The organism is Pseudomonas nabeulensis (assembly GCF_004682045.1).
GTDB classification, from domain to species: Bacteria; Pseudomonadota; Gammaproteobacteria; order Pseudomonadales; family Pseudomonadaceae; genus Aquipseudomonas; species Aquipseudomonas nabeulensis.
Map to the genome: position 1 here is coordinate 1 of NZ_QUZT01000024.1, position 57,671 is coordinate 57,671.

The 57,671-nt window shown below is 60.2% G+C and carries 51 protein-coding genes (1 of these 51 running past the window's edge); 22 read left to right on the forward strand and 29 right to left on the reverse strand.

Annotation, left to right across the window (positions count from 1 at the left end; translation table 11 throughout):
* The coding region (locus DYL61_RS14330) for an RHS repeat-associated core domain-containing protein (protein ID WP_193559441.1) at positions 1-707 on the forward strand (707 nt) is incomplete at its 5' end.
* A gap of 22 nt (positions 708-729) precedes the next feature.
* Entirely contained in the window at positions 730-1,176 is a 447-nt protein-coding gene (locus tag DYL61_RS14335) for a hypothetical protein (RefSeq protein WP_135308853.1), read from the forward strand.
* A gap of 93 nt (positions 1,177-1,269) precedes the next feature.
* Here DYL61_RS14335 and DYL61_RS31595 read toward each other — a convergent pair whose 3' ends face one another.
* From DYL61_RS31595 to DYL61_RS14355, 4 genes are all read right to left on the reverse strand, one after another.
* Positions 1,270-2,244, reverse strand: coding sequence for a hypothetical protein (locus DYL61_RS31595; protein ID WP_238704562.1), 975 nt, complete (start codon positions 2,242-2,244; stop codon positions 1,270-1,272).
* A 263-nt stretch (positions 2,245-2,507) separates the two neighbouring features.
* Complete coding sequence (locus tag DYL61_RS14345; RefSeq protein WP_003176958.1) at positions 2,508-2,783, reverse strand: HU family DNA-binding protein; 276 nt, start codon at positions 2,781-2,783, stop codon at positions 2,508-2,510.
* 191 nt (positions 2,784-2,974) lie between these two features.
* A complete protein-coding gene (locus tag DYL61_RS14350) occupies positions 2,975-4,123 on the reverse strand; it encodes an NAD(P)/FAD-dependent oxidoreductase (protein WP_135308854.1) in 1,149 nt (382 codons plus the stop codon).
* A 37-nt stretch (positions 4,124-4,160) separates the two neighbouring features.
* Complete coding sequence (locus tag DYL61_RS14355) at positions 4,161-4,328, reverse strand: rubredoxin (RefSeq protein WP_003213373.1); 168 nt, start codon at positions 4,326-4,328, stop codon at positions 4,161-4,163.
* Between the two features lie 198 nt (positions 4,329-4,526).
* Here DYL61_RS14355 and DYL61_RS14360 point away from each other — a divergent pair, with 198 nt between their 5' ends.
* Complete coding sequence (locus DYL61_RS14360; RefSeq protein WP_135308855.1) at positions 4,527-5,090, forward strand: chorismate--pyruvate lyase family protein; 564 nt, start codon at positions 4,527-4,529, stop codon at positions 5,088-5,090.
* Positions 5,090-5,980 carry a 4-hydroxybenzoate octaprenyltransferase gene (ubiA, locus tag DYL61_RS14365; RefSeq protein ID WP_135308856.1) on the forward strand — a complete coding sequence of 297 codons (891 nt, stop codon included), beginning with the start codon at positions 5,090-5,092 and terminating at the stop codon, positions 5,978-5,980. The genes DYL61_RS14360 and ubiA overlap by 1 nt, the downstream gene beginning before the upstream one ends.
* 133 nt (positions 5,981-6,113) lie before the next feature.
* On the opposite strand, the gene DYL61_RS14370 is transcribed toward ubiA, so the two are convergent.
* Positions 6,114-6,491 carry a COG4315 family predicted lipoprotein gene (locus DYL61_RS14370; RefSeq protein WP_135308857.1) on the reverse strand — a complete coding sequence of 126 codons (378 nt, stop codon included), beginning with the start codon at positions 6,489-6,491 and terminating at the stop codon, positions 6,114-6,116.
* A 153-nt stretch (positions 6,492-6,644) separates the two neighbouring features.
* Between DYL61_RS14370 and phoB the strand changes: the two genes are divergently transcribed.
* The 3 genes from phoB to DYL61_RS14385 all read left to right on the forward strand — a co-directional run bounded on the left by phoB (position 6,645) and on the right by DYL61_RS14385 (position 10,311).
* Positions 6,645-7,334: a phosphate regulon transcriptional regulator PhoB gene (gene phoB, locus DYL61_RS14375; RefSeq protein WP_003176964.1), complete on the forward strand. Its 690-nt coding sequence runs from the start codon at positions 6,645-6,647 to the stop codon at positions 7,332-7,334.
* An 80-nt stretch (positions 7,335-7,414) separates the two neighbouring features.
* Positions 7,415-8,701 carry a phosphate regulon sensor histidine kinase PhoR gene (gene phoR, locus DYL61_RS14380; RefSeq protein WP_238704563.1) on the forward strand — a complete coding sequence of 429 codons (1,287 nt, stop codon included), beginning with the start codon at positions 7,415-7,417 and terminating at the stop codon, positions 8,699-8,701.
* Positions 8,702-8,970: 269 nt separating this feature from the next.
* Entirely contained in the window at positions 8,971-10,311 is a 1,341-nt protein-coding gene (locus DYL61_RS14385) for a hemolysin family protein (protein WP_105695929.1), read from the forward strand.
* 3 nt (positions 10,312-10,314) lie between these two features.
* On the opposite strand, the gene DYL61_RS14390 is transcribed toward DYL61_RS14385, so the two are convergent.
* From DYL61_RS14390 to DYL61_RS14425, 8 genes are all read right to left on the reverse strand, one after another.
* Positions 10,315-10,965 (reverse strand): M23 family metallopeptidase, encoded by a 651-nt coding sequence (locus tag DYL61_RS14390; RefSeq protein WP_135308859.1) that lies wholly within the window; start codon positions 10,963-10,965, stop codon positions 10,315-10,317.
* Positions 10,966-11,154: 189 nt separating this feature from the next.
* On the reverse strand, positions 11,155-12,054 hold the full coding sequence (locus tag DYL61_RS14395) for a response regulator (RefSeq protein WP_135308860.1): 900 nt from the start codon (positions 12,052-12,054) through the stop codon (positions 11,155-11,157).
* A gap of 168 nt (positions 12,055-12,222) precedes the next feature.
* The gene (phoU, locus tag DYL61_RS14400) at positions 12,223-12,984 is read right to left on the reverse strand and encodes a phosphate signaling complex protein PhoU (protein WP_105696013.1); all 762 of its coding nucleotides are present in this window, start codon (positions 12,982-12,984) and stop codon (positions 12,223-12,225) included.
* Positions 12,985-13,054: 70 nt separating this feature from the next.
* Entirely contained in the window at positions 13,055-13,888 is an 834-nt protein-coding gene (gene pstB / locus DYL61_RS14405) for a phosphate ABC transporter ATP-binding protein PstB (protein WP_025856391.1), read from the reverse strand.
* 133 nt (positions 13,889-14,021) lie between these two features.
* Complete coding sequence (gene pstA / locus DYL61_RS14410; RefSeq protein ID WP_135308861.1) at positions 14,022-15,692, reverse strand: phosphate ABC transporter permease PstA; 1,671 nt, start codon at positions 15,690-15,692, stop codon at positions 14,022-14,024.
* A 16-nt stretch (positions 15,693-15,708) separates the two neighbouring features.
* The gene (locus DYL61_RS14415) at positions 15,709-17,742 is read right to left on the reverse strand and encodes an ABC transporter permease subunit (protein ID WP_193559442.1); all 2,034 of its coding nucleotides are present in this window, start codon (positions 17,740-17,742) and stop codon (positions 15,709-15,711) included.
* Positions 17,743-18,228: 486 nt separating this feature from the next.
* Positions 18,229-19,215 carry a phosphate ABC transporter substrate-binding protein PstS gene (locus DYL61_RS14420; RefSeq protein WP_016978637.1) on the reverse strand — a complete coding sequence of 329 codons (987 nt, stop codon included), beginning with the start codon at positions 19,213-19,215 and terminating at the stop codon, positions 18,229-18,231.
* A 178-nt stretch (positions 19,216-19,393) separates the two neighbouring features.
* A complete protein-coding gene (locus tag DYL61_RS14425; protein WP_135308863.1) occupies positions 19,394-20,683 on the reverse strand; it encodes an MFS transporter in 1,290 nt (429 codons plus the stop codon).
* Between the two features lie 239 nt (positions 20,684-20,922).
* Between DYL61_RS14425 and DYL61_RS14430 the strand changes: the two genes are divergently transcribed.
* Together DYL61_RS14430 and DYL61_RS14435 are read left to right on the forward strand one after the other, a co-directional pair.
* Positions 20,923-21,327, forward strand: a complete 405-nt coding sequence (locus tag DYL61_RS14430; protein ID WP_003176975.1) for an acyl-CoA thioesterase — start codon at positions 20,923-20,925, stop codon at positions 21,325-21,327.
* 58 nt (positions 21,328-21,385) lie between these two features.
* Positions 21,386-22,285, forward strand: coding sequence for a D-hexose-6-phosphate mutarotase (locus tag DYL61_RS14435; protein WP_135308864.1), 900 nt, complete (start codon positions 21,386-21,388; stop codon positions 22,283-22,285).
* A gap of 119 nt (positions 22,286-22,404) precedes the next feature.
* Here the strand turns inward: DYL61_RS14435 and DYL61_RS14440 are convergent, their stop codons facing one another.
* The 4 genes from DYL61_RS14440 to purE all read right to left on the reverse strand — a co-directional run bounded on the left by DYL61_RS14440 (position 22,405) and on the right by purE (position 24,958).
* The gene (locus DYL61_RS14440; RefSeq protein ID WP_135308865.1) at positions 22,405-22,941 is read right to left on the reverse strand and encodes a DUF3299 domain-containing protein; all 537 of its coding nucleotides are present in this window, start codon (positions 22,939-22,941) and stop codon (positions 22,405-22,407) included.
* A 78-nt stretch (positions 22,942-23,019) separates the two neighbouring features.
* Positions 23,020-23,265, reverse strand: a complete 246-nt coding sequence (locus DYL61_RS14445; RefSeq protein WP_135308866.1) for a GlsB/YeaQ/YmgE family stress response membrane protein — start codon at positions 23,263-23,265, stop codon at positions 23,020-23,022.
* 104 nt (positions 23,266-23,369) lie between these two features.
* Positions 23,370-24,455 (reverse strand): 5-(carboxyamino)imidazole ribonucleotide synthase, encoded by a 1,086-nt coding sequence (locus DYL61_RS14450; protein WP_088422012.1) that lies wholly within the window; start codon positions 24,453-24,455, stop codon positions 23,370-23,372.
* 11 nt (positions 24,456-24,466) lie between these two features.
* Entirely contained in the window at positions 24,467-24,958 is a 492-nt protein-coding gene (gene purE, locus DYL61_RS14455; protein ID WP_003176980.1) for a 5-(carboxyamino)imidazole ribonucleotide mutase, read from the reverse strand.
* Between the two features lie 390 nt (positions 24,959-25,348).
* On the opposite strand from purE, the gene DYL61_RS14460 reads away from it, so the two are divergent.
* Positions 25,349-27,121 carry a zinc metalloprotease gene (locus DYL61_RS14460; RefSeq protein ID WP_135308867.1) on the forward strand — a complete coding sequence of 591 codons (1,773 nt, stop codon included), beginning with the start codon at positions 25,349-25,351 and terminating at the stop codon, positions 27,119-27,121.
* Between the two features lie 54 nt (positions 27,122-27,175).
* On the opposite strand, the gene DYL61_RS14465 is transcribed toward DYL61_RS14460, so the two are convergent.
* A complete protein-coding gene (locus DYL61_RS14465; protein ID WP_135308868.1) occupies positions 27,176-28,087 on the reverse strand; it encodes a LysR substrate-binding domain-containing protein in 912 nt (303 codons plus the stop codon).
* A gap of 182 nt (positions 28,088-28,269) precedes the next feature.
* Between DYL61_RS14465 and aspA the strand changes: the two genes are divergently transcribed.
* From aspA to DYL61_RS14480, 3 genes are all read left to right on the forward strand, one after another.
* Positions 28,270-29,694 (forward strand): aspartate ammonia-lyase, encoded by a 1,425-nt coding sequence (gene aspA, locus DYL61_RS14470; RefSeq protein WP_135308869.1) that lies wholly within the window; start codon positions 28,270-28,272, stop codon positions 29,692-29,694.
* Positions 29,695-30,073: 379 nt separating this feature from the next.
* A complete protein-coding gene (locus DYL61_RS14475) occupies positions 30,074-31,519 on the forward strand; it encodes an alanine/glycine:cation symporter family protein (RefSeq protein WP_135308870.1) in 1,446 nt (481 codons plus the stop codon).
* A gap of 113 nt (positions 31,520-31,632) precedes the next feature.
* On the forward strand, positions 31,633-32,589 hold the full coding sequence (locus DYL61_RS14480; protein WP_135308902.1) for an asparaginase: 957 nt from the start codon (positions 31,633-31,635) through the stop codon (positions 32,587-32,589).
* A gap of 158 nt (positions 32,590-32,747) precedes the next feature.
* Here DYL61_RS14480 and DYL61_RS14485 read toward each other — a convergent pair whose 3' ends face one another.
* Positions 32,748-34,943, reverse strand: coding sequence for a hypothetical protein (locus tag DYL61_RS14485; RefSeq protein ID WP_135308871.1), 2,196 nt, complete (start codon positions 34,941-34,943; stop codon positions 32,748-32,750).
* Positions 34,944-35,020: 77 nt separating this feature from the next.
* Positions 35,021-36,559: a MocR-like pyridoxine biosynthesis transcription factor PdxR gene (pdxR, locus tag DYL61_RS14490; RefSeq protein WP_135308872.1), complete on the reverse strand. Its 1,539-nt coding sequence runs from the start codon at positions 36,557-36,559 to the stop codon at positions 35,021-35,023.
* Positions 36,560-36,646: 87 nt separating this feature from the next.
* On the opposite strand from pdxR, the gene DYL61_RS14495 reads away from it, so the two are divergent.
* Genes DYL61_RS14495 through DYL61_RS14505 form a run of 3 tightly spaced genes read left to right on the forward strand, consistent with a single transcriptional unit; the run spans position 36,647 to position 38,422 of the window.
* Complete coding sequence (locus tag DYL61_RS14495; protein ID WP_135308873.1) at positions 36,647-37,285, forward strand: FMN-binding negative transcriptional regulator; 639 nt, start codon at positions 36,647-36,649, stop codon at positions 37,283-37,285.
* On the forward strand, positions 37,282-37,728 hold the full coding sequence (locus DYL61_RS14500; RefSeq protein ID WP_135308874.1) for a GNAT family N-acetyltransferase: 447 nt from the start codon (positions 37,282-37,284) through the stop codon (positions 37,726-37,728). Before DYL61_RS14495 ends, DYL61_RS14500 begins: the two co-directional genes overlap by 4 nt.
* A 10-nt stretch (positions 37,729-37,738) precedes the next feature.
* On the forward strand, positions 37,739-38,422 hold the full coding sequence (locus DYL61_RS14505) for a GNAT family N-acetyltransferase (RefSeq protein WP_135308875.1): 684 nt from the start codon (positions 37,739-37,741) through the stop codon (positions 38,420-38,422).
* A 744-nt stretch (positions 38,423-39,166) separates the two neighbouring features.
* Here the strand turns inward: DYL61_RS14505 and DYL61_RS14510 are convergent.
* Positions 39,167-39,445: a helix-turn-helix domain-containing protein gene (locus tag DYL61_RS14510; RefSeq protein WP_135308876.1), complete on the reverse strand. Its 279-nt coding sequence runs from the start codon at positions 39,443-39,445 to the stop codon at positions 39,167-39,169.
* Positions 39,446-39,484: 39 nt separating this feature from the next.
* The gene (locus DYL61_RS14515; protein ID WP_135308877.1) at positions 39,485-39,691 is read right to left on the reverse strand and encodes a hypothetical protein; all 207 of its coding nucleotides are present in this window, start codon (positions 39,689-39,691) and stop codon (positions 39,485-39,487) included.
* 229 nt (positions 39,692-39,920) lie between these two features.
* Between DYL61_RS14515 and DYL61_RS14520 the strand changes: the two genes are divergently transcribed.
* Complete coding sequence (locus DYL61_RS14520) at positions 39,921-41,201, forward strand: autotransporter outer membrane beta-barrel domain-containing protein (protein ID WP_135308878.1); 1,281 nt, start codon at positions 39,921-39,923, stop codon at positions 41,199-41,201.
* 99 nt (positions 41,202-41,300) lie between these two features.
* Here DYL61_RS14520 and oadA read toward each other — a convergent pair whose 3' ends face one another.
* Positions 41,301-43,109: a sodium-extruding oxaloacetate decarboxylase subunit alpha gene (gene oadA / locus DYL61_RS14525; RefSeq protein ID WP_105695908.1), complete on the reverse strand. Its 1,809-nt coding sequence runs from the start codon at positions 43,107-43,109 to the stop codon at positions 41,301-41,303.
* 11 nt (positions 43,110-43,120) lie between these two features.
* Positions 43,121-44,536, reverse strand: coding sequence for an acetyl-CoA carboxylase biotin carboxylase subunit (locus DYL61_RS14530; protein ID WP_105695907.1), 1,416 nt, complete (start codon positions 44,534-44,536; stop codon positions 43,121-43,123).
* A gap of 196 nt (positions 44,537-44,732) precedes the next feature.
* On the opposite strand from DYL61_RS14530, the gene DYL61_RS14535 reads away from it, so the two are divergent.
* Complete coding sequence (locus DYL61_RS14535) at positions 44,733-45,707, forward strand: LysR family transcriptional regulator (RefSeq protein WP_135308879.1); 975 nt, start codon at positions 44,733-44,735, stop codon at positions 45,705-45,707.
* On the opposite strand, the gene DYL61_RS14540 is transcribed toward DYL61_RS14535, so the two are convergent.
* The 3 genes from DYL61_RS14540 to DYL61_RS14550 form a co-directional block, all read right to left on the reverse strand.
* The gene (locus DYL61_RS14540; RefSeq protein ID WP_081609292.1) at positions 45,637-45,834 is read right to left on the reverse strand and encodes a PA3496 family putative envelope integrity protein; all 198 of its coding nucleotides are present in this window, start codon (positions 45,832-45,834) and stop codon (positions 45,637-45,639) included. The two genes, DYL61_RS14535 and DYL61_RS14540, sit on opposite strands and share 71 nt — an antisense overlap.
* A 228-nt stretch (positions 45,835-46,062) precedes the next feature.
* The gene (hexR, locus tag DYL61_RS14545; protein ID WP_017739023.1) at positions 46,063-46,929 is read right to left on the reverse strand and encodes a transcriptional regulator HexR; all 867 of its coding nucleotides are present in this window, start codon (positions 46,927-46,929) and stop codon (positions 46,063-46,065) included.
* Between the two features lie 161 nt (positions 46,930-47,090).
* Positions 47,091-49,964: an EAL domain-containing protein gene (locus DYL61_RS14550; protein ID WP_135308880.1), complete on the reverse strand. Its 2,874-nt coding sequence runs from the start codon at positions 49,962-49,964 to the stop codon at positions 47,091-47,093.
* Positions 49,965-50,211: 247 nt separating this feature from the next.
* Between DYL61_RS14550 and uvrD the strand changes: the two genes are divergently transcribed.
* The 3 genes from uvrD (at position 50,212) to DYL61_RS14565 (ending at position 54,082) form a co-directional block, all read left to right on the forward strand.
* The gene (uvrD, locus tag DYL61_RS14555) at positions 50,212-52,395 is read left to right on the forward strand and encodes a DNA helicase II (RefSeq protein ID WP_105695904.1); all 2,184 of its coding nucleotides are present in this window, start codon (positions 50,212-50,214) and stop codon (positions 52,393-52,395) included.
* A 270-nt stretch (positions 52,396-52,665) separates the two neighbouring features.
* On the forward strand, positions 52,666-53,538 hold the full coding sequence (locus DYL61_RS14560) for a Tim44 domain-containing protein (protein ID WP_105695903.1): 873 nt from the start codon (positions 52,666-52,668) through the stop codon (positions 53,536-53,538).
* Between the two features lie 136 nt (positions 53,539-53,674).
* On the forward strand, positions 53,675-54,082 hold the full coding sequence (locus tag DYL61_RS14565) for an SMI1/KNR4 family protein (protein ID WP_010207624.1): 408 nt from the start codon (positions 53,675-53,677) through the stop codon (positions 54,080-54,082).
* Positions 54,083-54,164: 82 nt separating this feature from the next.
* Here the strand turns inward: DYL61_RS14565 and DYL61_RS14570 are convergent, their stop codons facing one another.
* Positions 54,165-55,928, reverse strand: a complete 1,764-nt coding sequence (locus tag DYL61_RS14570; protein WP_105695901.1) for a cation:proton antiporter — start codon at positions 55,926-55,928, stop codon at positions 54,165-54,167.
* Between the two features lie 291 nt (positions 55,929-56,219).
* On the opposite strand from DYL61_RS14570, the gene DYL61_RS14575 reads away from it, so the two are divergent.
* Positions 56,220-56,696 (forward strand): acyl-CoA thioesterase, encoded by a 477-nt coding sequence (locus tag DYL61_RS14575; protein ID WP_105695900.1) that lies wholly within the window; start codon positions 56,220-56,222, stop codon positions 56,694-56,696.
* Between the two features lie 125 nt (positions 56,697-56,821).
* Here the strand turns inward: DYL61_RS14575 and pdxY are convergent, their stop codons facing one another.
* A protein-coding gene (gene pdxY, locus DYL61_RS14580) for a pyridoxal kinase PdxY (protein ID WP_135308881.1) crosses the window boundary here: on the reverse strand, positions 56,822-57,671 show its 3' portion. 23 nt of this gene lie beyond the right edge of the window; 850 of the gene's 873 nt are visible here — the last part of the coding sequence; the start codon falls outside the window, past its right edge; it ends in the stop codon at positions 56,822-56,824.

Genomic DNA, 57,671 nt, shown 5'->3' on the forward strand with positions numbered 1-57,671 from the left:
GGGGTGCAGCGGTTTTTCTACGATGCGGAAACTACCATGACGACCTCAACGGCCTGCCGGAGCAACTCACTGAGTCTGATGGCCATGCCCTTTGGCGGGCGACTTTCCGAGTGTGGGGTAACTCGCAAGAAGAGGTTCGAGAAACGTCCTACATCGAAGAGCAGAATTTAAGATTCCAAGGGCAGTATCTAGATCGGGAAACAGGGCTGCATTTCAATACATTCAGGTTTTATGACCCGGATGTGGGGCGGTTTACGACACCAGATCCCATTGGATTGGTGGGCGGGTTCAACCTATATCAATATGGGCCTAACCCAGTTGCCTGGGCCGACCCATGGGGATGGCAATGCTGGAGTACCGCAAGGAAGGGCATCTGGAAAAATGCTGCGGCGAAGCCTCCACCAGGCAAATATTCACCAAGAAACCTAGCACGGATGGCGGAAGGGAAAGCCCCTAGAATGAGAGTCGAGGTTCGTTACCGAGACAGCGCCAGAAACCGGAGACTGGGACGCGTTGGTAAAACCAAACAGATAGATGTCTCGATGGAGTTGAACCATCAGCACATTCCTCAGCGGGCCGGGTCAAAGGTCGCTCATGAAGATTGGAACCTGACCAAATCTACGCCCTGGGGACACGAGTCGATGGATAAGTACCGTCATACTGGCTGGGACTTAGTGAAGGTTATAAAAACTACCGGGCAATGGTAATGCACACTTCGAAGGAACAAACATGAGTGAACTGACTGACTTTCACGTTTTCTGGGGCGCCGCGATGACGATTGCTGAAAAGCAATCGGCCTCAATGGATGCTGATGGTGCGGAAGATTTTGCCAAGTCACTTTACGACGAATATGTAGAGCAAGGCTCCCCGAAGAATAAGAAGAAATGGCTGACAGAGCGCTTGAAAGATGAATTTCTCTGCTTGCAAGGAAAGCCTATATGGGTAGGAGAACCCTCTTGGTTCTTTCATCAGGGAAAACCCATGGTTTTCTTGCATCAGGTTTTAGTTTCACCTTCAGCGCAGCATATAAAAGAACGAATTTCTCTTGGCGACACCGTATACGTGTTTGGCTCGAAGCACCTGCTCAAGCGGCCAACAGGAGACATCTGGACTGATATTTACCGAACGATCGTTCAAACTTATGAAGGGGAAACGGCTGTAGAAATCCTGGAATAGCCTGATATGGGGAAGTAATCCAAACGGAAATGGGCACCCAACCCCGTCGGCGTGCCCATTTTTTCATCTGTTTATCGTGCCTGGACTGACGATTTATTCATCGCCTTCCGCGTCTGCCTCCGCGTTCCGGATCAGACGCTTCACCATTTTGTTCATGTGCGCATAGCGTTGCTCAACGACCTCCATGCGTGACGTTTCAGTCGGCGTTTGGGATGACTCCGGCGCTGCATACGGCTCGTAGATAAGCCCGTATCGTTTCGCGATTTCTTTCATCTGGTCCTCTGTCCCACTCATCCTGCTTTCAAGCGCCTTCAAGCGTGAGTCGGCATCAGTTGCCGCGTTGGGATCTTTACCCACCGCTTGGGCGTCAGGTCCCTCATTAAGGGAGAGTATGGTGTTAACCATTAACTCTGTTTTTATTTCAGCGTTCTCAAGACGCGCTTCTAACTTTTGCTGTTCCGTCGCGGCAGGGTCTCTGGTACTCGTCGTACCGTCTACGTTCTTCTTTTCTGCGCCCGGCATTTCAGAGTGCGCTTCAATTCTGTCTATTATGGCTTTAGAAGCCATATGGCTCCCTACGCTAAATGGCAAATTAATCAGCGAGCTTGCACCCGAATTTATAAGTGAACTACGAGCACTGGCTGCCAGTTGGCTGGAAATGGGTGGAAACACATTACTCTGATGCAACTGGGTAATTGTTTTCCCGCTGTTGACGGCGTCGCGCGTTCCATGTGACCCACCCGCTGGCTTTGGGGTCGGCTTGACCGGTGATTTGACCGGTGATTTGACTGCAGGCTTGACCGGTGATTTGACCGGTGACTTAACTGCCGCCTTGGCCGGCAGTTTGATCTTGAAGCTCGCGCGCTTAACTCTGGTTTGCATCTCCTGTTCGGTCGCCATCGGATACTGAGACGATCGTCCGCCCTTACTATTCAACTCGCGTTCAACTTCCGAACCGCCCGAAGCATCCTGCGGTTTTCCTGAAGTCATCGGGGTGTTGACGTTCTGAATATTGGGTTGAGCAGATGGAATGTGTGACGGAATATATGGCTGACTCGACAACTTCATGACTACACCTCTTAAGTTTAATTTAGAGAGTGCTCCCTGCGGCCTCAACACTTAAGTGACACGTCGTACAAACCAGTTCCAACACTTCAACAAAACCTCACCGGGACCCATACAAGTTATTACAACCGCCATCTGCACAAGCCGTTAAAAACCCATAAACATTAATGACCGTTTTATCGTTCCCCAACAAAAAATGGGCACCCGACCCAGTCGGCGTGCCCATTTTTCCTAACACTTCGCCTCTTTCGAGACGGCAATGCGTATTACGCGTTAACGGTGTCCTTCAGCGATTTACCCGGCTTGAATGCAACGGTGTTGCTTGCCTTGATTTTCACCGGCTCGCCGGTTTGTGGGTTTTTGCCGGTGCGGGCGCCGCGGTGGCGTTGCAGGAAGGTGCCGAAGCCAACCAGGGTGACGCTGTCCTTGCGGTGCAGGGCGCCGGTGATTTCTTCGAGAACGGCGTTGAGGACGCGGTTGGCCTGTTCTTTGGTGAGATCCGCTTTTTCAGCGATGGCGGCTGCGAGTTCTGGTTTACGCATATGTGAAGCCTCTTTGACGGTTTTTTGTTGTTATGTCCGTGCTGCTCTCTTCTGGAGCAACGCCCAAAGCGCCGCAGGCTCTACTCTGCGGCAGACGGGAGTGAGGATGGCATGCCCTCAGGCGCCGCGCCAGTCTCGCGGCGACCTTTCTAGGGTGAAAAACAGGGTTATTCCGACAGAACGACCGGTATTCACGCCAGCAACGGCGGAAGTTCTTTGTTGAGGGCCAGTTTTTCCATCACGGCGCTGCCGGTCAGGGCGTAGCCCAGCAAGCGGCCGCTGGCATCGCGGCACAGGGCCTTGATGTCGGCGCCTTGGCCTTCGACGTTCCATACGCCTTCGGTGCCCCGTGGCGGTGGCGACACCACCAGTGGGCACACCGGGGTTTTCACGGTGACGGGCATCGGGCCGTAGCTGACGGCGGTGGCGTTGCCGGCCAGGGTCTGGGCCAGGGCGCGGGCGCAGCTCATCAGTGGCATCACGTACAGCAGGTTCAGGCCGTCGACCTCGGCGCAGTCGCCCAGGGCGTAGATGTTGGCGTGGGAGGTCTTGAGGTGGCGGTCCACCATGATGCCACGGTTGGTTTGCAGGCCTGCGGCGGCGGCCAGGTCGACACGCGGGCGCAGGCCGATGGCCGAGACCACCAGGTCACACGGGATCACTTCACCGTCCGACAGGTGCGCTTCCAGGCCGTCAGCGGTGCGCTGCAGGCGGTTGAGCACCGGACCGAGGTGGAAACGGGCACCGAGGCCTTCCAGGCCAGCCTGGACCGCAGCGGCCGCCGCCGGGTGCAGCAGGGTCGGCATGACTTGCTCGCACGGGGCGACCAGGTCGATTTCATAGCCGCCAAGGATCAGGTCGTTGGCGAACTCACAGCCGATCAGGCCCGCACCGAGCAGCAACACACGGCGCTTGCCGGCGGCGGCTGCGCGAAAGCGTGCGTAGTCTTCTAGGTCATTGATCGGGAAAATCAGCTCAGCCGCATCGCCTTCTACCGGCACGCGCACGGTCTCGGCGCCCCAGGCCAGGATCAGGTCGCGGTAGGCCACCGCTTCCTCGCCGATCCACAGGCGCTTGTGGCCGGGGTCGATGCCGCTGACGCGGGTGTGGGTGCGCACTTCGGCCTTGAGTTGCTCGGCCATGGCGCCGGGTTCAGCCATGCTCAGGCCATCGGCTTCCTTGTTCTTGCCAAAACCGGTGGAGAGCATGGGCTTGGAGTAGGAGCGCCCGTCATCTGCGGTGATCAGCAGCAAGGGGGTCTCGCTGTCGAGCTTGCGAAACTCCCGGGCTACGTTGTAACCGGCCAGTCCTGTGCCGATGATCACGACAGGTGCGTTCATTCCTTTCTCCTTGTAGTACGGTTCTTAAAAATTCAGATCAGCCGATTTCGATCATTTCGAAATCCATCTTGCCCACGCCGCAGTCCGGGCACAGCCAGTCTTCCGGGACGTCTTGCCACAGGGTGCCTGGCGCGATTCCGTCATCCGGCCAGCCGTCTTTTTCGTCATAGATCAGGCCACAGACGACACATTGCCACTTCTTCATTACTTGCTTCCTCAGGGAGTCCAGGCATCTTGGCCGACGGTCGATGGATCCAGCGTTGCCGTACGGCTCAGGGCGTTTTGTACTGATCGAAGCCGGCAGATGCAAGCATGATCGGCGCAAACGGCCGGTTCGGCCCGGCAAAAGTTCAGGGTGCCATGGTAAGCTCGCCGCCTCTTTTACTGCCAATACTGACTCACCGTGCCGCACTCAATCGCCCTTCCCGATGCTTGCCAATGGCTGACCCAGAGCCTTCTGACCCCTGCGCCCGCGCCGTTGACCCTGAACTGGCTGTTCAACGAGGACTCGCTCACGCGGCGCCTGACGCGGCTGTCCAACGACGGTTTCAGCGTGACGCCGCTGTTCGAAGGCTGGCAGCCGCTGCGGGATGACGAATGCGCCGCCCTGAACCTGGCGCCAGCCACTGTCGGCTGGGTACGCGAGGTGTATTTGCGCGGGCATGGCCAGCCGTGGGTGTTCGCCCGCAGCGTGGCGGCGCGCAGTGCGTTGCAGGGTGATGGCTTGCATATGGACGAACTGGGCAGCCGCTCCCTGGGGGAATTGCTGTTCTGCGACCAGGCGTTCACCCGCCAGGCCATTGAGGTGTGCCATTACCCACGGCAGTGGCTGCCCACGGCGGATCAGGCCGACGGCCTATGGGGCCGCCGCTCGCGCTTTGATCGCGGGGCGCTGAGCGTGCTGGTAGCGGAAATCTTCCTGCCGAGCTTCTGGCACGCGCTGCACGACCACCCGGAGAACTGCTGATGTATCAACGTCTGCTCAAATCCTTGAACCGCCTGAACCCCAGGGCCTGGGACTTCATTCAGCTGACCCGCATGGACAAACCCATCGGCATCTACCTGCTGCTGTGGCCGACGCTGTGGGCGCTGTGGATTGCAGGCAAGGGCTCGCCGTCCCTTCTCAATATCGTGATTTTCGTGCTGGGCGTGGTGCTGACTCGTGCAGGCGGCTGCGTGATCAATGACTGGGCCGATCGCAAGGTGGACGGCCATGTGAAGCGCACCGAGCAACGCCCGCTGGTGAGCGGCAAGATCAGTTCAAAAGAGGCGCTGGTGTTCTTTGCGGTGTTGATGGGCATCAGCTTCCTGCTGGTGCTGCTGACCAACGCGACCACTATCCTGCTGTCTCTCGGCGGCCTGGCGCTGGCGGCGAGTTACCCGTTCATGAAGCGCTACACCTATTACCCGCAGGTGGTGCTGGGCGCGGCGTTTTCGTGGGGCATGCCGATGGCGTTTACCGCCGAGACCGGTAGCCTGCCCGCTGCTGCGTGGCTGTTATACATCGCCAACCTGTTGTGGACGGTGGGCTACGACACCTATTACGCGATGACCGACCGTGACGACGATTTGAAGATCGGTGTGAAGTCCACGGCCATTCTGTTTGGCGATGCGGATCGCGTGATTATCCTGACCCTGCAGGGCCTGGCGTTGGTGTGCCTGTTGCTGGCGGGCTCGCGGTTTGAGCTGGGTGGCTGGTTCCACCTGGGGCTGTTGGCGGCGGCAGGGTGCTTTGCCTGGGAGTTCTGGTATACGCGGGACAAGGACCGGATGAAGTGCTTCAAGGCGTTCCTGCATAACCATTGGGCGGGGTTGGCGATATTTGTGGGGATTGTGTTGGATTACGGGTTGCGGTGATTTCTGCGGTGACTACTCGGACGCCATCGGGGGCAAGCCCCCTCCCACACTTGGGTGTATTCACAAATCCAAATGTGGGAGGGGCGGTGCGACGATTCGACTTGCCCCCGATGCTTTTAGCGGCGCCGCAGGCTCAAGGCTTGATGACGTGCCAAGCCCCACCCTTGCCATCCCCGGTCTTGTCACCCGCTTTCTTGTCATCCTTGTAGGTGTAAACCGGCTTGCCTTTGTAGGCCCATTGGCTGGTCTGGTCGTCGCGGGTGATCACGGTCCAGTCGCCCATGGATTTGTCGGTGGACTCCGCCTTCAACGGCGGCCAGTTGGTCGCGCACTGGTCCTTGCACACCGATTTGCCGTCAGCGTCTTTGTCGAAGGTGTAGAGGGTCAGGCCTTTGTGATCCACCAAGATCCCGTCCTGGGTCATGGCAGGCTCCGCCGCGAGTGCCAGTGTCGGCAGCGTCAACGCCGCCGTGACCAGCAGGGCTTTCCAGGAAAAAGTACTTTGAGTCATCGGAACCTTCCTTTTTTGGTTGTCAGGATTCGGACCCAAAGCGTAGTCCAGAGAGGCGCGAATTGCCCGAGCGGCTAAATTACTGTCACACGACTGCAATAATTCCGTTATCTAATGCGGCGCAAGACAGTTAAATGACAAGAGGATTTAGGCATGGTTGGCAGGAGCATTCTGATCGTCGACGACGAAGCGCCCATCCGCGAGATGATCGCCGTTGCGTTGGAAATGGCCGGCTATGACTGCCTGGAGGCGGAGAACTCCCAGCAGGCCCATGCCATTATCGTCGACCGCAAGCCGGACCTGATCCTGCTGGACTGGATGCTGCCCGGCACCTCCGGCATCGAGCTGGCCCGTCGCCTCAAGCGTGATGAACTGACCGGGGATATCCCGATCATCATGCTGACCGCCAAGGGCGAAGAGGACAACAAGATCCAGGGCCTGGAAGTCGGCGCCGATGACTACATCACCAAGCCGTTTTCCCCACGGGAACTGGTCGCACGCCTGAAGGCCGTGCTGCGGCGTGCCGGCCCGACCGACGGCGAAGCGCCGATTGAAGTCGGCGGCCTGCTGCTGGACCCCATCAGCCACCGTGTGACCATCGACGGCAAGCCCGCCGAGATGGGCCCGACCGAATACCGCCTGCTGCAATTTTTCATGACTCACCAGGAACGCGCCTATACCCGTGGCCAGTTGCTGGACCAGGTGTGGGGCGGCAACGTGTACGTGGAAGAACGCACCGTGGACGTCCATATCCGTCGCCTGCGCAAAGCCTTGGGCGATGCCTACGAGAATCTGGTACAAACCGTGCGCGGCACCGGCTACAGGTTCTCCACCAAAGGCTGAGCCAGCCCCTCCTTCCTTAACAGCTGACAAGGACGCGTGTTTAAGTGAACCAAAACTGGCATGGCACCCTGATCCGCCACATGCTTTTGCTGATCACCGGCTGCCTGCTGGTCGGCCTGATCAGCGGCTATTACGGCTGGAGCCTGGCCATCGGCATCGGCCTGTACCTGGGCTGGACCCTCAAGCAACTGCTGCGCCTGCATGAATGGCTGCGCCAGCACAAACCCGATGAAGCACCACCCGACGGCTACGGCCTGTGGGGCGAGGTGTTCGACAGCATCTACCACCTGCAACGCCGCGACCAACGGGTACGCGGGCGCCTGCAAGCGGTGATCGACCGGGTGCAGGAGTCCACGGCCGCGTTGAAAGACGCAGTGATCATGCTCGACAGCGACGGCAACCTGGAATGGTGGAACCGCGCCGCCGAAACCCTGCTGGGTCTCAAGACGCCCCAGGACAGTGGCCAGCCGGTGACCAACCTGGTGCGCCATCCGCGCTTCAAGGAATACTTCGAGCAGGACAACTACGAAGAAGCCCTTGAGATCCCCTCGCCCACCAATGACCGCGTGCGCATCCAGCTGTACCTGACGCGCTACGGCAACAACGAACACCTGATGCTGGTGCGCGATGTCACCCGCATCCATCAACTCGAACAGATGCGCAAAGACTTCGTCGCCAACGTCTCCCATGAACTGCGCACGCCATTGACGGTGATCTGCGGCTACCTGGAAACGCTGCTGGACAACGTCGACGAGATCAACCCGCGCTGGAGCCGTGCGCTGCAACAGATGCAGCAACAGGGTTCACGCATGCAGACCTTGCTCAACGACCTGCTGTTGCTGGCCAAGCTGGAAGCCACGGACTACCCGTCGGACAACCATCCGGTGACCGTGCAAAGCCTGTTGCAGACCATCAAGAACGACGCCCAGGCCCTCTCCGGCCAACGCGGCCAGCAAATTACCCTGGAAGCCGACCCGTCAGTGCTGCTCAAAGGCAGCGAGGGCGAGTTGCGCAGCGCGTTTTCCAACCTGGTGTTCAATGCGGTGAAGTACACCCAGGACAAAGGTACTATCCGCATCCGCTGGTGGGCCGATGCGCAGGGCGCGCACCTGAGCGTGCAGGACTCGGGCATCGGCATCGACGCCAAACACCTGCCGCGCCTGACCGAGCGTTTCTACCGCGTCGATTCCAGCCGCAATTCCAACACGGGCGGCACCGGGCTGGGACTGGCGATCGTCAAGCATGTGCTGTTGCGCCACCGTGCACGGTTGGAAATCAGCAGTGTGCTGGGGCATGGCAGTACGTTTACCTGCCATTTTCCGCCGGTGCAGGTGACGCATGCGCAGGCGCTGAGCACCGACGAATAACCCGGATAGGACACTGGACTAAATGTGGGAGGGGGCTTGCCCCCGATTGCGGTGGGTCAGGTATGAATGTGTCGGCTGACACCCTGCTATCGGGGGCAAGCCCCCTCCCACAGGGGATTTGTGTGGTTCCGAAGTATGCGCACCAGGCCCCACCCGGCAGCACACACTAGGCAAGCGCCCCGCCAGCCGCTACATTGGCCGACTTGCGCCGTTCTTTGCGGCCTGCCTGTCACCCCTTATTGAACACACGGAACCTGCAAAACCCCATCATGGACCCTTCCCCTGGTATCACCCTCGCGTCACTCTTCGCCGATTTCGGCATGATTCTTTTTGCACTGATCCTGGTACTGCTCAACGGTTTCTTCGTTGCGGCGGAATTTGCCATGGTCAAACTGCGCTCCACCCGGGTCGAGGCCATCGCCGACACCAACGGCTGGCGCGGGCAGATCCTGCGTACCGTACACAGCCAGCTCGACGCCTACCTGTCGGCCTGCCAGCTGGGCATCACCCTCGCCTCCCTGGGCCTGGGCTGGGTCGGTGAGCCGGCCTTTGCGCATATCCTCGAGCCGTTGCTGAGCGCCGTGGGCGTCGAGTCGCCCGAGGTGATCAAGGGCGTGTCGTTCTTCGCCGCATTCTTCGTGATTTCCTACCTGCACATCGTGGTCGGCGAGCTGGCGCCCAAGTCCTGGGCCATCCGCAAGCCCGAGTTGCTGTCGCTGTGGACCGCTGTGCCGCTGTACCTGTTCTACTGGGCCATGTACCCGGCGATCTACCTGCTCAATGCCAGCGCCAACGCCATCCTGCGTATCGCCGGCCAAGGCGAGCCGGGCCCGCACCATGAGCACCATTACAGCCGCGAAGAACTCAAGCTGATCCTGCACTCCAGCCGTGGCCAGGACCCGAGCGACCAAGGCATGCGCGTATTGGCTTCGGCCGTGGAAATGGGCGAGCTGGAAGTAGTGGACTGGGCCAACTCCCGGGAAGACCTGGTAACCCTGGACTTCAACGCCCCGCTCAAGGAAATCCTCGCGCTGTTCCGCCGCCACAAATTCAGCCGCTACCCGGTGTATGACGCGGTGCGCAATGAGTTCGTGGGCCTGCTGCACATCAAGGATCTGCTGTTGGAATTGGCGGCCCTGGACCACATCCCAGAGTCGTTCAACCTGGCTGAACTGACCCGTCCGCTGGAGCGTGTGTCGCGGCATATGCCGTTGTCGCAGCTGCTGGAGCAGTTCCGCAAAGGCGGCGCGCACTTCGCGTTGGTGGAAGAAGCCGATGGCAAGATCATCGGCTACCTGACCATGGAAGATGTGCTGGAAGTGCTGGTGGGCGATATCCAGGACGAACACCGCAAGGCCGAGCGCGGCATCCTGGCCTATCAGCCGGGCAAGTTGCTGGTACGTGGCGACACGCCGCTGTTCAAGGTGGAACGCCTGCTGGGCATCGACCTGGACCATGTCGAAGCCGAAACCCTGGCCGGCCTGATCTACGAAACCCTCAAACGGGTGCCCGAAGAGGAAGAAGTGCTGGAAGTCGAAGGCCTGCGCATCATCATCAAGAAGATGAAAGGGCCGAAGATCGTGTTGGCCAAGGTGCTGATGCTGGACTGACCTTCAATTGCCCAACGCAAAGTTGGGCAATGCGCCCATCGGCTGGTTGAACTCATACGGGATCGACACCAGCCCCGCCTCGGTGGCGCGCTGCACCACAAAATGCAAGTGAGGCCCGCTGCTGTTGCCGGTATTGCCCGACAGCGCCAGCGGGCTGCCCACCGCCACGCGCTGCCCCACTTGGACGCTGACCGAACCTTGCTTGAGGTGCAGGTACACGCCCTCGGTGCCGTCATCGTGCCGCACCCGCACAAAATTCCCCGACGCATCACTGCCCCGTCCAACCTGGTCGTTTGCGGTTTTCACCACCATGCCGCTGCGCGCCGCGATGATCGGCGTACCTTCGGGCATGGCGATGTCCATGGCGAAGCGGCTCTTGGCGTCGGTGTGGCTGAAGCTGCCGTTGGGGCCTTGGGACAGGCGGAACGGGCCGCCGCGCCAGGGAAAGGGGTAGCGGTAGGCTTGCGGCACGTAAGTCGGTCTGGGTCTGTCGAGAATCGGGCGCTGCTGGATCACGAACGCTTGCGCCCCCGGTGTTTGCCGGTCGCTGTAGAACACATTGCCGTCGGCATCAACGGATTTGTAGACGGTCATGGCCAGGGCCGAAGAGGCGACCGTGACCAATGCGCAGCACAGCAATAGACGCGTGAGCATGGCGTGAACCTGCCGGGATGACTGAACGGCAGATTAGCGAGGGATCATGACAACTGTGTATGCACCAATGAGGTTCAACTGTGGGAGGGGGCTTGCCCCCGATGACGGAGTGTCAGTTGATACATCTGTAACCGACCTACCGCAATCGGGGGCAAGCCCCCTCCCACATGGGTCTGTGGTGACCCGAGTTTATGCACCCGGCACAAAATGCTTCTGCGCGGTACCGCGGGCGATCAGGCGGGAGATGTAATCGAGCTTCTGCGCGTCCTGGTCGATAAACCGGAAGGTCAGTTGCAGCCAGTCGCTGTCGGGCTTGGGCTCGTAGGCGACAACGGCGTGCAGGTAGCCGTTGAGGCGGGCCACTTCGGCGTTGTCGCCTTGCTCCAGATCGAGCACGGCGCTTTCCAGTACCTGGGGCAGCACGTCACTGCGACGTACCACCAGCAACGCTTCCTTGATGCTCAGCGCCTTGATCACGCATTGCTGGTTGCCGCTGGACAGGCGCAGTTGGCCTTGGCCGCGACCGCCCGCCGGCGCGGCGGCAGGTGCTGGCACGGGTGGGCTGTTGAGCAGGCCTTTGTTCGGCGCGGAGGCCACTGGGGCTGCGCGCACGGCTTCGGGTTTGCCGCCGGTCAGGGCGCTCAGGGAGTCGTTGCCGAAGGCCGAGTTCATCTTGGTCGGTGCACTGGCGACCAAAGCGTCGAGGCGACCGATCTTGTGCAAGGCCTGCTTGACCTTGTTCAGTAACTGTTCGTTGGTGAACGGCTTGCTGACGTAGCCCGACACGCCGGCCTGGATCGCCTGCACCACGTTTTCCTTGTCGCCACGGCTGGTCACCATCACGAACGGCATCGTCTTGAGGTGAGGTTGCTCGCGGCACCAGGTCAGCAGCTCAAGGCCGGACATTTCTGGCATTTCCCAGTCACACAGCACCAGGTCGTAGGTCTCGCGCATCAGGATGGCCTGGGCCTTTTTGCCGTTCACCGCGTCTTCCAGCTTGATCCCCGGGAAGTAGTTGCGCAGGCACTTCTTCACCAGATCGCGGATAAACGAGGCGTCATCCACCACCAATACACTGACTTTACTCATCGACCCTTCATCCTATAAAAACCTCGGCACGCAACACGCCTGACTGATGGCATTTTGCCAAAACTCGGCAGTCACAGCGGGACTTTATTGCGCCCACTGTGCAAAAAACTCGGTCGCCGCAAACAAAAACGCCCGACCAAAGGCCGGGCGTTATTTTCTCGGGCAATCTTACTTATCGTCAGATTCGCCCGGAACATTAGGGATGAGATCGGCCGAGCCTTCAACTTCGGCCTTCATGCGCTTGAGGCCCATGTGCCGCACGTCGGTGCCGCGCACCAGATAGATCACCAGTTCCGAGATATTGCGCGCGTGGTCGCCGATCCGCTCCAGGGAGCGCAGCACCCAGATAATGCTCAAAACCCGCGAGATAGAGCGCGGGTCTTCCATCATGTAGGTGGCCAGTTCACGCAGGGCGGTCTTGTATTCGCGGTCGATGATCTTGTCGTACTGCGCCACCGACAACGCCAGTTCGGCGTCGAAGCGGGCAAAGGCGTCGAGGGCATCGCGCACCATGTTGCGCACCTGGTCGCCGATGTGGCGCACTTCCACGTAGCCGCGCGGCGCTTCGCCTTCTTCGCACAGTTGGATGGCGCGGCGGGCGATCTTGGTGGCTTCGTCGCCGATGCGCTCCAGGTCGATCACCGACTTGGAGATGCTGATGATCAACCGCAGGTCGGACGCCGCGGGCTGGCGACGAGCGAGAATGCGCAGGCATTCTTCGTCGATGTTGCGTTCCATCTGGTTGATCTGTTCATCGATCTCGCGCACCTGCTGGGCCAGGCCCGAGTCAGCCTCGATCAGCGCAGTAACGGCGTCGTTGACTTGCTTCTCCACCAGGCCGCCCATCGCCAGGAGGTGGCTGCGCACTTCCTCAAGCTCGGCGTTGAACTGTGCGGAGATGTGATGGGTAAGGCCTTCTTTGCTAATCATGTTGGCGTCCTTGGAGCGTCCGGTAAGGTGCGCAGAGCGCAGCATTCAGTGCAATCAGAACCACTGCGTACTAGCCGTAGCGACCGGTGATGTAGTCTTCGGTCTGCTTCTTCGCCGGATTGGTGAACAGGGTATCGGTGTCGCCGAATTCCACCAGCTTGCCCATGTACATAAACGCGGTGTAGTCGGACACCCGCGCCGCTTGTTGCATGTTGTGGGTCACGATGACGATGGTGAACTTGGATTTCAACTCGTAGATCAGCTCTTCGACTTTCAGTGTGGAGATCGGGTCGAGTGCCGAGCACGGCTCATCGAGCAGCAGCACTTCCGGCTCCACGGCGATTGTCCGTGCGATCACCAGACGCTGTTGCTGGCCGCCGGACAGGCCAAGCGCCGAGTCGTGCAGACGGTCTTTGACTTCGTCCCACAGCGCCGCGCCTTTCAACGCCCACTCCACCGCTTCGTCGAGGATGCGCTTCTTGTTGATGCCCTGGATGCGCAGGCCGTAGACCACGTTTTCGTAGATGGTCTTGGGAAACGGGTTGGGCTTCTGGAACACCATGCCCACGCGACGACGCAGCTCGGCCACGTCTTCGCCCTTGCGATAGATGTTGGTGCCATAGAGGTTGATGGCGCCGTCTACGCGGCAGCCGTCCACCAGGTCGTTCATGCGATTGAACGTACGCAGCAACGTGGACTTGCCGCAGCCCGACGGGCCGATGAAGGCGGTCACGCGTTGCTTCGGGATGTTCATGCTGACGTCGAACAGCGCTTGTTTTTCACCGTAGTACAGGCTCAGGCCGGGCACTTCGATGGCCACGGTTTCCTGGGCCAGGCTCAGGCTCTGCTTGTCGCGACCCAGGGCCGACATGTTGATGCCGTGGGTGTGGGTGTCTTGTTGCATGGGAGGCTCCCTGTGCTGTTGTGTGGGAGGGGGCTTGCCCCCGATGGCAGTGTGTCAGTCAGCACATCTGTTTCTGATCCGCCGCTATCGGGGGCAAGCCCCCTCTCACATTTATTCTGCGTTCACTTATAAATCAGCTGTCCAGCGCTTTGTATTTTTCGCGCAGGTGGTTACGAATCCATACTGCCGACAAGTTCAGTGTGGCGATCACCACCACCAACAGCAGCGCCGTGGCGTACACCAGTGGCCGTGCCGCTTCGACGTTGGGGCTCTGGAAGCCGACGTCATAAATATGGAAGCCCAGGTGCATGATCTTCTGGTCCAGGTGCAGGTACGGGTAGTTACCGTCCAGTGGCAGCGACGGCGCCAGTTTCACCACACCCACCAGCATCAGCGGCGCCACTTCACCGGCGGCGCGTGCCACGGCGAGGATCATGCCGGTCATCATTGCCGGGCTGGCCATCGGCAGCACGATCTTCCACAGCGTTTCGGCCTTGGTCGCACCCAGTGCCAGCGAGCCTTCACGCACGGTGCGCGGGATCCGCGCCAGGCCTTCTTCGGTGGCCACGATCACCACCGGCACCGCCAGCAGCGCCAGGGTCAGCGAGGCCCACAACAGGCCCGGCGTACCGAAGGTCGGCGCCGGCAGGGCTTCGGCGAAGAACAGGCGGTCAACCGAGCCACCCAATACATACACGAAGAAGCCCAGGCCGAACACGCCGTAGACGATGGCCGGTACACCGGCCAGGTTATTCACGGCGATACGAATAACGCGGGTCAGGGCATTTTGCTTGGCGTATTCACGCAGGTACACCGCCGCCAGCACGCCGAACGGGGTCACGATCATTGCCATGATCAGGGTCATCATCACGGTGCCGAAGATGGCCGGGAAAATCCCGCCTTCGGTGTTGGCTTCCCGTGGATCGTCGCTGAGGAATTCCCAGACCTTGCTGAAATAGAAACCGATCTTGGTGAAGGTGCCCATGGCATTCGGCTGGTAGGCGTGCACCACTTTGCCGATGCCGATTTCCACTTCCTTGCCGTTGCCGTCGCGGGCGGTGAGCGCGTCGCGGTTGAACTGGGTGTGCAGGTCGGTCAGGCGTGCTTCGATATCCTGGTAGCGGGCGTTCAGCTCGGCGCGATCAGCGTCCATGTCGGCTTGGGCGGCAGCGTCGAGCTTGCCGTCCAACTCCAACTTGCGACCGTGCAGGCGGATGCGTTCGAGGCCGGCGTTGATCGCGCCAATATCGGATTTTTCCAGGGTCTTGAGCTGGGCAGCCAGCTTGTTGACGCGTTCGACACGGGCTTGCAGCTCCGGCCAGGCCGCCGCACCTTCGGCGACGATCTTGCCGTCCTGCTTGACGTTGACCAGGGTGCCGTAGAAGTTGCCCCACTCACGCCGCTCGATGGCCATCAGGTCGGCAGGCTTGGTCTGGTCCTTCAGCCACTCGCCGACGATCCAGGTGAAGTCGTTGCCGTTCAGGTCGCGGTTGCCGACCCTGATCAGCTCACGGGTCATAAATTCCGGGCCTTGGTCCGGAACTGGCAGGCCCGCGCTTTTCAGGCGCTCACGCGGCACTTCTTCCTTCTGCACCACTTCGCCGATGACGACATGGTTTTCCTGGCCCGGCACGTTGTAATTGGCCTGGATCAGATCGGCCGGCCAGAAATGGCCCAGGCCACGCACGGCAATCACCGCCAGCAGGCCAATGGTCATGATGACCGCGATGGACACCGCGCCGCCGCTGATCCAGACACCCGGGGCGCCGCTCTTGAACCATCCATTCAGGGAGTTCTGTTTCACAGACTTCTACCTTTGCTTAAAGCGACGAGTATTTCTTGCGCAGACGCTGACGAATCAGCTCGGCGAGGGTGTTCATGATGAACGTGAACAGCAGCAGTACCAGCGCCGAGAGGAACAGCACGCGGTAGTGACTGCCGCCCACTTCCGACTCGGGCATCTCTACCGCGACGTTGGCCGCGAGGGTGCGCAGGCCTTCGAACAAGTTCATCTCCATCACCGGCGTGTTGCCGGTGGCCATCAGCACGATCATGGTCTCGCCCACGGCGCGGCCCATGCCGATCATCAGCGCCGAGAAGATCCCCGGGCTGGCGGTGAGCAGCACGACGCGCGTCATGGTCTGCCACGGCGTGGCGCCCAGGGCCAGGGAGCCCAGGGTCAGGCCGCGTGGCACGCTGAACACGGCGTCTTCGGCGATGGAGTAGATGTTCGGGATCACCGCAAAGCCCATGGCCAGGCCAACCACCAGGGCGTTGCGCTGGTCGTAGGTGATGCCCAGGTCGTGGGAGATCCACATGCGCATGTCGCCACCGAAGAACCAGGTTTCCAGGTACGGGCTCATGTACAGCGAGAGCCAGCCCACAAACAGGATCACCGGGATCAGGATCGCGCTTTCCCAGCCATCGGGAATGCGCAGGCGGATGGGCTCAGGCAGGCGGCTAAAGATAAAACCGGCCACCAGGATGCCAATCGGCAGCAGCATCAGCAGGCTGAAAATGCCCGGCAGGTGCCCCTCGACATACGGCGCCAGAAACAAACCGGCAAAGAAGCCGAGGATCACCGTCGGCATGGCTTCCATCAGCTCGATCACCGGCTTGACCTTGCGGCGCAGGCTCGGGGCCATGAAGTAGGCCGTGTAGATCGCAGCGGCAATCGCCAGCGGCGCGGCCAGCAGCATGGCGTAGAACGCGGCCTTCAAGGTGCCGAAGGTCAGCGGGGCCAGGCTCATCTTGGGTTCGAAATCGGTGTTGGCGGCGGTGGATTGCCAGACGTATTTCGGCTCGTCGTAGTTCTCGTACCAGACCTTGCTCCACAACGCGCTCCACGAAACTTCCGGGTGCGGGTTGTCCAGCAACAGCGGTTGCAGCTTGCCGCCGGCTTCCACGATCACATGGTTGGCCCGTGGCGACAGGCCGAACACGCCCTGACCGTCGACGACCGGGTCTACCAGCAAAGTACGGTGGGCGGTGCTGTGGAATACGCCAAACTGGCCGGAAGCGTCGAGGGCGGTAAAGCCTTTGCGGCGCTGTTCGGCGGTGATTTCAACGATGGGCGCGTTGCCCATCTGAAAGGTGCGGATCTGCTTGAAGCGCTGTTCGCCATCCGGGTCACGGGCCATGAACCACTGGGCCAGGCCACCCTTGGAGTTACCGACGATCAGCGAAATACCGCCCACCAGTTGGGTGCTGGCGGTGATTTCAGCGGTGCCGTCTTCCAGCAGTTTGTAGCGACCGTTAAGGCTCTTGTCGCGCAGGCTGAATACATCGGCGAGTGCGCGACCGTTGATGACGTACAGCCATTGCTGACGCGGGTCGACGAAGATCGCCTTCACCGGTTCAGTCATTTGCGGGAGGTCGATGCGCTGCTGCTCGCTGGTGACTTCGCCGGTCATCATGTTTTCTTCGCGGGTCAGCGACAGCACGTTCAAGTGCGATCCAGCCGAACCTGCGACGATCAGCGAAGAATCCGTGGCGTTGAGCGCGACGTGCTCCAACCGGCGGCCAGCGTCATCCAGCACGATGGGCGTTTCACCGTAGGGGTATTCGATGGCAGGGGTAATGGTTTTCTTGCCGTCCGGGTAGGACACCTTATAGGTGTGGCGGAATACCAGGGACTGGCCATTGGACAAGCCGAGGATCACCAACGGGCTGCCGGGCTGGTCGACACCAATGGAAACAACACTTGCACCGGCCGGCAGCGGCAGGTCGACACGCTTGAGTTCGGCGCCGGTATCGACGGCAAAGAACAGCGCCTGGCCTTTATCGGAAACCCGCATGGCAACCTGGTTCTGTTCTTCCATGGAGATCATCAACGGCTTGCCGGCGTCCTGCATCCAGGCTGGCGTCAGGGCGTCTTCCTTGGTCAAGGAAGCGCCATGGAACAGCGGTGCGACGACATAGGCCAGGAAGAAGAAGATCAGGGTAATGGCGCCGAGGACGGCGAGGCCACCAACCAGCACGTACCAACGGGTTAGGCGATCCTTGAGCGCACGAATGCGGCGCTTGCGTTGCAGTTCAGGCGTATTGAAGTCAATGCGCTTGGGGGGAGAACTCGTCGTCATGGTGGAATTGGCCAGATCATTCATGCGCACACCCTAGCGATCCTGTATGACAGAAAGATGACAAAGCAGTGACGCAGCAAAGCCGCCGCTCAGCAGGCTGGCAGCGGACAAAAAATTTAGCGGTGCCACCGGTCAAAATGTGGGAGGGGGCTTGCTCCCGATAGCGGGCTTCCAATCACTGGTGTATTGGCTGATACACCGCTATCGGGAGCAAGCCCCCTCCCACAGGACCCCGGCGTTACACCAGGTACCGCAGGCTTAGTTACCTTCTTTCAGACCCAGGTCAGCCAGGGCCTTGGCGGCCACTTTGGCTGGCAGTGGGATGTAGCCGTCTTTCACAACCACTTCCTGGCCCTGTTTGGACAGAACCAGTTTCACGAACTCGGCTTCCAGCGGGGCCAGAGGCTTGTTCGGGGCTTTGTTGACGTAAACGTAGAGGAAACGCGACAGCGGGTATTTGCCGTTCAGGGCGTTTTCTTCGCTGTCTTCGATGAAGTCAGTGCTGCCTTTCTTGGCCAGGGCCACGGTCTTCACGCTGGCGGTCTTGTAGCCGATACCCGAGTAACCGATGCCGTTCAGCGAAGAGCTGATGGACTGCACGACCGAAGCCGAGCCTGGTTGTTCGTTCACGTTAGGCTTGTAGTCGCCTTTGCACAGGGCTTCTTCCTTGAAGTAGCCGTAGGTGCCGGATACCGAGTTACGACCGAACAGTTGCACTGGCTTGTTGGCCAGGTCGCCGGTCACACCCAGGTCGCCCCAGGTTTTCACGTCGGCTTTGCCACCGCACAGGCGAGTCGAAGAGAAGATCGCGTCGACTTGTTCCATGGTCAGATGCTGGATCGGGTTGTCTTTGTGGACGAACACAGCCAGGGCGTCCACGGCAACCGGGATAGCGGTTGGCTTGTAGCCGTACTTCTGCTCGAAGGCCGCCAGTTCGGTGTCCTTCATCTTGCGGCTCATCGGGCCCAGGTTGGAGGTGCCTTCAGTCAGCGCAGGTGGCGCAGTGGCGGAGCCGGCGGCCTGAATCTGGATGTTGACGTTCGGGTATTCCTTTTTGTAACCCTCGGCCCACAGGGTCATCAGGTTAGCCAGGGTATCGGAACCGACGCTGGACAGGTTGCCCGACACACCAGTGGTCTTCACGTAAGCCGGGATTGCCGGATCAACACCAGCGGCCACCGCGTTGGCGGTCGCAACGCCAGCAGCGACAAACGTCATTGCCGCCATCAAACGTTTCAGTTTCATGCCTTGCTCCTAGCAGATAGGGATAGTTGGATCGGGGCCAAGTATCGGGAGGCCGTGTGAACACTCTATGTCTGCAATGTGACAGTTAGATGAAAGGCCACTATCAGCAGGAGGAGGGACAAAGCGGGGGATTACCATCGCTCCCACGCAGGGCGCGGGAGCGATCATCATCAAAAACCTAGCGTGCGCGCTTCCACAGGTAGCCGCCGACGACCATCCCCATCAGGCACAGCGCCGCCACATAATAAGCAGGCCCCATCGGGCTTTCCTTCATCAGTAGCGACACTGCCAGCGGCGTCAGGCCACCGAAGATGGCGTAGGCGACGTTGTAGGAAAACGACAAGCCGCTGAAACGCACCACCGGCGGGAAGGCCTTCACCATGACATACGGCACGACACCGATAGTGCCTACAAACAGACCGGTCAGTGCGTACAGCGGGAACAGCCAGTCCGGGTGGTCGATCAGGCTGTGGTAGAGCGTCCAGGACGTCGCCAGCAACAGCGCGCAGCCGATAACCAGTACGCGACCTGCGCCAAAGCGGTCAGCCAGGGCACCGGAAGCAATGCACCCCAGGCTCAGTGTAACGATGGCCAGGCTGTTGGCCTGCAGGGCGATGGTCGGCGTGAAGTGGTAGACGGTTTGCAGCACGGTCGGGGTCATCAGGATGACCACCACGATGCCGGCCGACAGCAGCCAGGTCAGCAGCATCGACAGCACGATGGCGCCACGGTGGTCGCGCAATACCGCACGCAGCGGCAATTCGGCGGCCAGGGTCTTGCGTTGCTGCATCTCGGCGAAGATCGGCGTTTCATGCAACCAGCGGCGCAGGTACACCGACAACAGGCCGAACACGCCGCCCAGCAGGAACGGGATGCGCCAGGCGTAATCCGAGACTTCCACCGGGGTGTACAGGGTGTTGATGGCCGTGGCCACCAGCGAGCCCAGCAGGATGCCGGCGGTAAGGCCGCTGGTCAGGGTGCCACAGGCGTAGCCGACATGGCGCGGGGGCACGTGCTCGGAGACGAACACCCAGGCGCCCGGCACTTCGCCGCCAATCGCCGCACCCTGGATGACGCGCATCAGCAGCAACAGGATCGGCGCCCACAGGCCAATCTGCGCGTAGGTCGGCAGCAGGCCCATGATCAGGGTCGGCACGGCCATCATGAAGATGCTCAGGGTGAACATCTTCTTGCGGCCCAGCAGGTCACCGAAGTGCGCCATGATGATGCCGCCCAATGGGCGCGCCAGGTAACCGGCGGCAAAGATGCCGAAGGTCTGCATCATGCGCAGCCATTCGGGCATGTCGACGGGGAAGAAGAGTTTTCCGACCACGGTGGCGAAAAACACGAAGATGATGAAATCATAAAATTCCAGCGCCCCGCCCAAGGCAGACAGCGACAGGGTTTTGTAGTCGTTGCGGGTCAGCGGGCGCGACGGTTGCGCACTGCTTGCGGGCACGGAGGACATGGCAAGGCTTCTCTTATTAGTCAGAACGGCAGATCAAGGTGCTGTTGCGCCAGGACGGGTTGGGCAAGATAGCAAATCGCCCGCAAAAGCACACCAGAAGCACAGTTGCCGGAAAAAGCCGCGATACAGCGGCTAATTACCGACCAAATCCGCCACAGACGGTCGTCGTGGCGCGAGGGTGTCGATATACTCGGCCCACGCACGCGCCAGAACCCGCAGTCTTGAGAGGCATCCCCGGCATGATCGAACTCGAACAAGAAGACCCTATCCCGCAAGGCGACCTCGCCCTGCAGATCACCGCACTCCCCCGTGAAACCAACGGCTTCGGCGATATCTTCGGCGGCTGGCTGGTGGCGCAGATGGACTTGGCCGGCACGGCGATGGCCAGCAAGGTCGCCGGTGGACGAGTCGCCACCGTGGCCATTGATCGCATGGCGTTCCTGGTGCCGGTAGCGGTGGGCGCGCAGCTTTCCTTTTATACCCAGGCCCTGGAAATCGGCCGCAGCTCGATCCAGATGATGGTCGAAGTGTGGAGCGACGACCCGCTGTCCAGCGAATGGCGCAAGGTCACCGAGGCGGTATTTGTATTCGTCGCCATCGACGGCAGTGGCCGTACACGTTCGGTCCCGTCGCGCGCACGTTAAACCTCGCCGGGTTTTGACGGTCAATTGCCCCATTGCCTGCCATTGAGAGTGCTTTGTTATGCCGACGCCCCAGGTTGAAACCGTGAAAATCGACGAGCTGGATTGCTGGCGCATCCGCCACAACGGCGCCGAACTGAAGGTGGCCCAACAGGGCGCGCATATTTTCAGCTACCAGCGCGATGGCGAGCAGCCGCTGATCTGGCCGAACCCTCAAGCGGTGTTCAAGCAAGGCAAAGGCATTCGCACCGGTGTCCCAGTGTGCTGGCCGTGGTTTGGTGTGTTTGATCGCAACCCACAGAGCGTGAAGGCGATGCGCCAGAGTGAGCAACCCGCCGGGGCTCATGGTTTTGCGCGCACGGCGCTGTGGGAGTTGGCAGGGACCGAACTTGAAGGCGATGCGTTGCGTATCGACTTGGTATTGCCGGTGCCTGCGGGTGGTTTTCCGGGCTGGCCCCATCAAGTCGACCTGAAACTGAGTCTGCTGCTGGATGATCAGCTGCATATCCGCCTGACCAGCCACAACCGTGGCACCGACACCGTGACCCTCAGCCAGGCGCTGCATACGTACTTTGCGGTGAGCGATGTGCGTAACGTGCAGGTCGAGGGGCTGGACGGTGGAGCGTATATCGACACCGCCGATGGCTGGACCGAAAAAAAGCAATCCGGCCTGCTGCACTTCATCGCCGAGACCGACCGCATCTATCTCGATACGCCGGCGCAGTTGAGTATTGTCGATAAAGATTGGCAGCGCCGCATCCAGCTCACCAGCCAGGGCTCAAAGTCGACGGTGATCTGGAACCCGTGGACCGAACGCGCCAAGGCTTTTGATGATATGGCTGATGAGGGTTGGACGGGGATGTTGTGCATCGAGACGGCGAATGTGTTGGCTGATGTCGTTGAGCTGGCACCCGGCCAAAGCCACACCTTGGGCGTGAGCATCGCCAATATCGCCCTGTAAACAGGGTCAAAATGTGGGAGGGGGCTTGCCCCCGATGGCGGTGTATCAGTCACAGATGTATTGGCTGACCCACTGCTATCGGGGGCAAGCCCCCTCCCACATTAGGTCTTCGCTAGGCTTTAGAGATCCGACTCCTGCACCACCCTCACCTTCCCAGCATCCAGTGCATAAGCGGCGTCGGCCAAGTCGTTATTGACCTTTTCGACCTTGAGCGTCCCCGTTACCCAAAGCGGCGTATAGATATCATCCAACTTCAACCCCTTGGGATACCGCACCAGCACCAACTGGTTAGGCGGCGGTGGCGGTACGTGGATGCAGGCGCCGGGGTACGGCACCAGGAAGAACAGCGTACTGCGGCCCTTGGCATCGGTTTCCAACGGCACCGGGTAGCCGCCGATACGGATGTTCTTGCCGTTCATGGCAGCGACCGTCTTGGTGGAATACATCACCGCCGGCAAACCCTTGCTCTGCTTCAGGCCACCTTTGTCGGTGAACGTGCCCTGGGCTTCGGGTGAGTTGTGGTCGATCTCGGGCATGGCTTCGAGGGCTTTCTGGTCGGAAAGCGGCATCAGGTCGAGCCAGTCGGTTTCCGGCAGTTCGCCGGCGTGGGCCAGGCCGGAGCCCAACAGAAGGAGAGTCAGCAGAAGACGGCGCATGGAGAGGCTCGACAAATACAGGTAGCGCGCATTCTAGCCCCCTGCACCTGCGCAGCGCAGAGGGCTTTGTCGCTTAGATCATTTCTTTTTGACCAGGCCGTAGATCACCAGTAGCACGATGGCGCCGATCAGTGCACCGATAAAGCCTGCGCCTTGACCCGCCTGGTAGATACCCAGTGCCTGGCCACCGTAGGTCGCAACCAGAGAACCGGCAATACCCAGCAGGATGGTCATGATCCAGCCCATGCTGTCGTCGCCGGGCTTGAGGAAACGCGCCAGCAGGCCGACGATCAGGCCGATAAAGATGGTTCCGATGATACCCATGGCATTTCCCTCTGAATGAAGTGGATACAGCAAAGCCTAGTCAGACTTTGCTGTCCTGCAATCAGAGAGGCGGCGGCAACCAATGGTTCCCGCCGCCGCCCGGCTTATTGCTCGGCGATCAGCGCTTCGACCTTGAGGATCTGCGCTTCGAGGGTTGCGCGGTCCTTGCAGCGCAGGTTGGCGTGGCCGACCTTGCGCCCGGCCTTGAAGGCCTTGCCGTAGTGATGCAGGTGGCAGTCGTCGATGGCGATGACTTTCTCCACCGGCGGCACAACACCGATGAAGTTGAGCATGGCGCTCTCGCCCACCTTGGCCGTGGAACCCAATGGCAAGCCCGCCACCGCCCGCAGGTGGTTTTCGAACTGGCTGCACTCGGCACCTTCGGTGGTCCAGTGCCCGGAGTTGTGCACGCGCGGGGCGATTTCGTTGGCCTTGAGGCCACCGTCGACTTCAAAGAACTCGAACGCCATCACCCCTACATAGTCCAGCTGCTTGAGCACGCGGCTGGAATAGTCTTCCGCCAGGGCCTGCAACGGGTGGTCGGTGCTGGCGACGGACAGCTTGAGGATGCCGCTGTCGTGGGTGTTGTGCACCAATGGGTAGAAGCGGGTTTCGCCATCGCGGGCGCGTACGGCGATCAGCGAGACTTCGCCGGTGAACGGCACGAAGCCTTCCAGCAGGCAGGCAACGCTACCCAATTCGGCAAAAGTGCCAACCACATCGGCAGCGGTACGCAGGACTTTCTGGCCCTTGCCGTCATAACCCAGGGTGCGGGTTTTCAGCACGGCCGGCAGGCCGATGCTGGCAACGGCGGCGTCCAGGTCTGCCTGGGACTGGATATCGGCGAAGGCCGGTGTGGGAATGCCCAGGTCCTTGAACATGCTCTTCTCGAACCAGCGGTCGCGGGCGATGCGCAGGGCTTCGGCGCTCGGATACACCGGCACGAACTGCGACAGGAAGGCCACGGTTTCCGCCGGGACGCTTTCGAACTCAAACGTCACCAGGTCGACTTCGTCGGCCAGTTGGCGCAGGTGGTCCGGGTCGCTGTAGTCAGCCCGCAGGTGTTCACCCAAGGCAGCCGCACAGGCGTCCGGCGCCGGGTCCAGGAAAGCGAAGTTCATCCCCAGCGGGGTTCCCGCCAGGGCCAGCATGCGACCCAGTTGGCCGCCACCGATTACACCGATTTTCATCGTCAACAACCTCAGGCGATGCGTGGGTCTGGATTGTCCAGCACGCTGTCTGTCTGCTCAGCACGGAATTTTTTCAGCACCGCATGGAACTGCGGGTGCTTGGCGCCCAGGATACTGGCGGACAGCAACGCGGCGTTGATCGCGCCGGCCTTGCCGATGGCCAGGGTCGCCACCGGAATGCCGGCTGGCATCTGCACGATGGACAACAACGAATCCACGCCCGAGAGCATCGCCGACTGCACCGGCACACCGAGTACCGGCAGATGGGTTTTGGCTGCGCACATGCCTGGCAGGTGCGCTGCACCGCCGGCACCGGCGATGATCACCTCGATGCCACGGGATTCTGCTTCATCGGCATACTGGAACAGCAAATCCGGGGTGCGGTGGGCAGAGACCACTTTCACTTCATACGGAATGCCGAGTTTTTCCAGCATATCGGCGGTGTGGCTAAGGGTGGACCAATCGGACTTGGAGCCCATGATCACGCCAACCAATGCACTCATCGTCGTGCCTCTTCTCTCTGGGCGCCCGCAGGCGCGTCAAAAAACAACAAGCCACGCGGGAAATCCGGCGTGGCTTGTTGTACGAAATGTGGCCGGTTGGACCGGCCGAAGGCCGCGCAGTATACCGTAATAACGCAGATAAACAGCCCCTTGAGTGACCATCTGTCTTTTGCCTTGACCTGGTCTTTTTACTGACTTTCAAGTCAATGAATCGAGGCATGTTCGTAGGGGTTTATCTGCCCCATACATTTCATTTCACCATTGAGGAAAACTACCACTGCACTTGCCTTCTCATCGCACATAAAACCCTGCTCATCATCACTATTGTTTGGGGCTATCGCGGCGGGCGCCGTGACAAAACGACAAATGATGAAACAGGAGTTCATTTCGATGACTACACCCCATGTGGTTCGCTCTACACCTACGCCTCTCACCGTGATGAATATGAGGCAACTGCAAGCCGCGCAGACATTGAAAGTACTGCACGACAATGCACGCCAGACATTGAACGCGTTATTCGAAAATGCGCATAAACATGCCTTTCAATTCCTAAAAGATAAAATCAGCGTTGCACTACATGAAGTCAACGTCCAAGACATCTATTGTTTAGATCAGCAAGACGCCATGACGGTCACGTCTGCGCCAGAAGAAAGAAATCTGAAAGCGCTGTTTGAGGTCATCTACCTGTTTGGGCGTTTAGCCGAACATGAACTCACCGCTTCCAGTTTCTACCTGAAAAAAAACGGCCATTTGGAAAGAATTTCCGAGCCCGGCCAGAGCGCAATCCGGCGTGCGCTATTCGAACTTCAAGGTATTATTTATTACCACAACATGATCGACGCATTCTGGAACGGCCCGCACGCACATGTTCCGTACACCAATAAAGCCTACATGGCGCAACTGCTGGAAGCTCAATTACATTGCGCCAACGTACTCAGAATAACTGACGGCTCTTTCAAGCTGATAAGTGGCGCACTGATTTGCAGGCTTGCTTACCCTGGGTCACTCTCCGATGCCTACCTTTACAGGCTGTCATTTGAAAATGACTCGCGCGGAGTGCATATACCTCTTTGCGGGGCCTTTTTGATCAGCCGTTATCCAAAGGAACACATTGGAAGTGAAAACAACTGTGTGTTGTACGTTCCAGATAACGCAATGCAGCAATTCACTTCCCTTGCCGTCATGAAAGTGCACCTGGCCGCAGAGTCTCAGGCTCACGCATTGGATGGGCTAGCGGCGAGCCTCTCTCAGCAAGATCGACGACAATTGAAAAGTCTGGGCAACCAGGTGTTAAATGAAAACGATGTTCGGCTGACACCGGTCCCCTTCAGCCAGGATTTTTATGAGAAACAGGTCCAACAGCTTATCGAAAAGCAAAAGGAAGACTTCACTGACTTCTGGTCACGCACCACAACTTTGCCGCCCCCGGACTGGAAATTCCACTTTCTGAAACAAGGCATTGATGCCAGACCCTTTGTATTTTTCGGGGCTTGTTTGCAAACGCGCGCGCTTCCACTGATAAAGCGCTGGGAGGAAGACCAGGCAGCCATAGAGAAAGAAGATGAAAAAAGGGGCGAGCAACCCAGCCCATTATCCCCCATCAAACTGACCGTCTTCATGCATGAAGACCTGAAGAACGAAAACCCTGCGTCTCTGTATAACGACTATTTTTCATGGCTAAAAACAGAACTTCAAAATTTAACGAGCCGCAGCGTCAACATACACCTGATCACCGCTGACATGGTGCCGGAACTTTCCCAGTTTGCTTACCGACAAGGGTCTGGCGCTAACGCTCTGGACCGTTGGAAAGCGCGGGTCATCGAGTATTTGAAAAAGACCTCACAGCCCTACTCGGCACTGGACAAATTTTTGTTATTCACTCAGCACAACTTTGGTTTCAGCGCTTCTAATTACAAATACGGCATCGCCGAATTACGAGGCCATTTCGCCATTGCGTCTGCCACCAAATATGATACGGCCGCTCACGAAGTAGGTCATATGCTGGGTGCCATCCATGAAGACGGTGAGGTTATTTATAATGGCTGGTGGCACGAATCTCTGATGAGGCCCCTGGACGAATGGTCTTTCTTGCGTGGCAATGCCTATCGGTTCAGTGAAAAGAACAGAGAAAACATCAAGAATTACCTCAAGACGCTTCCCTGAACATCCCGACAACCTCGCCACACAGCGTGGATGCACGCCGCATCGCTCACTGGGTCAGACTGTCGGACTCGCCGCCCCACCCTCCAACTTGCGCCACAACAACCGCACATTCGCCTTGCGCACTAATGCACAGCGATACAGACGGATTTCCAGCGGTACATGCCATTGCGGACCGCCGCAGACCACCAGCTCACCGCGCGCCAACTCGGCGCGCACGCTCAGCTGCGGCACCCAGGCAATACCCAGGCCTTCGAGGGCCATGCTCTTGAGGCTGTCGGCCATGGCGGTTTCGTACACGGTGGTAAAGCGCAGCGCGCGCTGGCGCAGCAGCAAGTGCACCGAACGACCAAGAAATGCCCCGGCACTGTAGGCCAGCAACGGCACACTGCCCTCCCCCTCCAGATCGAACAACGGTTTGCCGTCGGCATCGGCGGCGCACACCGGGAGCATTTCGGTGTTGCCCAGGTGCAGGGAGGGGAAGATCTCGGCATCCATCTGCATCGCAGCGTCCGGGTCGTAGAACGCCAGCATCAGGTCGCAACCGCCTTCGCGCAGCGCGTGCACCGCATCGCCGACGTTGGTGGCTACCAGCCGAGTGGCGATGTTCAAGCCTTCATTGCGCAGTTGGGCAATCCAGCGTGGGAAAAAGCCCAGCGCCAGCGAGTGGGCCGCCGCTACTTGCATGACTTCGCCCTGCCCGCCCTCAAGATGGTGCAAATGGCGCAGCACTTCGCCGAGTTGCTCGACCACGGTGCGCGCGGTGACCAGGAACAACTGCCCCGCCGCCGTCAGCTCGACCGGTGTACGCGAGCGGTTGACCAGGGTCAGGCCCAAGGCCGCCTCCAGGCTGCGGATGCGTCGGCTGAATGCCGGCTGGGTCACGAAGCGTCGCTCCGCCGCCTGGGAAAAACTGCGCGTCGCCGCCAGGGCGCTGAAATCTTCCAGCCATTTGCTCTCTAGGTTCATCACTTCCTCCCACGGGTATGCACCATTTTGGTACACACGCCCGCCATGATAGCCGGGTCACACCTGCATTATGCCGTTTATGCATAGGCCAGTGCTGAACAGCATTGGCCCAAAAACCTGCACAAGCCTAGCATTCGCAGCGTTCCGGCCAGTTCCGGGTCCATATCGAGATGATTTCCGTCATGTCCTCCGCTGCATCTTTCCGTACCGAAAAAGACCTGCTTGGCGTACTCGAAGTACCGGCTCAAGCGTACTACGGCATCCAGACCCTGCGAGCGGTGAATAACTTCCGCCTCTCGGGCGTTCCGATTTCGCATTACCCGAAATTGGTGGTCGGTCTGGCAATGGTCAAGCAAGCGGCGGCCGACGCCAACCGCGAGCTGGGTCAGCTCAGTGAAGCCAAGCACGCTGCCATCAGCGAAGCCTGTGCCCGTCTGATCCGCGGCGATTTCCACGAAGAGTTCGTGGTGGACATGATTCAAGGTGGCGCCGGCACTTCAACCAACATGAATGCCAACGAAGTCATCGCCAACATCGCGCTGGAGGCCATGGGTCACCAGAAGGGCGAATACCAGTACCTGCACCCGAACAACGACGTGAACATGGCGCAGTCGACCAACGACGCCTACCCGACCGCGATCCGCTTGGGTCTGCTGCTGGGCCATGACGCGCTGCTGGCCAGCCTCGACAGCCTGATCCAGGCCTTCGCCGCCAAAGGCGAAGCATTCAGCCACGTGCTGAAAATGGGCCGCACCCAACTGCAAGACGCCGTGCCGATGACCCTCGGCCAGGAATTCCGCGCCTTCGCCACCACCCTGGGCGAAGACCTGGCCCGCCTGAAAACCCTGGCGCCAGAGCTGCTGACCGAAGTGAACCTGGGCGGCACCGCCATCGGCACCGGCATCAACGCCGACCCGCGTTACCAGGCCCTGGCCGTACAACGCCTGGCTACCATCAGCGGCCAGCCGGTGGTTCCAGCGGCCGACCTGATCGAAGCCACCTCCGACATGGGCGCCTTCGTGCTGTTCTCCGGCATGCTCAAGCGTACCGCCGTGAAGTTGTCGAAGATCTGCAACGACCTGCGCCTGCTGTCCAGCGGCCCACGCACCGGCATCAACGAGATCAACCTGCCAGCGCGCCAGCCAGGCAGCTCGATCATGCCTGGCAAGGTCAACCCAGTGATCCCGGAAGCCGTCAACCAGGTCGCATTCCAAGTGATCGGCAACGACCTGGCCCTGACCATGGCAGCCGAAGGCGGCCAACTGCAGTTGAACGTGATGGAACCGCTGATCGCCTTCAAGATCTTCGACTCGATCCGCCTGCTGCAACGCGCCATGGACATGCTGCGCGAGCACTGCATCGTCGGCATCACCGCCAACGAAGCACGCTGCCGCGAACTGGTGGAGCACTCCATCGGCCTGGTGACCGCGCTGAACCCGTACATCGGCTATGAAAACGCCACCCGCATCGCCCGTATCGCCCTCGAAAGCGGCCGCGGCGTGCTGGAACTGGTGCGCGAAGAAGGCTTGCTCGACGACGCCATGCTCGACGACATCCTGCGCCCCGAAAACATGATTGCCCCACGCTTGGTCCCGCTGAAGGCCTAAGCGTTTGTTGCACCGCTCACCAGGTTGAGGGACTAGACACCTCTCACCTTTTGAGGGCCTGAAGGCTCGTTCTTCAGGCCCTTTTTTTTGCCTCAAGGTTGTGAAATGAAGCCCATAAGAAAGCCAATATCGCCCTGCAAGCCCACCACCCTGCTGAAACCTTTAATCGCCCCGGGCAGACGGATCACGTTCGCCTAGGTATAGTGCCGCCCCTCTCGCGTCTGCGGCCGTCGGTAACGAGGCCCGGAAACAGCGCGAAACCGCATGAATAACAACCCGCAAAAGGATTGGGGTCGAACGGTCGCGCACTGCCTGGTGCTTAGCGATTGCGTCGAACCGTCCTGCGTTTGCCATTAGAAAAATCAGCGAGGAACACTCCATGCTCGAAGTCATCAACGACTTCCTCTCAGGGAAAGTACTGATCGTGCTCATTGTCGGGCTCGGCGGTTATTTCACGATTCGCTCGCGTTTCGTACAGCTGCGTCACTTTTTCCACATGTTCTCGGTGTTTAAAGACAGCCTCAAGAGCAGCTCCGGCCAACTCAGCTCGTTCCAGGCGCTGATGCTCAGCCTGGCCGGCCGTGTGGGCGCCGGCAACATCGCCGGTGTCGGCATTGCCGTGACCCTCGGTGGCCCGGGTGCCGTGTTCTGGATGTGGGTCACCGCACTGGTGGGCATGTCGTCGAGCTTTATCGAATGCTCCCTCGGCCAGCTGTACAAGCGCACCGACGCAGAGGGCACCTTCCGTGGCGGCCCGGCTTATTACATCCAGCACGGTTTGCAGAAGCGTTGGTTGGGCATGCTCATGGCATTCCTGCTGCTGGTGACCTTCGGCTTCGCCTTCAACGGCCTGCAAGCTCACGCCGTGACTCACTCGCTGAACAACGCCTTCGGCCTCGACACCACCTACACCGGCCTCGCGCTGGCAGTATTGCTGGGCCTGGTGTTCATCGGCGGGATCAAGCGCATCGCGTCGATTGCCGACCTGCTGGTGCCGGTCAAGACCCTGGTCTACATCGCCGTGACCCTGTACGTGATCGTGCTGCAATTCGACCACGTGCCGGCCATGCTCGCGACCATCGTCAAGAGCGCCTTCGGCCTGGACCAAGCCTTCGGTGGCCTGGTGGGCAGCGCGATCATCATGGGCGTGAAGCGCGGCGTGTTCGCCAACGAAGCCGGTTTGGGCAGTGCGCCTAACGTGGCGGCCGTGGCCTCCGTTGAACACCCGATTGCCCAGGGCGTGGTGCAGGCGTTCAGCGTGTTCCTCGACACCTTCGTGATCTGCACCTGCACCGCGTTGCTGATCCTGCTCTCCGGTTTCTACACCCCGGGCTTTGAAGGCGACGGCATTGCCCTGACCCAGAACTCCCTGGCCGCTGTCGTCGGTGACTGGGGCCGCATGTTTATCTCCGTGGCCCTGGCGTTGTTCGTGTTCACCTCGATCATGTACAACTACTACCTCGGCGAGAGCAACCTGCGCTTCCTGGTGGGCAACAACCGCAAGGTGCTGATGGGCTATCGCGCCCTGGTACTGGTGCTGATTTTCTGGGGTTCCATCGAGAACCTGAGCACCGTATTCGCCTTCGCCGACATCACCATGACCATGCTGGCGTTCGTCAACCTGTTCGCCCTGGCGTTCCTGTTCAAGATCGCCATGCGCATCCTGAACGACTACGACAACCAGCGCGCCGCAGGCATCAAGACGCCCGTGTTCGATTCCAGCCAGTTCCCTGACCTGGACCTGGACCGCAAGGCCTGGCCTGCGAACCCAGCGAAACCGGACACGGCGCCATCGGCTGAGCTGAGCGCCCAAGCACAGCGTTAAGCGTAGAAAGATGACACGCCGCACCTCCTTGGGCATGCTCGGGGCCGTGCGGCGTTTTTCGTTCAGGAGAATTTTCGATGTCCCTCTCTAGCTCTAAAGCAGCTAACAACATCATGGTGCTCTACACCGGCGGCACCATCGGCATGCAGGCCAGCGCCAATGGCTTGGCCCCCGCATCCGGTTTCGAAGTACGTATGCGCGAACAACTGGCCGAGCAGCCATTGCCCGCCTGGCAATTCCAGGAAATGGCCCCGCTGATCGACAGCGCCAACATGACCCCCGCCTATTGGCAACGCCTGCGCGTCGCTGTGATCGATGCGGTAGACCAGGGCTGCGATGGCGTGCTGATCCTGCACGGCACCGACACCCTGGCCTACAGCGCGGCCGCCATGTGCTTCCAGCTGCTGGGCCTGCCGGCGCCGGTGGTGTTTACCGGCTCGATGTTGCCCGCCGGCGTGCCGGACAGCGATGCCTGGGAAAACGTCAGCGGTGCCTTGCAGGCACTGGGCACGGGTTTGCCACCGGGCGTGCACCTGCACTTCCACGGCGCGCTGATGGCGCCGACCGCGTGCGCAAAAATCCGCAGCTTCGGCCGTAACCCGTTCGCGGCGTTGAACCGCCAGGGCGGTGTGCCGCGTGCCCAGTCCATCCCCCAGGCGCTGGATTACCGTCAGCCGAAGGCCTTGGCCAACATCGGCGTGCTGCCGCTGGTGCCGGGTATGGGTGCTGTGCAATTGGACGCACTGATCGATAGCGGCATTCAAGCCCTGATCCTAGAGTGCTTCGGCAGCGGCACCGGCCCCAGCGATAACCCTGGGTTCCTCGCCAGCCTCGAGCGTGCGCACGCCCAAGGTGTGGTGGTGGTGGCCATCACTCAGTGTCATGAAGGGGGTGTGGAGCTGGATGTCTATGAGGCCGGTAGCCGTTTGCGCGGTGCAGGCGTGCTGTCGGGTGGCGGCATGACCCGCGAGGCCGCGTTCGGCAAGTTGAACGCGTTGATGGGTGCGGGTCTGAGCCAGGTTGAGGTTCGACAACTGGTCGAAACCAACCTGTGCGGTGAGCTGGGCTGAGCCCTACATTAAGGGTGTTCCCTTCTACTTTAAAACCCGCGAGCCGCGTAGATTTGGCGGCACGTATCAGCAAACAGGCGCCAGCGATCAAAGTGCGATTTATCGCAGTGAGATCAGCCGGCAACTGGCACAGTCACTGTTTTTCCAGAGATGAGGCTTCAGATAATCGACAGGAAAAGCTGCCGGCCCGCTGGCGTAGCAATCGGCCCACGATAGACCTGGGTGCTACGCCCGGCGTCCCTTTCAGCCTGCTCATAGACACGCCCGAGCCTGCGCTGGTCCGCCCGTTTCAGGTGCGCCCGCGAAGGCTGGTCGGGCGCAGAGTGCAGCGCAGGGTAGTGAAAATGGGCATACCAGAGCGGGCGATGGCCATCGGTGAGGTCAAGCACCTCATATTCCTGCAGGTAATCCACGACGCCGTCGATGGTTTCCTCCACACGCCCATTGAGCCGGCGGATGCATGCGGCCCTTTGCTCCAGCAGGTAGTGCACATCGGCCACCGTTGGCGCTTGGCTGAGTCGAACGCTATTGATGCGCCGCTGGCGGCCTTCGATCCGTAGCTGGACGGCCCGCGCTTGTAATTGCACGGTCAGCTCATCACTTTCTGCGATGCTGCGGCGTTGAGTGAATTGCTTAAGGCGTGCCGCTGCGTCATCCAGTGCACGGGCATTGCGCACAAACTGCTCCTCGATCTCGACGGGAAGCAAGGTTGGCTGCACGGTTTGGGCGCTGTTCATCTGGGCCAACAACGCTCGTGCTGAATCGAACGCCTTGCGCGCGCGTACGCTCAACCCATCCAGTTCACGTTTGAACCTTGGGGCACCCTGGATCTCCCACACGTCATCGACGGTACGGGCGATGGGCGGGCCGCCCGCCAAGCTATGCTCGTATACATTCAAATTAATGACGGTATTGAATCGGTTATGGGACAAGACGTGAAAGTGGTTCTCGTCTTTATTGAAAATCAGCAGGTTGTTGAAGAGGTGCAGGCCACGGTTAATCCCCTCATGAATCAGGGTGCCGACCCGTAACGGATGCGCCAGCGCGCCCAACCGATGACGCTGCAATGCCGACAACGCCCCGCGGGCGCCAGCCCAACTGGCGTCCAACCGCTTGTAGTGTAACGTGGCCTGTGTGGGTTCTCCTGCCGGCCATGCCTTGGGATACACCAGCCACAGCGCCACCGTACGCATCAAGCCTGGGTCTGTGCGCCATTCGGGTTGTTCGTCCTCTGGCAGCGCTGGCAGTACGGCGGAGGTTTCCACAAACGCCGGACTGGCCTCAGGAGGCGTCGTCACCTGCTGGAAAACCTGCGCCGACCCCGGCCTGAAAACCAACCAGGGGCCTGCACCATCGTGCTGTGCGCCGACCACATAACCCGACTCATCCAGCAAACGCCTGAATCCCATCGGCTCGCCGTGCCAATGCCGATGGGTGGCGTAAGTCCGTAGCGCCGCGCGCAGGCGTTCATAGCCATCGAGGTTGACACCCGCCATACCCTGCAGACTGTATTCCAACGCTATACGACGCAGTTGCAAGGCCTTATTCCGGACATCACAGGCCTGGTGTGCGGCATCATCCTGCGGCAGCTTATCGAGTACCGGCTTCGTGCAGTATTTCTGATGCACACCCGCCGTGGCAGCCAGCAGTTTGCTGTAGGCCAAGCGCCCGGCTACTGGCGCTTCCTGCAGCCATGTCGGTAACGATGCATGCAACGGTTGCGGGTCAGGCAGGAACAAATCGCAGAAACGAGTGACCCAGGCCAGTTGCTGATCCAACTGATCAAGACGCGCAACCGCATCCAGGTCGATGGCATCGATACGCTGCAATACAGCCTCCAATGCGCACAACGCCCAGCCCTCAAACACGTCGTGCTCCAGGCGCTCGGCGTTTGCCAGCCAGTCGGCATGTGGGTTGGCGACGAATGTCTCGAGGCCATGACTCAGGGTGAAAACCAGGGTGTGGTCGACGCCCACAATCGCCAGCCCGAGACCGTTGTGCCGATGCACGCCATACGCCTCAAGCGTTGGTGTACGTTCGCCGCTGTCGGGATAAGTCAGCACTGTCTGAAGCATGCTCAGGCTGATGGGGTCGATCTTTTTGCGCAGAACCTTGCGCAGCCGTTGCGCCAGCAGTTGCGCCAATTGCCACCAGCGACTACCGGCCGCTGAGTCGGAGCCACAGAAAAAATCGATCAACTGTTCGGCGTAGTATTCGAGCACATGCTCTGGATGCTCATCGAACTGGGTTTGGGTGATGGCCAACGCCTGCAGGGTGGGGCGCAAGGCGAACAATTGGCTGATCCGCAGTTGCAGCGGATCGACAGGGGACGTTGGGGACAACGAGTCGGGCATGATCATCTACCTCAGGTAGTGTTGGGTAAACCCCCACGGTATTGATCCCCTTACTCGCCAAGACGGTAGTTAGTTACTCAAGGCCGCCACGCCCTGCACAGGCGTGACAACGCTTGCGCAATCTGTGCCTCGGGCACCGCCGCAAACCCCATTACCAGCCCGGCACGCTGATCGGGTGGTGTGGTCGATTGCGGCAACCAATAGGTGCTAAGGCCGTTGATCTCAACGCTAGCCTCAATGGCCTGGGCGAGTAACTGCTGCTCACGGGCGAGGCTGTCGACCCGCACCGTCAGGTGTAACCCAGCGGCGACGTTGGGCAGTTCACCCACACCCGGCAAGCCGCTGGGCCAACCGGCAAGCAGTGCATTGCGTCGATTCAGGGCAGCGCGGCGCATGCGGCGGATATGCCGCTGGAAGTGTCCCGCGGCCATGAACTCGGCCATCACTGCCTGAGTACTGACTTCCGAGTGACGCATGTCGACGGCACGGCGCCGGGAAAAAGCGTCCACCAGCCCCGGCGGCAACACCAGGTATCCCAGGCGCAAGGCGGGGAACGCCACTTTGCCGAAGGTGCCGACGTACAGCACACGCCCGCTGCGATCCAGCGCCGCCAAGGGCGCCAGCGGGGCACCGCTGTAGCGATACTCGCCGTCGTAGTCGTCCTCGATGATCCAGCCGCCGGTACGCTCGGCCCATGCCAGCAGCTCCAGGCGCCGCGCCAGGCTCATCACCACCCCCAACGGGTATTGGTGAGAGGGCGTGACATAGGCCACGCGGCAATCACCCAGTGTATTCAGGACTTGGCAGTCGATACCGTCGTTATCCACCGGCACACCTTGCAGCCGTCCGCCCGCCAAAGCGAACGCATGACCGGCGGCACGATAGCCAGGATTTTCCACCGCCACCCCGTCCCCTGGCTCCACCAGCAACTGTGCACAAAGGCTGATTGCCTGCTGTGCACCACTGGTGATCACTATTTGCTCAGCCGTGCACTGCATGCCTCGAGAGCTGCGCAGGTAGGCGGCAATCAAACCGCGCAAACGGCCATCACCGGCAGGGTCTCCATAACAGAGTTGCTCCAGGTCCGGTTTGCGCCAGAAAGCCCCATTCAGCTTGGCCCATATCTCGAAAGGAAATAAATCGAAGGCCGGTACACCCACGCGAAAAGCCTTCGGCGGCCCTACCGGAGGTTGCGGCAAATGGTTGGTGTGTACGCGTCCCAAGGCTGGCCTGTGGATAACTTCCGGTGGCGAATTGACCGGCAAATCCAGCCAATTTGTGGATAAAGCTGTGGATAAGCCTGTTGGTAACCCTGTGGACAGTTTTGTGGATAGTTTTTTCGGCGTGGGCAGTTGGGCCACATAGGTGCCATCACCTACCCGCCCTTCGATAAAACCTTCGGCATACAGTTGGTCGTAGGCGCGCACCACGCTGTTGCGGGAAATCGACAAAGCTGCCGCCAGGTCGCGGCTGGCAGGCAAACGTGTGCCGCTCGCCAGCCGCCCGTCCAGCACGCGCTGGCGCAGCGCTTCGTACAGTTGGCGCGTGAGCCCCTGGCGGCGGTCCAGCTCGATACCAGCAGGGTTAAAGGACAATGGCGGCGTGATCGGCGGCATATTGGACCTATGAAATTGGCCAAAGATGGCTCTTACAACGAACCATTAGCCTGCCTAGGATGCAGGCATTCGCCAAGGAAAATTTCCATGTACACACCTCGCGCCTTCGCCCTCGACGATTTGCCTGAACTGCATCAACTGATCCAGCACACGCGCCTGGCGCAACTGGTGACCTATGGTGAACACGGCTTGGTCGCCAGCCACCTGCCACTGCTGCTCAACCCTGATGAGGGACCCAACGGCACGCTCTATGGGCACCTGGCCAAGGCCAACCCACAGTGGAAAGACCTGCAAAACGGCAGCGAAGCAATGGTCATCTTTGCCGGCGCCGAGGCCTACATCAGCCCGGCGTTTTATCCGGCCAAAGCCGAGCACGGCAAAGTGGTGCCCACCTGGAACTACATCGCGGTGCACGCCTACGGCAAGGCCGAAGTGTTCAGCGATGCCGAGCGCTTGCTCAAGGTTGTCACCGCGCTGACTGATCGCCATGAAGGCTCCCGCAACCAACCCTGGAAAGTCAGCGACGCCCCGGCCGACTACATCGACGGCATGCTCAAGGCCATCGTCGGCTTCGCCTTGCCCATCGAACGCTTGATCGGCAAACGCAAACTCAGCCAGAACCGCAGCCCGGCCGACATCGCCGGTGTTCGCGAAGGCCTGGCCGCCAGCACCGACGTGCGCGACCAGACCCTCGCGCGCTTTATTCCCCAAGGAGTTCCAGAATGAGCCAGATCGATATCCGCCAGGTCACCGCCGCCGACCACGGCGCCTGGCTGCCCCTGTGGCAAGCGTACTTGACGTTCTACAACACTGAACTGCCAGACGCCGTCAGCCAAAACACCTGGCAACGCCTGATTGACGCCCACGAGCCGACCCATTCGGCGCTGGCCTGGCAGGATGGCAAGGCGGTGGGTATGGTCAACTTCATCTACCACCGTTCCAACTGGAGCATCGAAAATTCCTGCTACCTGCAAGACCTGCTGGTGGACCCGGCCCAACGCGGCACCGGTGTAGGCCGCAAGCTGATCGAGTTCGTCTACGCCACTGCCAAGGCTGATGGTTGCTGCAAAGTGCACTGGCTGACCCACGAAACCAATGCCACCGCGATCCAGTTATATGAACGCATCGCCGAACGCCCAGGTTTCATCCAATTTCGCAAAGGCCTTTAAGGAGCGCAGCATGTCCACTTCCCTCGCCGACTGGAAAGGCGTCCCGCCACCCACCGTGCAACAGCTTGAAGGGCGCTTCATCCGCCTGGAAAAACTCGACCCGGCGCGCCATGGCGACGACCTGTTCCAGGCCCTGCAAGGCTCCGGCGCTGATCCGAAACTATGGGACTACCTGCCTTACGGGCCATTTCCAGAGCGCAGTGCATTCAATGATTGGTTGAACAACCATGTGTCCCACAACGACCCGTACTTTTTCAGCGTGATCGACCGTGCGACAGGCCAGGTGCAAGGCATCCTCAGCCTGATGTCCATCGTGCCCGAGCAGGGCCGTATCGAAATTGGTCACGTGACCTTTGGCGCGCCGATGCAGCGCTCGCCGAAAAGCACCGAGGCGGTGTATTTGCTGGCCAAACATGCCTTCGACCAGGGCTACCGTCGCCTGGAGTGGAAGTGCAACAACGCCAACCAGCGCTCCAAATACGCGGCAGAGCGGCTGGGGTTCAGCTTCGAAGGTGTGTTCCGCCAGCACTCGGTGGTGAAGGGTAAGAACCGGGACACGGCGTGGTATTCGATCATCGACCCGGAATGGCCGAAGATTGGGGCGGGGTTTGAGGAATGGCTGTCGGAAGGTAATCAGACGGGCTCAGGCCAACTGAAAAGCCTGGCTGAGTGCCGACTTCCAGACAACACCTGACCCTTGTGGGAGGGGGCTTGCCCGCTCCCACATTTGGCTTTGTGTCAGACCCAAGCATTAGGCACACCACCAATCCCCTGTGGGAGGGGGCTTGCCCCCGATAGCAGTGTGTCAGGTACCACCTGCGCTGGCTGACACACTGCTATCGCGGGCAAGCACGCTCCCACATTTGGCTTTGTGTCAGACTCAAGCATTAGGCATACCACCAATCCCCTGTGGGAGCGGGCTTGCCCCCGATAGCAGTGTGTCAGTTACCACATGCGCTGGCTGACACACCGCTATCGCGGGCAAGAACGCTCCCACATTTGGCTTTGTGTCAGGCTCAAGCATTAGGCATACCACCAATCCCCTGTGGGAGGGGGCTTGCCCCCGATAGCAGTGTGTCAGGTACCACCTGCGCTGGCTGACACACCGCTATCGCGGGCAAGCCCGCTCCCACATTTGGCTTTGTGTCAGGCTCAAGCATTAGGCATACCACCAATCCCCTGTGGGAGGGGGCTTGCCCCCGATAGCAGTGGGTCAGTTACCACATGCGCTGGCTGACACACCGCTATCGCGGGCAAGCCCGCTCCCACATTTGGCTTTGTGTCAGGCTCAAGCATTAGGCATACCACCAATCCCCTGTGGGAGGGGGCTTGCCCCCGATAGCAGTGTGTCAGTTACCACATGCGCTGGCTGACACACCGCTATCGCGGGCAAGCACGCTCCCACACAAGCTCTCTCACCTTTTAAATCGGCAGTGGGTCAGCGCCACTGCCGGCGCACCTTGACCACGCCCATTTGCATACCAAATGGCCTGAACACCGCATTCAGCGATTTCAGGGTCTGGTTGCCCTCGCCATGTTCGATATGCACCAAGGTGCGCACGGAAATTTTGCACATTTTGGCGAACTGACTTTGATGCAGGCCGGTGACCTCGGTGCGCAGGCGACGCACCGCGTCGGCGATTTCCAGCGTGCCATCGGCCAGTGCGGCCTGGATGCTGTCGATCAGTTGGGTACGTTCTTCGACGGTAAGGCTCATTTCAATCCCCATTCCTGCAAGCGTTGCGGCAGGTTTCCGTTAACAGCAACTTCGGTGCTTCCCCCCAACCCCCGATCCCGTGGCGCCACCCATGGCCGTCCCCTGTTCGAAATGGTCCACGAGATACTGTTGGTCATAGCCAAAACTACAGCGGCTTTCGAAGCCGTTTTCCGGCGTATCAAACGTCAACAACATGGCGTCCTGCCATTTGCCTTTTGAGTAGATTTGCACGGTTAGGTTGAGCATGAGGGGGGCACCTGCAATTTAATGCGTCTTCACGTCGACAATTAGGTTAGCTAACGCAATATAGTGCAGATATAGAGCCTACCAAACACAAAATACGCAATAAAATGCAGATTGCGCTCGCCAGATATCGATACAGACAACTCCCTCACACTCCAGGCCCATGACCTGACAGTTAATATTTAGCCCCCTCGCTAAATTCCCGGCCTCATCCATCAGAGGCCGGGATTTCATGCCCTTTTTATTCAAGAAACTCTCACGTGTCGTCACCCTGGCGGTCGGCGTTGCCAGTGCTCAACTCACCCAGGCACAGGCCGGCTCGCCTTATCAATTGCCGCTGGAACTGCCCTACGACTATTGGTTCTATGCCCCCGCCACCGAATATGACGCCCCCGACGACTACCTCACTCGACAGGCAACCACCCACAATGGCCAACAGGTTGCCAAGGTTCTTGATCCCGCACTCAAACGCTTGTTGCAGTCCGGCAAACTGACGTCCGAGCAGATCAAGGCCCTGGAAAAGTTCGGTGATCAACTCGCGCAAGCACCCGGCGGAATGGGCGCAGCGCTGGAGCAATTGGCCGGCAGCCAACATGCCGACCTCGCCGCCGCGACCCAAAGCACAACGCAGCACATCAGCAACCAACTGCTGTCGGTCCTGCACACCCTGCCCAACGACGAAGATGGCCACTTCTGGGTACAAAACCTGAACAGCGACGGTAGCCTCGCCAAACAAAACGGCAATTCCGGCTTGAAGTACGGTACTCAAGGCCTGTTACTGGGTGTCGACTGGGCGCTGGACGACGTGTGGCGCGTCGGTGTGATGGGCGCAAAATCCACCACCCATCTGGATGTGCAGCGTTTTTCCGGCGAGCTCGACAGCTGGCACCTCGGCGGTTATGCCGTACGCCAGGACGGCCCATTGGCACTGCGCCTGGGCGCGTTCTACAGCAGCCATGCCGGGCAGAATAAACGCAGCATTGAGTTGCTCGACTACAAGGAGCAGTTGAAGGGCAAGTACAGCGCCCAGAGCCAAACCCTGTTCTCCGAGGTGGGTTACCAATTGGGGAGCGAGGCGTTCAGCGTTGAGCCCTTCGCCGGTCTTGGCTACCAGCGCTATCACCGCGACAGCTTCAAGGAACAAGGCGGCCTGGCGGCGTTGAACGTCGGTACGCAAACCCGGCAAAACCTGAACAGCACATTTGGCCTTCGCCTGGCGAGCCAGTATCGATTCGATAACCAAATGAGTCTTTCACCCCACCTGAGCGCGAGCTGGCATCACCTCTATGGCGAGGTTGACAGCCAGGTCCGCCAAGGCTTTCGACAGGCACCAGGGCTGATCAACGACTTCACCATCAGTGGCACCGCGCTGAACCGAAACAGCCTTGGCGTGCAGGCCGGTGTAGACCTCACGCTGTCGAAGCAGCACACCGTAGCCCTCAATTACAACGGTGAATCAGGCACCCATAGCCGCAGCCACGGCCTGACGGCCAAGTGGGCAATGAGCTTTTAACGGCCCTCAGACGCCTTCGCCTGACCACCAAATCCCAGGCAAAAAAAAGGGGAGCACCTGCCCCCCCGAGGATTAAACGGTAGTGTCGAAGGCTAGGGATCAGCCTTCGATTTCAATCAGGATTTCACCCGGGTTGACCCGGTCGCCCTTGGCCACATGAACAGCGGTCACCTTGCCGGCAATCGCAGCCTGCACTTCGGTTTCCATCTTCATGGCTTCGGTAATCAGCACGGCCTGGCCGGCCTTGACCACGTCACCTTCCTTGACCAGCACATCGACGATGTTGCCCGGCATCGCCGTGCTGACATGGCCCGGCTCGGTGGCGTGCTTGCGCTTGCTGCCGCCGGCGCTGACGAATTCGTTGAGTGGTTCGAACACCACTTCTTCCGGCATGCCGTCGATGGACAGGTAGAAGTGACGCTTGCCTTCGGCTTTCACGCCGACACCGGTGATGTCCACGCGGTAGCTTTCGCCGTGCACGTCGATGACAAACTCGGTCGGCACACCTTCACCACCGGCGCGGGCCACGCCGCCGGCTTCTGGGATAGGCAACAGCACTTCCGGCGCCAGGGTGCCGGCGTCGCGTTCTTCGAGGAACTTGCGCCCGATGTCCGGGAACATGGCGTAGGTCAGCACGTCTTCTTCGGACTTGGCCAACGCACCGATTTCGCCACGCAGCTTGGTCATTTCCGGCTTGAGCAGGTCGGCTGGGCGTACGTCGATCACCTCTTCGCTGCCGATGGCCTGGCGGCGCAGTTTTTCGTTCACAGTGCCCGGCGCCTTGCCATAGCCGCCTTGCAGGTAGAGCTTCACTTCGTTGGTGATGGTCTTGTAGCGCTCACCGGCCAGCACGTTGAAGAACGCCTGGGTGCCGACGATTTGCGAGGTCGGGGTCACCAGCGGCGGGAAGCCCAAGTCTTCACGCACACGCGGGATCTCGGCCAGCACTTCATTCATGCGGTTGAGGGCGCCCTGCTCTTTCAACTGGTTGGCCAGGTTGGAAATCATCCCGCCCGGCACCTGGTTGACTTGCACGCGGGTATCGACGGCGGTGAATTCGCTTTCGAACTGGTGGTATTTCTTACGCACTGCGTAGAAGTACAGGCCGATCTCTTGCAGCAGTTCCAGGCTCAGGCCGGTGTCGAATTCGCTGCCTTTAAGGGCGGCGACCATCGACTCGGTGCCGGGGTGGCTGGTGCCCCAGGCGAAGCTGGAGATGGCGGTGTCGATATGGTCGGCACCGTTTTCGATGGCCTTGAGTTGGCACATCGCGGCCAAACCCGCGGTGTCATGGGAGTGAATGAACACCGGCAGGCTCTGCTCGGCTTTCAGCGCCTTGACCAGTTCGCCGGTGGCAAACGGCGTCAGCAAACCGGCCATGTCCTTGATCGCGATGGAATCGCAACCCATGGACTCCAACTGCTTGGCCTGGGCCACAAACGCCTCGACGGTGTGCACCGGGCTGGTGGTGTAGGCGATGGTGCCTTGGGCGTGTTTGCCCGCGGCTTTGACCGCCTCGATGGCGACGCGCAGGTTACGCACGTCGTTCATGGCGTCGAAGATGCGGAACACGTCGATACCATTCACGGCAGCCTTGGCGACGAAGGCTTTGACCACATCGTCGCTGTAGTGGCGGTAGCCCAGCAGGTTCTGCCCGCGCAGCAGCATTTGCAGGCGCGTGTTAGGCAACGCGGCGCGCAGTTTGCGCAGGCGCTCCCACGGGTCTTCTTTCAGGAAGCGTACGCAGGCGTCGAAGGTCGCGCCGCCCCAGACTTCCAGGGACCAGTAGCCGACTTTGTCTAGCTTGTCGCAGATCGGCAGCATGTCGTCGGTGCGCATGCGAGTCGCCAGCAACGATTGGTGGGCGTCGCGCAGGATGGTGTCGGTTACGAAGATCTTCTTGCTCATTCTTATATTCCTCACAGGCCTGCGTGGGCGGCGATGGCGGCGGCGATGGCCAGGGCCAGCTCTTCGGGTTTGCGCTTGATCGAGTAGTTGGTCAGCTCAGGATGGCTTTCCACAAAACTGGTATTGAATTGGCCGCTGCGGAATTCCGGGTTGCGCAGGATTTCCTGGTAGTAGGCAGCGGTGGTCTTCACGCCTTGCAGGCGCATGTCGTCCAGGGCTCGCAGGCCACGGTCCATGGCTTCTTCCCAGGTCAACGCCCACACCACCAGTTTCAGGCACATGGAGTCGTAGAACGGTGGGATGGTGTAGCCGGTGTAGATCGCCGTATCGGTACGCACACCGGGGCCGCCGGGCGCGTAGTAACGGGTGATCTTGCCGAAGCTGGGCAGGAAGTTGTTCTTCGGGTCTTCGGCGTTGATGCGGAACTGCAACGCGAAACCACGGTGGTGGATGTCTTCCTGTTTGACCGAAAGCGGCAGGCCCGAAGCGATGCGGATTTGCTCGCGAACGATGTCGATCCCGGTGATTTCTTCGGTGATGGTGTGCTCCACCTGCACCCGGGTGTTCATCTCCATGAAGTACACCTCGCCCTCGGCGAGCAGGAACTCCACGGTGCCAGCGTTCTCGTAGCCCACGGCCTTGGCCGCACGCACCGACAGGTCGCCGATATAGGCGCGCTGTTCCGGGGTCAGTTGCGGGCTAGGGGCAATTTCGATGAGCTTTTGGTTACGACGCTGGATCGAGCAATCGCGCTCGAACAAATGCACCACGTTGCCAAAGCTGTCACCGAGGATCTGCGCCTCGATGTGCTTGGGATTGACGATGCATTTTTCCAGGAACACTTCCGCCGAACCAAAGGCCTTGGTGGCCTCGGAGATCACGCGGGGGAAGGCTTGTTCGAGTTCTTCGCGGCTGTTGCAACGACGGATACCACGCCCACCGCCACCGGAGGTGGCCTTGAGCATCACCGGGTAACCGATGCGGTCGCCTTCGGTGAGGGCTTCATGGATATCGGCAACGTTGCCTTCGGTGCCCGGCGTGACCGGTACACCGGCCTTGATCATGCTGCGGCGCGCTTCGGTCTTGTCGCCCATGCGGCGGATCACTTCAGCGGCCGGGCCGATGAATTTGATCCCGCGTTCGGCGCAGATATCTGCCAGTTCCGCGTTTTCCGACAGGAAACCGTAGCCGGGGTGCAGCGCATCACAACCGGTTTCCACCGCCAGGTTCACCAGCTTGCGCGGGTTCAGGTAACCGGCCAGGGGCTCGGCACCAATGCTGTGGGCTTCATCAGCACGTTTAACGTGCAACGCGTGGCGGTCGGCGTCGGAGTAGACCGCGACCGAGCGAATGCCCATCTCGGCGCAGGCACGCACGATTCGTACGGCAATTTCACCACGGTTGGCGATCAGGATCTTTTTTATCACTTGGAAATTCCCTTGAGCCGATTGCTGCGTTCTTCGACCCGCTAGACCCGGGTCGGCGCGTGACCAAATGTTTCATGACAGTCGCGAGACACACACTAATCCGGCAGGAGAATTAACAAAAATCAATAATTATTGGGTCGTGCATAAGTAAAGACTTATAGTTGGCCGGACGGCCACGGGCAGAAGGAATTGAAATATGCGTAAGTCATTGATGCGTATGACATTGCGTCAATTGCAGATCTTCAATGAAGTGTGCGATTTGCGCTCGTACAGCCGCGCGGCCGAGGAAATGTCCCTCACACAACCGGCCGTAAGCCTGCAAATTCGGCAGCTCGAAGAGCTGATCGGCCAGCCGCTGTTCGATTACGTCGGCAAAAAACTCTACATGACCGAGGCCGCAGAGGCCTTGCAGCGCGCCAGCCGGGATATTTTCGGGCGCCTGGAAAACCTCGATATGCAGCTGTCGGACATGCAGGGGTCGCTGCAAGGCCAACTGAAACTGGCGATTGAATCCAGCGCCAAGTACTTCGTGCCGCACCTGTTTGCCGCCTTCAAGCGCCAGCACCCCGAAGTGCAGTTGCACCTTACGGTGGTCAACCGCGCCCAAGTCATCCGTCGGCTGTCGGACAACCGCGACGACTTGGTGATCATGTCGATGGTGCCCCAGGACATGGGCCTGGAATTCCTGCCCTTCCTCAACAACCCCATCGTCGCGGTGGCGCCGTTCGATCATCCGCTCAGCCAGCAGGGCCCGCTTCGGTTACAAGACCTGGAGCCTTATACGTTGCTGGTGCGCGAACAGGGCTCCGGGACCCGTATGGCCTGCGAGGAGTACTTCAAGGAAAAACGCGTGCACTTCATCCAGACGGTCGAAGTGTCATCCGCCGAGGCCCAGCGCGAATGCGTGAGCGCAGGCTTGGGCGTGGCCTTGCTGACGCGCCACGCCGTCAACCTGGAACTGGCCAGCGGCGGGCTCAAGGAGCTGCCGGTGGAAGAGCTGCCGCTGTACCGCAGTTGGTGCCTGGTGCAGGCCAAGGCCAAGCGCCTGTCACCGGTGGCCCATGCGTTCCTGGGCTTTATTCGCAGCGAACGGGTGCAGATCAGCGCGCTGGTTGAGCGTTTCGCTGGGCAGCCACGGGTGCCTGCCAATGCAGTTCCGGGTAGTCACTGATGCTTTGGAGCAATTGGCGTTCTTCACAACGGTCTTCGATTGCGCGACGAAACGCCATGCGGCGCTGGTCTTCCTGCTGACGACGGGTTTTGACGGCGCTGTTGCTGTCTTCGTAGGGACGGGCCATTTCGAGTCTCCCAATGCGAGTACGGGAGTTCAGGATGGGTGTGGGCGATGACGCAGCGATGACAGCCTGATGAAGATTCTGGGTTCGCAGGAGATCCAAATGTGGGAGGGGCGGTGCGACGATTCGACTTGCCCCCGATTGCGGTGTATCAGCCAGCAAATTCATTGGCTGACCCACTGCTATCGGGGGCAAGCCCCCTCCCACATTTTGACCGAGTATGGCCGAGGATCAGTCGTCTAATGCTTTGACCGACTTGGGCGACAACCGCAAGCTGCGCAGGCTGCGCTTCACGCTCTTGAGGTGGTTGACCAGGCTCGGCCCGCGCGCCATGGCCACGCCCATCGCCAACACATCGATCACCACCAGGTGGGCGATACGTGAGGTCAGCGGCGTATAGATCTCGGTGTCTTCATGCACATCGATGGCCAGGTTGACCGTGGACAGTTCCGCCAATGGCGTCTGGCTCGGGCACAAGGTGATCAGCGTCGCGCCGCTTTCACGCACCAGGTTGGCAGTGATCAACAAGTCTTTGGAGCGGCCCGACTGGGAAATGCAGATCGCCACGTCGGTCGGTTTCAACGTCACCGCCGACATCGCCTGCATGTGCGGGTCGCTGTAGGCCGCTGCGGTCAGCAGCAGGCGAAAGAACTTGTGCTGGGCATCCGCGGCAACCGCACCCGAGGCACCGAAACCATAGAACTCGACGCGCTGGGCCTGGGACATGGCCGTCACGGCTTTTTGCAACTCAATCGGGTCAAGCTTCTCGCGCACTTCCATCAGGGTGTGCAGCGTGGTGTCGAAAATCTTCAGGCTGTAGTCGGCCACGGAATCGTCTTCGTGGATCGCGAATTGCCCGAAGCTCGCTCCGGCGGCCAGGCTTTGGGCCAGCTTGAGTTTCAAGTCCTGGAACCCGGAGCAACCGATGGCGCGGCAGAAGCGCACGATGGTCGGCTCGCTGATACCCACGCTGTGGGCCAGGTCGGCCATGGAACTGTGCATCACGGCCGCAGGGTCAAGCAGCACGTGATCGGCAACCTTGAGTTCCGATTTGCGTAACAGGTGGCGCGACTGGGCGATATGTTGCAACAGGTTCAAAGGGCAGGACTCTTGTTATGGGCAGGGCCAGGGATGTAGCAAGCTTGTAGTTATACTACAAGAATTGTCGTTTTGCCCGTCCGTCGCATCACTAAATCGCCCTGCTGCCCTCTGAATCAAAGGGCGCAGGCTTTGTAGCCACAGGGGCGCCCTCGGCTACCCTAAGGAAAATCTGCATTTTCCCGTAACAAATCCGCCAGGCCCTTGGCCTGCATCGGTCGACTGATCAAGTAGCCCTGCACCTCATCACAACGCTCCTTGCGCAAGAAATCCAGCTGCTGCTGATCTTCCACACCCTCGGCCACCACTTTAAGTGCCAGCCCGTGGGCCATGGCGATGATTGCCCGGGTGATCGCCGCGTCTTCACGGCCCTGGCCCAGCCCGCGGATAAAGGCTTGGTCGATCTTCACGTAGTCCACCGGAATGCGCTTGAGGTAGCTCAGAGACGAATAGCCGGTGCCAAAGTCATCGATGGCCAGCTTCACCCCTAGGTCCCGCAGTTGCTGGAAGGTGGCGATGATGTGCTCAACGCTGTCGAGCAGCTGGCTTTCGGTCAGCTCAAGCTCAAGGTATTGCGGGTCCAGGCCGGTCTCTTCCAGTACCTGGCGCACCAGGCTGACCAGTTTGCCTTGGCGCAGCTGGTGCACCGACAGGTTCACCGACACCCGAATCGGCGCCAGCCCTTGGCGCTGCCACTCACACGCCTGCCAGCAGGCCTCGCGCAGGACGAATTCACCCAAAGGCACGATCAGGCCAGTCTCTTCGGCAAGACCAATAAAGTCCCCCGGCGGCACCATGCCCCACTGCGGGTGTTCCCAACGGATCAGCGCTTCGGCGGCATTCAGCTTGCCGGTGGCCAGGCACAACTTCGGTTGGTAGAACACCATGAGCTGATGCTCTTCGATGGCTTTGCGCAAATGGTTTTCCAACTGCAAGCGCTCCAGGGTGCTGGCTTGCAGGCTGTCGGTGTAGAACTGGAAATTATTGCCGCCCAAGTGTTTGGCGTGCTGCATGGCCATGTTCGATTGGCTGACCAGCGCGGAAATTTCCCGCGCGTTATCCGGTAACAAGCTGACGCCCATCGAGGCGCTGACCACCAGTTCATGCCCTTCCACCGTTACCGGCACGCGCAGTTTGGCCAGCAACCGCGTGGCTACTCGCGCCAGGCTCGACAGGCTGCCGTAGGCGTCGAACAACACGGCAAACTCATCGCCGGAAAGCCGTGCAATGGTGTCGGCTTCGGGCAAGGCATTGATCAAGCGACGCGACATCTTCTGCAGCAGCTGGTCGGCCACCTCATGACCCAGGCTGTCGTTGAGCAGTTTGAAGCGGTCCAGGTTGATGTGCAGCAACGCCAGGCTTCGCCCGTTCTGACGCACCCGGCCATGGGCTTCGCGCAACCGCTCACGGAACAGCGAACGGTTGGCCAGGCCGGTCAGCTCGTCATAGTGGGTGAGGTAGCGCATGCGCTCTTCGGATTCGCGGCGTGCCGACAGATCGGCGAAGAAGCCCACGATATGGCTGACGTTGCCGCGAATATCGCGCACCACATTCAATTGCAGCCACTGCGGGTAGAGCTCGCCGTTCTTGCGCGTCTCCACCAGCTCACCCTGCCAGGTGCCGTGGCTGAGCAGCGCCTGGCGAATCACCGGGAAATGACGACGCGCATCGCGGCTGCTGGGTAGCTCCACTACATTGCGACCGATCATGTCGTCGATATCAAAGCCGGTGACGCGGCTGAACGCCTGGTTCACGGCGATCAGTACGTAGTCCGGATCGAGGATCACAATGCCTTCGCTGGCAGCCTCGAACACCGTCGATGCCAGTTGCTGTTGTTCTTCCAGGGCCTTGCTGGCACTGATGTCCCGACGCGTGCCGAGCATCCGCGTGACCCGCCCGCTGGGCGCACGCTCGACAGCACGGCCACGGTCTTCGATCCACACCCAGTGCCCATCGCCATGGCGCACGCGGTATTCGACTTGATAGTCCTCGCTGCGGCCCTTGAGGTGTTCCACCAGGGCGCGCTTGAGCACCGGCAAATCCTCGGGGTGCAGGCGCGGTTTGAGGTGGCTGAGCATGGCCGTGACGTACTCCGGCTCCAGGCCGAACAGCTCTTTTAGCTGGGTGTGGTGGACTTCATCGGTCTGCAGGTTCCAGTCCCAGAGACCCAGCTCGCTGGCTTGCAAGGCCATGGCCAGGCGCGCTTCGCTTTTGTTCAGGGCGAGGCTGGCGGCGTCCAGTTCCTGGCTGCGTTGGGCCACGCGGTCCTGCAAGCCGATTTGCGCGTCGCGCAGTTCCTGCTCGGCCTGGCGGCGCTGTTCGACCTCACGCAACAATTCCAGATTCAACTGTTCGCTGCGCTGCTGGGCCTTTTGCAGATGTTCGATCAACGCCTGGTTCTGAAAGCGCCGCAGCAACCCGCGCTGGATCAGGCGGTTGACCTGCCACGCCACCAGGCTCAAGGACGCCAGCAGGATCAACCCGAGTACACCCCAGCCCTGTTGCTGCGGGGTGCCGTTCCAGAACAGATAGGCAATGGCCGGCACCAGGCACGGCAAGGCAAACGACAGGAACGCCGGCAGGCTCACGGCATAGGCCACGCTGGCCGACAGGGTCGCGGCGCCGATCAGGCCGAAGACCCAGGCCTGCTGCATAAAACTGTCCACCGGCACCAGGGCGATGGCGGCCGTGGCCAGGGTCAAGCCACTGACCGCCGAACCCAGCATGAACATGCGGCGCCACACCGGTTGCGCCTGACGGCTGGGCATGGCCGAGTCGAAGGCCGCCACCTGGATCACACGCATGGCCACCAACGCCAACAACCAGACCAACCAGATGCTGTCGAGCAGGTATTGCTTGGGGTTCCACAGCAGCCAGGCGCAGACCAGGCCGTTGACCAGCATGAGCAAGGTCGGCAACAACGAGCCTTGATACAGCAGGCGTGTGCGCTCGACCGCCATCTCGGTGGCGTAGTGTTTGTGGATAACCTGGGCGGGCGCTATCGAAGGGCCGAACAGGTCGGTGCTGAGGGTCATAGGCAGTGTTCTTATAATGGTGAGCCCGAAACGTCGACGGAGCATACACAAGCAAGCGCTTGGGCCAAACTGCTCCAGGTCATAAAAATCACTTCGTCATCCGCCGCAAACCTCGGGGCCAGACAGCTTGAGCGAGACGTGCCGGGGCCTGCGGCCATCGACCGACCGGTCATCACCCGGGAGGTTTTCCGTCGAGCAACCGGTATTGGTGTTTGCCCCACTTCCCCGAGGGCCATAGAATGCGCCGATGCGCGATGATCTCTCTCTTTTGCTGAACTCCCTCAACGATGCCCAACGCCAGGCCGTAGCCGCCCCCGTTGGCCGTCAGTTGGTCCTGGCCGGTGCTGGCTCCGGTAAAACCCGCGTGCTGGTGCACCGTATCGCCTGGTTGATCCAGGTCGAAAACGCGTCCCCGCACTCGATCCTGTCGGTGACTTTCACCAACAAGGCCGCTGCCGAGATGCGCCACCGCATCGAGCAGTTGATGGGCATCAGCCCAGCCGGCATGTGGGTGGGCACCTTCCACGGCCTGGCCCATCGCCTGTTGCGGGCGCACTGGCAGGAAGCGGGCCTGGCCCAGACCTTCCAGATCCTCGACAGCGATGACCAGCAACGCCTGGTCAAGCGGGTGATCCGCGAGCTGGGCCTCGACGAACAACGCTGGCCGGCACGTCAGGCCCAGTGGTTTATCAACGGCCAGAAAGACGAAGGCCTGCGCCCACAACACATCCAGGCCAGCGGTGATTTGTTCCTGGCCACCATGCGCAGCATTTATGAAGCCTACGAGGCCGCCTGCGCACGCGCGGGCGTCATCGACTTCTCCGAATTGCTGCTGCGCGCCCTCGACCTGTGGCGCGACAACCCCGGCCTGCTGGCGCATTACCAGAAACGTTTCCGGCACATCCTGGTAGACGAATTCCAGGACACCAACGCCGTGCAGTACGCCTGGTTGCGCCTGTTGGCCAAGGGCGGCGACAGCCTGATGGTGGTGGGCGACGACGACCAGTCGATCTACGGTTGGCGTGGCGCGAAAATCGAGAACATCTACCAGTATTCCGAAGACTTCCCGGACGCGGTCACCATCCGCCTGGAGCAGAACTACCGCTCCACGGCGGGCATCCTCAAGGCCGCCAACGCCTTGATCGCCAACAACACCGGGCGCCTGGGCAAAGAGCTGTGGACCGACGGCGGCGAAGGCGAAGCGATCAACCTGTACGCGGCGTTCAACGAGCACGATGAAGCGCGCTACGTGGTGGAAACCATCGAAAGCGCCCTGAAGACCGGCCTGGCGCGCAGCGATATCGCCATTCTGTATCGCTCCAACGCCCAGTCGCGGGTGCTGGAAGAAGCCTTGCTGCGCGAACGCATCCCGTATCGCATCTATGGCGGTCAGCGCTTCTTCGAGCGCGCGGAGATCAAGAACGCCATGGCCTATCTGCGTTTGCTGGAAGGCCGGGGCAACGATGCAGCGCTGGAGCGGGTGATCAACATCCCGGCCCGTGGCATCGGTGAGAAAACCGTCGAAGCCATTCGGGATCATGCGCGCCACGCCGATGTGTCGATGTGGGAAGCCATGCGCTTGCTCATTGCCAATAAAGGCCTGACCGGTCGCGCGGCTGGTGCGCTGGGGGTGTTTGTCGAACTGATCGAGAATCTGGCCGCCAAGTGTGCGGAAATGCCTTTGCACTTGATGACCCAGACGGTGATCGAACAGTCCGGCCTGATTGCCTACCACGAAGCGGAAAAAGGCGAAAAAGGCCAGGCCCGGGTAGAAAACCTTGAGGAACTGGTCAGCGCCGCCCGCGCCTTCGAAAACACCGAGAGCGAAGAAGACCTCACGCCGCTGGCCGCGTTCCTGGGCCATGCGTCGCTGGAAGCCGGGGATACCCAGGCCGACGAGCATGAAGACAGCATCCAGCTGATGACGCTACACAGCGCCAAGGGCCTGGAGTTTCCACATGTATTCCTGGTGGGCATGGAAGAAGGCCTGTTCCCCCACAAGATGAGCCTGGAAGAACCCGGCCGCCTTGAAGAGGAACGCCGCCTGGCTTATGTAGGCATCACCCGCGCCATGCAGAACCTGGTGATGACCTACGCCGAGACCCGACGCCTGTACGGCAGCGAGACCTACAACAAGGTGTCGCGTTTCGTACGTGAAGTGCCGAAGGGGCTGATTCAGGAAGTGCGCTTGTCCAACAGTGTCAGCCGCCCGTTCGGCGGTGGCCAGCAGCAGAGCGCCAGCAGCCTGTTTGCCGGTTCCGAAATTCCGGAAACCCAGTTCAGCCTTGGCCAGCAGGTCAAGCACGCCGTATTCGGCGAAGGCGTGATCCTCAACTTCGAAGGTGCCGGCGCCCAGGCGCGGGTGCAGGTGAACTTCGCCGAGGGCAGCAAGTGGTTGATGATGGGCTACGCGAAGCTAGAAGCTATCTGAAACATCTCTGTGGCAAGGGAGCTTGCTCCCGCTGGCGTGCGTAGCGCGCCCGTTTTTTTGGGGGCCGCTGCGCAGCCCAGCGGGAGCAAGCTCCCTCGCCACCACAAGCGTGCCCTTGTTTTTAACGAGTGCGGGCCAATATCTGTAATAAGTCCTACAGACCATTCTGAATCGGTCTTACGCAAAAGCCCGAAACATTATGTCGCTAGCCACTGCCACGACACCTGTGCAACATGGCGCGCGTGCAATCCACAAATGGGAATTCCCTTTATGAAACGTTTTCTTAGCATCGCCATGGCGTTGTGCATCGGCCTGACGATGAGCATCGACGCCAACGCCAAGCGCTTCGGTGGCGGCAAAAGCATGGGCTCGGCACCGACTCACCAGACCAGCCAAATGGCTCCATCCGCTGGCGGCATGGGCGGTGCAGCCGCTACCGCAGGCGCAGCCGGTGCTGCTGGCGCTGCGGCCAAGGCCGGCGGTGCTTCGCGCTGGCTGGGCCCTCTGGCCGGTATCGCGGCCGGTGGTCTGCTCGCTTCCATGTTCATGGGCGGCGGCTTCCAGGGCATGCAGATCTTCGACATCCTGATCATGGCGGTCATCGCCTTTGTGATCTTCCGCTTTATCGCCGCCCGTCGCCGCAAGCAGCAGGAGCACCTGGCTCCAGCCGGCGCGCCGATGCAGCGTGAAGTGTTCGAGCAAAAGCCTGCCATGGGCTCGATCTTCGGTGGTTCCGCAGCCCCTGCGGCGGCCCGTCCGGTGATCAATGCACCGGCGTGGTTCAACGAAGAACGTTTCGTCGAAGCAGCCCGCAACCACTTCCAGTCCCTGCAACAGCACTGGGACGCCAACGAAATGGACAAGATCTCCGAGTTCGTGACCCCACAACTGCTGGAGTTCCTCAAGCGCGAACGTGCCGACCTGGGCGACGGCTTCCAGTCGACCTACATCGACGACCTGCGCGTACAACTGGAAGGTGTGGATGATCGCGCCGACAAGACCATCGCCACCCTGACCTTCAGCGGTGTGTCGAAGACCTCGCGCTTCGACCAGGGCGAAGTGTTCAGCGAAAGCTGGAACATGGAGCGCGCCCCGGGTGAAAACCAGCCTTGGCTGGTGGCCGGTATCCGCCAGAACGGCTGAAACCCGCACGAGTGAACAAGCAATAGCCAAAACCCCGGACATGTTCCGGGGTTTTCTATTTCACGGTTGCACTTATAGCGAGCTACTGTATAAAACGCCCCTATAAACCGCGCCATCTAGCAAGAGGATCCCGGCCGTGGAAGAAATCATCGAACAATTGCGTGAAGCCAACGAACCGGTCCCGGTTCCTCTGGAACTGCCTGACGAAGACCTGCTGGTGGAAATCGAGGAACAACTGTTCATCGACATCCCGTTCGTCTTCCGTGAATTTTTGCTGACCGTCAGCGACGTGGTCTACGGCAGCCTGGAGCCGGTGACCGTCACCGACCCGCAATCCCACACCTACCTGCCGGACGTTGCCGCCAACGCCTGGGACGCCGGTGTCGACCGTAGCCTGATCCCGATCTGCCAGGACGGCGACGACTACTACTGCGTCGAAGAAGACGGCACCGTGGTGCTGTGGTCTGGCGAAGAAGAAATCGTTACCGAAGAAACCTGGGAATCGGTGTGGCACTGGGCGCGGGACGTCTGGCTGGAAAGCTAAGCCCAGATACCGTGGGCGAGCGCGCTCTTGTGGCGAGGGAGCTTGCTCCCGCTGGGCTGCGAAGCAGCCCCCTCAAAACCACTCAGTGCTCCGCCGTATCCTTATGGTTATCCAGCGTCTCCAGCAAGGCGACCTGCATCCGCGTATGCACGCGGATGAACCAACGCCAGAGCACGGCCGCCACCGCCGCCGTGACCACGGCGATCAACACCAGCAACTTGTTGGTCGGCAAAATACTGGCCGACAAGGCTGCCAATAGCAGAAAGATCACCAGCAGCGACAGGATCGGGATCAGTTCCGCGATAACGCGCCGCACACGCTGGGTATGCCGCCCGGCCATCTCCGGCTTCACGCTCATCTCCGCCAGCAGCATCGACAACGCCTTGAGCTTGCGATACGCCGCAATCAAGAATGGCAGCGACAGCAGCAACGCCCCTCCCCATATCAATGCCTTCTGCCAACTTGGATCGCTGATCCAACCCTCCAGATAGCTGCCAATACGCGCCGCAAAAAAGCTGCCGGCAAAGAAAATCGCCACCACCAGCGCCAGGTTCACCCCCACTTGCAGGATGATCTTGCGGATCATCGACGCCAACATCGCGCCCTCACCCTGAGGCTGGATGCTGCGCAGCCATTCGCCATACATGCCGAATACCCGGCTCATTCGCTTGGGCATCACCGCTGCGATCTTCAATGACAAGGGGTCGGCGCCGCGAATCAGATAGGGCGTCAGCAACGTGGTAATGGCTGAAACGGCTACCGCCACCGGATACAGAAAGTCGCTGGTGACCTGCAAGGTCATCCCCAGCGCCGCGATGATGAAGGAAAACTCACCAATTTGTGACAGCCCCATGCCTACGCGCAGTGAGGTACGACCATCGTTGCCGGCAATAAAGGCGCCCAGGCCGCAGGACAACATCTTGCCCAGCACCACCGCCACGGTGATCACCGCAATCGGCCAGGCGTATTGCAGCAGGATCTGCGGGTCGATCATCAAACCGATGGCTACAAAGAAAATCGCGCTGAACATGTCGCGAACGGGTTCGATCAGGCGCTCGATCTTAATCAATTGGCGCGATTCGGCCATGATCGCGCCGATCAGGAACGCGCCCAGCACCATGCTGTATTCCAGCTTGACCACCAACAGGCAGAAACCGAAACACAGGCCCAAGACGGTGATCAGCAACATCTCGTTGCTTTCGAACTTGGCGACATAAGCCAGCAGACGCGGCACCAGCAAAATGCCGATCACCAACGCAACGATCATGAACAACGAGAGCTTACCGACCGTAGAGAACACTTCGCCGGAGCTGACCGTGCCACTGACGGCGATGCTCGACAGCAAGGCAATAATGCCGATACCGAGGATATCTTCGACAATCAGCACCCCGAAAATCAGCTGAGCAAAGCGCTGGTTCTTCATCTTCAAGTCGTTAAGGGCCTTGACGATGATGGTGGTGGAGGAGATCGCCAGAATCGCGCCGAGGAACAGCGAATCCATGGTGTTCCAGTCGAACCACTGGCCGATCTCGTAGCCGATCCAGATCATCAGGATGATTTCCAGGAAGGCCGCGATAAACGCCGTGGCGCCGACCTTGAACAGCTTGCGCAGGCTGAACTCCAGGCCCAGGCAGAACATCAGGAAGATCACCCCAAGCTCGGCAAGGGTCTTGATGGTGTCTTCGTCGTGGATCAGGCCGAACGGTGGAGTGTGAGGGCCAATAATGAAGCCGGCGACGATGTAACCCAGCACCACCGGCTGCTTGAGGCGATGAAACAGGATGGTGACCACCCCTGCCACCAGCATGATCACGGCCAAGTCCTGGATAAAGCTGATGGCGTGCATGGCGAGGGGCTCCTTGAGGGTACTGGCGCTTTTCCCACTTCTGCACGCGCCTTTGGTCAGGCGCAAAGTGCGGAAGGAAAAGTCTGCATTAATCGTAAGAAATGCCCTGGGATGGGCTTTTGCAGGTTAACACTGCGACTTCCGGCAGAAAGCCGGTGCAATATATGGAAACAGATCGGTGCAGGCGTGACGGCAAGCCGCCCGCTGGCGTCCCGTAATGGATGGCGATGCAACGATTCCAGCACCCGCAGAGGTGCCCCCCAACCAATGCCTACAACCCGTGAGTGTGCTATGGAACCCGGAAACGCCCAGCTGTCGATGACAGTGCTGATGACCCCTGATATGGCCAACTTCTCTGGCAATGTCCACGGCGGCACCCTGCTCAAGTACCTCGACGAAGTGGCCTACGCCTGCGCGAGCCGTTATGCCGGGCGCTATGTCGTCACGTTGTCGGTGGACCAGGTAATTTTTCGCGAGCCGATCCACGTGGGCGAGTTGGTGACCTTCCTCGCTTCGGTCAACTACACCGGCAACACCTCGATGGAGGTGGGCATCAAGGTGGTGACCGAGAACATCCGCGAGCGTTCGGTGCGTCACACCAACAGCTGCTTCTTTACCATGGTGGCCGTGGACGACCAGCGCAAACCCGCCGCCGTGCCGCCATTGCAGCCGCATAACAGCGAAGACAAGCGCCGCTTCAAGCAGGCCCAGCAACGCCGGCAGATTCGCCAGGAGCTGGAGAAGCGGTATCAGGAAATCAAGGGCTGATAGCAGCACACTCGGCTCAAATGTGGGAGGGGGCTTGTCCCCGATTGCAGTGTGTCAGTCGACAAATGTGTGACTGATACACCGCTATCGGGGGCAAGCCCCCTCCCACATTGGGTTTTGTGTATTTATAGATCTATAGGGGTGGCTTCGAAGCGCACACGCGGATGGGCGATACGGTCCTGGGCCCGCACCAGTTCCAGCTCGTAACTCGCACACGCCTGAGTCTCCAGCAGCACCTCATGCACTGCCGCAGCGGTGAACTCGAAAGCCGCCACCAGGCTATCACCCAACAACACCCGCGCCAGAAACAGCCCGGATGTCAGGTCACCCACACCCACCGGCTGACGCGGAAACGCCAGCAACGGCCGCCGCAGGTGCCAACTGCCATCAGCGGTCACCAGCAACATCTCAAAACCATCCGGCAATTTACCCGGGTAATCCAAGTGCTTGACCAGCACCGCCTTCGGCCCGCGTGCCAGCAACGCCTTGGCCATCGCCAGGCAATCGAACAACGACTGCGGCTTGCGTCCGGCAAAGCTGTCCAGTTCCAGTTGGTTGGGGCACAGGAAGTCGGCCATGGCGACGGCTTCATCCAGCAGGAAATCACTGACCTCCTGGGGCACGATGCAGCCCTTTTCCGGGTGGCCCATCACCGGGTCGCACAGGTACAACGCTTTGGGGTTGATGGCCTTGATGCGGGCCACACCGGTAAGAATCGCGCGCCCCTGATCGGCACTGCCCAGGTAACCGGACAGCACCGCATCGCAATTGCCTAGCTCACCGATAACAGCAATCCCTTCCACTAACGCGGGAATTTGCTGCGGCGCCAACACTTCTCCGGCCCACTGGCCATACTGGGTGTGGTTGGAGAACTGCACCGTGTTCAGCGGCCATACGTTCACCCCGACGCGCTGCATAGGGAATACGGCGGCGCTGTTTCCGGCGTGGCCAAAGACCACATGAGACTGGATCGCA

Coding starts and splice junctions, on each gene's coding strand:
- DYL61_RS14335 (WP_135308853.1), top strand. CDS start 730: ATGAGTGAACTGACTGACTTTCACGTTTTCTGGGGCGCCGCGATGACG.
- DYL61_RS31595 (WP_238704562.1), bottom strand. CDS start 2,244: ATGAAGTTGTCGAGTCAGCCATATATTCCGTCACACATTCCATCTGCT.
- DYL61_RS14345 (WP_003176958.1), bottom strand. CDS start 2,783: ATGCGTAAACCAGAACTCGCAGCCGCCATCGCTGAAAAAGCGGATCTC.
- DYL61_RS14350 (WP_135308854.1), bottom strand. CDS start 4,123: ATGAACGCACCTGTCGTGATCATCGGCACAGGACTGGCCGGTTACAAC.
- DYL61_RS14355 (WP_003213373.1), bottom strand. CDS start 4,328: ATGAAGAAGTGGCAATGTGTCGTCTGTGGCCTGATCTATGACGAAAAA.
- ubiA (WP_135308856.1), top strand. CDS start 5,090: ATGTATCAACGTCTGCTCAAATCCTTGAACCGCCTGAACCCCAGGGCC.
- DYL61_RS14370 (WP_135308857.1), bottom strand. CDS start 6,491: ATGACTCAAAGTACTTTTTCCTGGAAAGCCCTGCTGGTCACGGCGGCG.
- phoB (WP_003176964.1), top strand. CDS start 6,645: ATGGTTGGCAGGAGCATTCTGATCGTCGACGACGAAGCGCCCATCCGC.
- phoR (WP_238704563.1), top strand. CDS start 7,415: ATGCTTTTGCTGATCACCGGCTGCCTGCTGGTCGGCCTGATCAGCGGC.
- DYL61_RS14385 (WP_105695929.1), top strand. CDS start 8,971: ATGGACCCTTCCCCTGGTATCACCCTCGCGTCACTCTTCGCCGATTTC.
- DYL61_RS14390 (WP_135308859.1), bottom strand. CDS start 10,965: ATGCTCACGCGTCTATTGCTGTGCTGCGCATTGGTCACGGTCGCCTCT.
- DYL61_RS14395 (WP_135308860.1), bottom strand. CDS start 12,054: ATGAGTAAAGTCAGTGTATTGGTGGTGGATGACGCCTCGTTTATCCGC.
- phoU (WP_105696013.1), bottom strand. CDS start 12,984: ATGATTAGCAAAGAAGGCCTTACCCATCACATCTCCGCACAGTTCAAC.
- pstB (WP_025856391.1), bottom strand. CDS start 13,888: ATGCAACAAGACACCCACACCCACGGCATCAACATGTCGGCCCTGGGT.
- DYL61_RS14415 (WP_193559442.1), bottom strand. CDS start 17,742: ATGCAGGACGCCGGCAAGCCGTTGATGATCTCCATGGAAGAACAGAAC.
- DYL61_RS14420 (WP_016978637.1), bottom strand. CDS start 19,215: ATGAAACTGAAACGTTTGATGGCGGCAATGACGTTTGTCGCTGCTGGC.
- DYL61_RS14425 (WP_135308863.1), bottom strand. CDS start 20,683: ATGTCCTCCGTGCCCGCAAGCAGTGCGCAACCGTCGCGCCCGCTGACC.
- DYL61_RS14430 (WP_003176975.1), top strand. CDS start 20,923: ATGATCGAACTCGAACAAGAAGACCCTATCCCGCAAGGCGACCTCGCC.
- DYL61_RS14435 (WP_135308864.1), top strand. CDS start 21,386: ATGCCGACGCCCCAGGTTGAAACCGTGAAAATCGACGAGCTGGATTGC.
- DYL61_RS14440 (WP_135308865.1), bottom strand. CDS start 22,941: ATGCGCCGTCTTCTGCTGACTCTCCTTCTGTTGGGCTCCGGCCTGGCC.
- DYL61_RS14445 (WP_135308866.1), bottom strand. CDS start 23,265: ATGGGTATCATCGGAACCATCTTTATCGGCCTGATCGTCGGCCTGCTG.
- DYL61_RS14450 (WP_088422012.1), bottom strand. CDS start 24,455: ATGAAAATCGGTGTAATCGGTGGCGGCCAACTGGGTCGCATGCTGGCC.
- purE (WP_003176980.1), bottom strand. CDS start 24,958: ATGAGTGCATTGGTTGGCGTGATCATGGGCTCCAAGTCCGATTGGTCC.
- DYL61_RS14460 (WP_135308867.1), top strand. CDS start 25,349: ATGACTACACCCCATGTGGTTCGCTCTACACCTACGCCTCTCACCGTG.
- DYL61_RS14465 (WP_135308868.1), bottom strand. CDS start 28,087: ATGAACCTAGAGAGCAAATGGCTGGAAGATTTCAGCGCCCTGGCGGCG.
- aspA (WP_135308869.1), top strand. CDS start 28,270: ATGTCCTCCGCTGCATCTTTCCGTACCGAAAAAGACCTGCTTGGCGTA.
- DYL61_RS14475 (WP_135308870.1), top strand. CDS start 30,074: ATGCTCGAAGTCATCAACGACTTCCTCTCAGGGAAAGTACTGATCGTG.
- DYL61_RS14480 (WP_135308902.1), top strand. CDS start 31,633: ATGGTGCTCTACACCGGCGGCACCATCGGCATGCAGGCCAGCGCCAAT.
- DYL61_RS14485 (WP_135308871.1), bottom strand. CDS start 34,943: ATGCCCGACTCGTTGTCCCCAACGTCCCCTGTCGATCCGCTGCAACTG.
- pdxR (WP_135308872.1), bottom strand. CDS start 36,559: ATGCCGCCGATCACGCCGCCATTGTCCTTTAACCCTGCTGGTATCGAG.
- DYL61_RS14495 (WP_135308873.1), top strand. CDS start 36,647: ATGTACACACCTCGCGCCTTCGCCCTCGACGATTTGCCTGAACTGCAT.
- DYL61_RS14500 (WP_135308874.1), top strand. CDS start 37,282: ATGAGCCAGATCGATATCCGCCAGGTCACCGCCGCCGACCACGGCGCC.
- DYL61_RS14505 (WP_135308875.1), top strand. CDS start 37,739: ATGTCCACTTCCCTCGCCGACTGGAAAGGCGTCCCGCCACCCACCGTG.
- DYL61_RS14510 (WP_135308876.1), bottom strand. CDS start 39,445: ATGAGCCTTACCGTCGAAGAACGTACCCAACTGATCGACAGCATCCAG.
- DYL61_RS14515 (WP_135308877.1), bottom strand. CDS start 39,691: ATGCTCAACCTAACCGTGCAAATCTACTCAAAAGGCAAATGGCAGGAC.
- DYL61_RS14520 (WP_135308878.1), top strand. CDS start 39,921: ATGCCCTTTTTATTCAAGAAACTCTCACGTGTCGTCACCCTGGCGGTC.
- oadA (WP_105695908.1), bottom strand. CDS start 43,109: ATGAGCAAGAAGATCTTCGTAACCGACACCATCCTGCGCGACGCCCAC.
- DYL61_RS14535 (WP_135308879.1), top strand. CDS start 44,733: ATGCGTAAGTCATTGATGCGTATGACATTGCGTCAATTGCAGATCTTC.
- DYL61_RS14540 (WP_081609292.1), bottom strand. CDS start 45,834: ATGGCCCGTCCCTACGAAGACAGCAACAGCGCCGTCAAAACCCGTCGT.
- DYL61_RS14550 (WP_135308880.1), bottom strand. CDS start 49,964: ATGACCCTCAGCACCGACCTGTTCGGCCCTTCGATAGCGCCCGCCCAG.
- uvrD (WP_105695904.1), top strand. CDS start 50,212: ATGCGCGATGATCTCTCTCTTTTGCTGAACTCCCTCAACGATGCCCAA.
- DYL61_RS14560 (WP_105695903.1), top strand. CDS start 52,666: ATGAAACGTTTTCTTAGCATCGCCATGGCGTTGTGCATCGGCCTGACG.
- DYL61_RS14570 (WP_105695901.1), bottom strand. CDS start 55,928: ATGCACGCCATCAGCTTTATCCAGGACTTGGCCGTGATCATGCTGGTG.
- DYL61_RS14575 (WP_105695900.1), top strand. CDS start 56,220: ATGGAACCCGGAAACGCCCAGCTGTCGATGACAGTGCTGATGACCCCT.